Here is a 55,360-nt window from a genome sequence, read left to right as displayed (position 1 = left end):
GCGCTCCGCGGCCCCCGACCTGGACCTGGTCCAGGTTCGCAAGACGCTCGGCTCGTTCCTGTTCTCCGGCGACGACGTGGACAAGCCGGCCGGAGTCCTCTCCGGCGGCGAGAAGACCCGTCTCGCGCTCGCCACCCTCGTGGTGTCGTCCGCGAACGTGCTCCTCCTCGACGAGCCGACGAACAACCTCGACCCCGCCAGCCGCGAGGAGATCCTCGGCGCCCTGCGCACCTACAAGGGCGCCGTCGTCCTCGTCACCCACGACGAGGGCGCCGTCGAGGCACTCCAGCCCGAGCGGATCATCCTCCTGCCCGACGGTGTCGAGGACCTGTGGGGCGCCGACTACGCGGACCTGGTGGCCCTCGCCTGAGCCGCCCCGCCGCCCGCGCCCGAGCCCCGCGTACGCCCGGAGCGTCGGTCAGCGGCGCTTGATCGAAAGACTGATCCACTGCGTATGGATCATTCGGCCGATCCGTGATCCATCATCTGTGTGAGATCTCCTCGTACCGAGGTGTGTCCTACATCGATTTCCCGGCCGGGCCCTTCGTTCCCAAGGGCCCGGCCGCCGCGCGTCGCTGACCTGGACCTTCGTCGATGAACCCGTTCGGCCGTACGGACAAGCGCTGGCGGAATGCGGGATTCCGCTCGTGGTGACGGGCTTCCGCGTCCCAAAGCTTGTCCCACGGACCTTGCCGAATGGGTGGCCAGGAAGCTCTTGAGGGGTGATCATGAGAAGTCCAGAGCGCACTTCCCATGAGGAGGCACGGGTGGCCGAGACTCTGAAGAAGGGCAGCCGGGTAACCGGCGCCGCGCGCGACAAGCTCGCGGCAGACCTGAAGAAGAAGTACGACTCCGGTGCGAGCATCCGGGCGCTGGCCGAGGAGACCGGCCGCTCGTATGGCTTCGTACACCGGATGCTCAGTGAGTCGGGCGTCACGCTTCGTGGGCGTGGCGGAGCGACGCGGGGCAAGAAGGCCGCGTCGGCCTGACGCCGGGCGGCTCCTCGTACCTCGATGGTGGCCACCCGGTCGGTCGGATGACCGCCCGGGTGGTTACTGTGCAGTCACTTAAGGGTGTGCTCCTACGGCACCCGCTCTGACCGCACCCATCGGAGGCGCCCCATGGCTTCGTTCGACCCGCTGCTCGACAAGGACGGCGTACGGCTCACCGTCGACGACGCGCTCGCGACGGTGACGCTGACCAACCCGGCCAAGCGCAACGCGCAGAGCCCCGCTCTGTGGCGGGCGCTGGCCGAGGCGGGGCAGTCGCTGCCGGGCACCGTCCGTGTTGTCGTGCTGCGCGCGGAAGGCAAGTCCTTCTCCGCGGGGCTCGACCGGCAGGCGTTCACGCCCGAGGGGTTCGACGGCGAGCCGTCCTTCATCGATCTCGCGCGCGGCTCCGACGCCGAGCTCGACGCGGCCATCGCCGGATACCAGGAGGGTTTCACCTGGTGGCGGCGGAGCGACATCGTGTCCATCGCCGCCGTGCAGGGGCATGCCATCGGGGCGGGCTTCCAGCTTGCCCTCGCCTGTGACCTGCGCGTCGTCGCGGACGACGTGCAGTTCGCCATGCGCGAGACCAGCCTCGGGCTCGTGCCCGATCTCACGGGTACGCATCCGCTGGTGGGGCTCGTGGGGTATGCGCGGGCGCTGGAGATCTGTGCGACGGGTCGGTTCGTGCTGGCCGAGGAGGCCGAGCGGACCGGGCTCGCCAACCTGGCCGTGCCTGTCGACCAGCTCGACGGCGCCGTACGTGATCTTGCGGGGGCGCTGCTGGCTGCGCCGCGGGACGCTCTCATCGAGACGAAGGCCTTGCTGCAGGGTGCGGTTGACCGTACGTATGCGGATCAGCGGGTTGCCGAGCGGGCGGCTCAGGGGCGGCGGTTGAGGGATCTTGCGGGGCTTTCCGACTGAGGGGTCCGTACGACGGCCTGTCTGTCGTGTGCAGGTTGAGGGGGCTGGTCGCGCAGTTCCCCGCGCCCCTGAAGGCGGGGCCGTCTTCAGTTGCTCACCGCTGTGACCAGTACCGCCACCGACGGGTGGTCGGGGAGCGCTGCGGTGGCCGCCTCGCGGACTGCGCGCGTCACGTCCAGGGCGCGTCGGCTCGCACCGACCTCGATCTCAACGCGGACATGGCGGCGCGGGAGCGCGGAGTCGTCGCTCGCGCGGTCCTCGATGTGTACCGCGCGGCCCAGGCCGCCGAGTGCGCCGGTCAGCCGGGTGACGCCCGGGACGGCCAGCGTGGCGGCGGCCACGCGGGACTCGTCGTCGCCCAGCTCCGGCTCCGGCTCCGGTTCCGCGGGGGATTGCCGGTCGTCCGGGCGTACATCGTCCTCGTCCCGCTCCGCCACGTCGGTGTCCAGCAACCCCGTCACCCGGAGGTCCACCTCCGCGACCGTCAGCCCGAGCCGCTCCTTGGCCGCCGCGGCGAGGGCTGTGCGCAGGTGGGCCGCGGTCGTCGGCAAGGGCTCGCCCGGCGTGAGCGTCGCCGCGAACTCCGCGGTGATCCGCAGCGGCCCGGGCGGCAACGCGCTCGGCGGAGGCGGTACGGCAGCCACGTACGAGCCCTCCGGATCGGTGAGTGAGAGGCGCAGTGAGCCGAGGCGTACGCCAAGCGTGTGACGCGCCGCACTGCGCAGTACCGAGCCGGCCGCCCGCTCCGTGATCCACGCGCCGTCGCGCGGGCCGCCGAGAGGCACCAGTCTGCCGAGGCCGAGCTGCTGCCGTACCGCCTGGGTCCATCGATCCGCCGTCATTTCTCCAGCGTGCCGCATCCACGGCGCGGGACCGGGGAACCCCGCTTAGTGTGGGCGAAGGGGCCTACCGAAAGGGATGTACGGCGATGAGCGACACGACGCAGCGGAAGCGGCCGGAGACCCCCGAGGTCGAGCAGCCGGACCCGCAGCAGCTCAGGAAGACCGGTGTGACCAAGCGCGGTGGTGGCGACCCGGCCACCCGGGGGCGTACCACCATCGCCGACGGCGTGGTCGAGAAGATCGCCGGGCTCGCCGCCCGTGACGTCCTCGGCGTGCACGCCATGGGCAGCGGGATCTCGCGGACGTTCGGCGCGGTGCGCGACCGGGTCCCCGGCGGCGGCGCGAAGTCCGTCACGCGCGGGGTGAAGGCCGAGGTCGGCGAGGTGCAGACCGCGCTCGACCTGGAGATCGTCGTCGACTACGGCGTGTCCATCGCCGATGTCGCCCGGGCCGTCCGGGAGAACGTCATCGCGGCGGTCGAGCGCATGACGGGACTCGAGGTCGTCGAGGTCAACATCGCGGTCAGCGACGTAAAGCTGCCGGAAGAAGAGGAAGAGGAGTCGGAGACCCGGCTCCAGTGAAGTCGTATCGGCGACCCGTTAGTGACCTGCTGAGGAGCGCACGATGAGCATGGCCGTGATCGGCATGATCGCCGGAATGGCGCTGGGCTTCGCCGGATACTTCGGCGGGTTCGGTGCCTTCCTGCTGGTGGCGGCGCTGGGCGCCGTCGGCTTCGTCGTGGGCCGGTTCCTCGAGGGGGACCTGGACCCCGGTGACTTCTTCCGCACCCGCGGCACCCGCGACGACCGGCGGCGGTGACGCGTGTCCGGTGAGGCCGTCGACCCCGCAGCGCCCGCCGCGGTCCTCCGGCCCGGCAGCCCCGGCCGGGCCGTCGCGCCGGCCGATCGCGGCGCGCTCCGGATCGCCGACCGGGTCGTCGCGAAGATCGCCGCACGCGCGGCGCGCGAAGCCCTCGACGTGCTGCCGCCCGACGCCGTGCCCCCGCACGCCACCGTCATCGTGCGCCATGACACCGCCCGCGTCCGGATCAGCCTCGAACTCGACTACCCCTCCGACATCGGCGGCCAGTGCCGTGCCGTGCGTCGCCAAGTCACGGGGCGGGTAGAGACGTTGGCGGGAATGGAAGTGCCCGAAGTCGCCGTCCAGGTGGAGCGGTTGCACTCCGCACAGACGCGCGGCGCGGCACAGGGGAGGACGCAATGAGCGAGCCCCAGGGCTCCGAGAGCACCCAGCACCTGCCCGTCATCGAGAAGACGGCCGAGGACGAACTCGGCCAGTCCGCCTCCGCGGCGGACTACAAACCCCTGCCCACCCTCGACGACACCGAGGGCGGAGAGGGCCGCTTCTGGTCGGCACGCCGTGTCCCCGCGGGCATCCTCGCGCTGCTGATCCTGGCCGGCGCGGGCCTCCTGCTGTACGACGTCGCCGCCGTGCGTGCCGACCGGCCCGCCATGCAGTGGCGCAGGTCCCTGGCCCGCGAGCTCGCCGAGCGGCCCCTCGACGACACCTGGGTGCTCGTCGGCGCCGGAGTGGCGACGGCCCTCGGCGTCTGGCTGCTCGTCCTCGCCGCGACACCCGGTCTGCGCGACGTCCTGGCGATGCGGCGCGCCCACCCCGACGTACGGGCCGGACTGCACCGGGGCGCGGCCGCCATGGTGCTGCGCGACCGGGCCATGGAGGTGTCCGGCGTGCGATCGGTGCGGGTCCGCGTGGGACGTACGAAGGTCGACGTCCGCGCGGTGTCGCACTTCCGTGAACTCGACGACGTACGCGCCGACTTGGACGCCACGCTCGCCGACGGCATCAAGGGACTCGGGCTCGCCCGGCGCCCCGCCCTGTCGGTGCATGTCGCGCGGCCGGGCCGGAAGGGGTGAGCCGGTGCTGAGGATCGTGAACCGGGTCCTGCTGGGCCTCGCGGGTCTGCTTCTCGTCGTGGGCGGCGGTTCCGTGCTGGCCGTCGGTCTCGGCGCGAATCCGCCCTCGTGGTGGATCCACGACGGGCGGAACGACGTGCTGCTCAGCGACGCGGACCGGACGCGGTGGCGGGACGACGGCTGGTGGTGGCCCACCGTCATCGCCGTACTCGCCGTGGCCGTGCTGCTCGCCCTGTGGTGGCTCACGGCGGTGCTGCGGCGGCGCCGGCTCGCCGAGGTGCTCGTCGACACCGGCGACGGCGAGGGCGCGCTGCTGCGGGGGCGTGCCCTGGAAGGCGTACTGGCCGGCGAGGCGGGCGCGTTGGACGGCGTCGCGCGGGCACAGGCGTCGCTCACCGGGCGGCGCAGCGTCCCCGAGGCACGGGTCCAACTGATGCTGGAGCCACACGCCGACCCCGGAGACGCCCTCCACCGCCTGACCACGGAGGCACTGGCCCATGCGAGGGACTCGGCAGGCCTCGCATCACTCCCGGCGAAGGTGCGCCTCCGCGCGGTCAAACACCGCGCGGAGCGGGTCAGTTAGGGCGCGCCCCTAAAGGGGGGCGTGCCCCGTCAGGGGCGCGGGGAACTGCGCGACCAGCCCCCACGGCCCGCAGACACACAACAACCCAACCCCGCCATTCAGAACCCGTGCCGAGCCCCACCATCAACAGGAACCATGATCCCCGTCAGATAAGACGCGGCCGGAGACAACAAGAACGCGGCCGTCCGCCCGAACTCCTCCGGCGTGCCGTACCGACGAAGCGGAATCCGCACCTCGTTGGCCGCCCGCGTGCCCTCCGGATCGGCGGAGAGGCCGTCCAGCTCGCGCACGCGATCCGTGTCGATACGGGCCGGAAGCACGCCGACCACGCGGATGCCGCGCGGGCCGAGCTCGTCCGAGAGGGACTTGGCGAAGCCCGCGAGACCGGGGCGCAGGCCGTTGGAGATGGTCAGACCCGGGATCGGCTCGTGCACCGAACCGGAGAGCACGAAGCCGATGACCCCGCCCTCGCCCAGCTCCGCGGCGGCCGCGCGGGCCAGCCGCACCGCGCCCAGGAAGACGGACTCGAACGCCGACTGCCACTGCTCGTCCGTGTTGTCGGCGACGAAGCCGGGCGCCGGTCCGCCGACGCTGATCAGGATGCCGTCGAAGCCGCCGAACTGCTCGCGCGCGGCCGCGACCAGGGTCTCCGGGGCCGCCGGATCGGCGTTGGCCACGGCGACGCCGTGCGCGTTCGGGCCGAGCGCCGTCGCGGCCTCGGCGACCGTCTTCTCGTCGCGTCCCGTGATGATCACCTTCGCGCCGTCGGCGACGAGCTCACGCGCGGAGGCGTGGCCCAGGCCGCGCGTTGCTCCGGTGACGACGTAGACACGGTCCTTCAGTCCAAGATCCATGGTCCCTATCCTGCCCCCTCCTCATCGGGACTCTCATCCTCCCCCTCCCCGTCGAACAGGGCGAGGGCGGTGCCCACCAGGCCGATGTGGCTGAACGCCTGCGGGAAGTTGCCGAGTTGGTGGCCGGCCGCCGGGTCGTACTCCTCGGCCAGCAGCCCCACGTCGTTGCGGAGGGCAACCATGCGCTCGAACAGCTCGCGTGCCTCCTTCGTACGTCCCGTCATGTGCAGCGCGTCCGCGAGCCAGAAGGAACAGACCAGGAACGTGCCCTCGCGGCCCGGCAGTCCGTCGATGACCGTCTGGTCCGAGCTGTAACGGCGCAGGAAACCGTCGCTGCCGAGTTCGTCGCGCACCGCGTCGATCGTGCCGACCACCCTCGGGTCGTCCGGCGGAAGGAAGCCGAGGCGGGGGATGAGCAGCAGCGCGGCGTCCAGTTCGCGGGAGCCGTACGACTGCGTGAAGGTGTTGCGCTCCGGGTCGTAGCCGCGCTCGCACACCTCGCGGTGCACCTCGTCACGCATCGCGCGCCAGCGGTCCACGTCGCCGCGCAGGCCGGGGTTCTCCTCCAGGGTGCGGACCGTGCGGTCGGCGGCCACCCACGTCATCACCTTCGAGTGCACGAAGTGGCGGCGCGGGCCGCGTACTTCCCACAGCCCCTCGTCCGGCTCGCGCCAGTTCGACCGCAGGAACTCCATCAGGGCCTGGCGCACCCGCCACATGTGCGGCTTGGAGGGCAGGCCCGCGCGCTGCGCGAGCGCGAGCGAGTCGATCACCTCGCCGTACACGTCGAGCTGCAACTGCCGTACGGCGTCGTTGCCGACCCGGACCGGCGCCGAGCCGCGGAAACCGGGCAGCCACGCCAGCTCGTACTCGGGGATCCGCCGCTCGCCCGCGAGCCCGTACATGATCTGCAGATCCGCCGGGTCGCCCGCCGCCGCGCGCAGCAGCCAGTCGCGCCAGGCCTCCGCCTCCTCCTGGTAGCCGCACGCGAGCAGCGCGCCCAGGGTGAGCGTGGAGTCGCGCAGCCAGCAGTGGCGGTAGTCCCAGTTGCGCACGCCGCCGATCTCCTCGGGGAGCGAGGTCGTGGGGGCCGCGACGATGCCGCCGGTCGGCGCGTAGGTGAGGGCCTTGAGAGTGACCAGGGAGCGGACGACCGCGTCCCGGTGCGGGCCGTCGTAGCGGCAGCGGGCCGCCCACGCCTGCCAGTCGGCGAGGCTCGACTCCAGCGCCTCGTGCGGGTCGACGAGCGCGGGGCGCGGTTCGTGCGAGGGGTGCCAGGTCAGGACGAAGGCGACCTGCTCGCCCTCGGCGACCGTGAACTCCGAGTGCGTACCGAAGTCCTTGCCCCAGGTGCGCACGCCGGGCTCGCTGCGCAGCCACACCGAGTCGGGGCCCGCGACGGCCACACGATGGCTGTCCGACTTGCGCATCCACGGCACGATCGAGCCGTAGTCGAAGCGCAGCCGCAGCGTGCTGCGCACGGTCACCCGGCCCTTGAGGCCTTCGACGATCCGTACGACGTCGGGGGCGCGGTCGCGCTGCGGCATCAGGTCGGTGACGCGTACCGTGCCGTCCTCGGTCTCCCACTCGGTGTCGAGCACGAGGGAGTCGGGCCGGTACGCCCGCCGGGTGCAGGCGCCCGCTCCTTTCGGCGCGATCCGCCAGTGCCCGTTCTCCTCGACGCCCAGCAGCTTCGCGAAGCAGGCCGCCGAGTCGAACCGTGGCAGACAGAGCCAGTCGATCGACCCGTCCCGCCCGACCAGGGCGGCGGTCTGGTGGTCGCCGATGAGTGCGTAGTCCTCGATGGATGGGTGCACGTGTGCCGGGTTCCCTTGGCATCCGGCGATCAATCCCAGGGGATTGTCTCGCCGACTGCCTTTGCTGGATGGGTGGTGTTTCGGCTGCGGGTCGGCTGTGGCTGGTCGCGCAGTTCCCCGCGCAGGACCGCAGTCCTCAGACGGTGGCCGGCTCCGTCTCCGGCTCGGTCTGCGCGGTAGCCGCTTCCGCCCGGTCCCGGCGCTCGCGGCGGACCAGGATCACCCAGCCCACCGGGACGCCCGCTGCGAACAGCCACCACTGGACCGCGTACGCCATGTGGGTACCGATGCTGCTGTGGTCGGGCTCCGCGAGCAGCTCGGGGCTGTCGCCCTTCGGCTCCGGCGCGGTCATCTCGATGTAGCCGCCGAGGACCTGCTTGCCGAGCGCCTCCGCCTGCTGCTCGCTGTTGATCAGCATGACCTGGCGGTCGGGGAGACCGCGGACGTCCTTGATACCGCTGTCGGCGGTCGTCTCGTCGGCCATCAGCCGGCCGGTGACGGTGGTCTCGCCCTTCGCGGGCGCGGGGATCTTCGGGAACTCGGTCTGCACGCCGTTCGCGGGGATCCAGCCGCGGTTGACCATCAGGACCCGGCCGTCGTCCAGGACGAACGGGGTCAGGACGTGGAAGCCGACCTCGTCGTCGGAGTTGGTACGGCGGCGCACGACGACCTCGTGCCCGGTGTCGAAGGTGCCCTTCGCGGTGACCCGGCGGTATATGTCGTCGTCCTCGACCGCGCCGCCCGGCGCGGTGAGCGACTCGGCGGGCACCGGCTTCGCGGCCAGCGAGTCCGAGATCACCTTGTTCAGCGCGACCCGCTGCTCGTGCCGGTGCAGCTGCCAGAAGCCCAGCTCGATCATCGTCGGGATGAGCGCGAGCGCGATGAGGGTGAGGATCACCCACTGCCGGGACAACAGGAAGCGGTACACCCCACGACCGTACAACTCGGTCATGGGGTGTGGACGGGAGGGGGGTGGGCTCGGAGGGGGTTGCTCGGACGGCGGAGCGGCTCAGACCTTGTCGACGATCCCCGTCCTCCCCTCCGCGCGGGCGCAGTGCGCCCCGCAGTACCAGTGGCCCTCGACCTCGACTCCCTGGCCGATGATCTGGACGCGACAGTGCTCGCAGATGGGCGCCATGCGATGGATGGCGCAGGAGAAGCAGTCGAAGACGTGCACCGCGCCCTGCGCGTGCACCTCGAACGTCATGCCGTAGTCGTTTCCGCAGACCTCACAACGTGCCATGCGCCACAGGGTGGGCCGCCGGGGCGGCGCGGGCGAGCGGTCGCGGGGCGAGTCGCCCGCCAATCACCCGTACGCCCCGATGCCCGCGTTCACCCTAGGGCCTGTCTGACAATTCTCGTCTGCCTCGCGACGCCATGCACGCTCCCCCACTGCCTTTAAGGGCGTGGGAGGTGCCCCACTCGCCGCACCAGGCGCAGACCCAAGTACGTCCAGTACGAGGCTCTACGCCCGGCACTCCCCCAGCCTCCGGCCGGGGGGACCCCCAGAGCACGCACCTGACGCCGCGCGGCCGCCCTCCGGGCGACGACGGGAATTGTCAGACAGGCCCTAGGCCCGGACGTCCGCTCACGCCTCCGACGCCGGCTCCACATCCCGCACCAGCTGTCCGAACGCCGCCTCGTCCACGACCGGCGTGCCGAACTGGCGGGCCTTGACCACCTTGGACGTACCGGAGTCGGGGTCGTTCGTCACGAGGAGGCTGGTGAGCCGGGACAGGCTCGTCGCGACATGCAGTCCGGCCTCGACGGCACGGTCCTCCAGGAGCTCGCGGTCGACCGAGGTGTCCCCGGAGAACGCGATACGCATGCCCTGTTTGAGCGGCTTGCCCGGTTCGTACCGCCCGGGGTTCGGGTACGGGCAGGCGGGCCGCTTGCGCGACGGGCGCCAACTCCCGGACGGGTAGCCGCCCGAGCCGGAGCCGGACTGCCGACCGATGCGCGGCGCCGACCGGTCCGACCACTCCGTCAGCGGCCGGCACTCGAGCAGCGGCAGCCGCAGACCACCGCGCGCGGCGGCCCGCAGACTCGGCCGGAACGCCTCGGCCAGCACGCGCGCGTCGTCCAGCGCGTGGTGCGCGCGCTGCTGTACGACGCCGAAGTGGGCCGCGAGCGACTCCAGCTTGTGGTTGGCCAGCGGCAGGCCCAGCTCCTTGGACAGCGCGATGGTGCACAGCCGCTGACGGACCGGCGCCTCGCGCTCCGCGCGCGCGTACTCCCGCGCGATCATCGACCAGTCGAACACCGCGTTGTGCGCGACGAGCACGCGGCCGTCGAGCCGGGTCGCGAACTCCTCGGCGATGTCCGGGAAGAGGGGCGCCCCTTCGAGCATGTCGCTCGTCAGACCGTGGATCCACACCGGTCCCGGGTCCCGCTCCGGGTTGACCATCGTGTACCAGTGGTCCTCGACCTCGCCGCGCGCGTCCAACCGGTAGACCGCGGCGGACACTATGCGGTCGTCGCGGGCCAGTCCTGTGGTCTCCACGTCGACGACCGCGTATCCCTGCGGATACGCGGCCGGCCACGCGGCGGCGGACGGTGCGGTCTGACGGTCTTCGAGCATGGTCACTGAGGATAAGGGGCGCGACTGACAGTCCTGTCCCCGGAGTCGGTCCTCCTGGGCGGGCCGTACGACGCGGGAGTTATGTGACGGGCGATCAGTGACGTAGGAGGTTCGGTCAGGTTCGTCCGTCGGTGTCGGCGCAGGCTTGTGGTTGCACGGCTATGGACCATTGCCCCGTCCGGTGCGACTGTGCTGCGCGCCTGGAAAGCACGCGACGCGGAGGGCGGTACGACATGGCACGCGTACGGTACGGCGCGCGGACCGAGGCGGAGATCTCCGCCGCGCGCACCGCGAGCTCCCGGCTCCCCGACATCTGGTCCACCGGTGTGGTGGCCGTCTGGGAGAGCGACCCGGACGCCATCGCGGCGGTCCTGCCGCCCCCGCTCAAACCCACCGGGCGGCCCCTGGTCCGGGTGAACATCAGCAAGGTCGACCTGCCCGGATACCCCCTGGGCGCGGGCTCGTTCGCGGTCGCCGCCGCGCACGACGGCGTCGAGGGCTGGTATCCGCTCGTCATGCCGATGACCCACGAGCGGGCCCTCATCGGCGGCCGCGAGGTTTTCGGCGAGCCCAAGAAGCTCGGCGAGGTGACCGTCGAGCGCGAGGGTCTCGTCGTGCGCGCCGCGCTCGCCCGGCACGGCATCGCGTTCGTGGAGGTACGCGGAGCCGTCAGCGGTGCCCTGCCTCTGCCGGAGCCGACGCAGAAGACCGACTTCTACTTCAAGTTCCTTCCCGCGGTGGACGGTTCGGGCTTCGACGCCGACCCCGTCCTCGTGCACTGTCTGCGCAACGAGAAGGTGCGGAAGCTGGAGCGGATCACCGGCGATGTCATCCTCCGGGAGTCCATGTACGACCCGGTCGCCGACCTTCCCGTACGCGCACTCGTGGAGATCACCCTCGGCGAGAAGACGACGGACCAGAAGGGCAAGGTCGCGGAACGGGTCGACGCGCAGGCCCTGTTGCCGTACATCCACCAGCGCTACGACGACCCCCAGCAGATCCTCGACGGGCCTCCCGAGGGGAGTGCCTGATGCGGTGTCGTCCCGGGGGACGCGGCATCCGACAGCGGCTCCGCCGCGGACCGGACCCCCGGCCGGAAAAGCGATCGGTCCGAGCTTCAGGGAGAGGTGAGCGGGCGTGGAGTTGAAGGCGGGGCAGGTCGCCGTCGTCACCGGTGCCGCGAGCGGCATCGGGCTGGCCATGGCGCGGCGGTTCGCGGCCGAGGGGCTGAAGGTCGTCCTCGCGGACGTCGAGGAGGGCGCCCTGGAGAAGGCCGCCGGCAGGCTGCGCGAGGACGGAGCGGTGGTGCACGCGCGCGTGGTGGACGTCGGGGAGCGCGAGGAGGTCTTCGCGCTCGCCGAGGAGACGTACGGGAAGTTCGGCGCCGTGCACGTCCTGTGCAACAACGCCGGTGTCGGCTCGGGCGCCGAGGGCCGCATGTGGGAGCACGACCCGAACGACTGGAAGTGGGCGTTCGCGGTCAACGTGTGGGGTGTCTTCCACGGCATCCAGGCCTTCGTGCCGCGGATGCTGGCGGCCGGCGAACCCGGCCACATCGTCAACACCTCCTCCGGCGACGGCGGTATCGCACCCCTGCCCACCGCCTCCGTGTACGCCGTCACCAAGGCGGCCGTCGTGACGATGACCGAGTCCCTGTACGCGCACCTGAAGGCGGAGCACGCGCGCGTGGGGGCCTCCGTGCTCTTCCCGGGGCCCCACATGCTCCGTACGGGCCTGTGGGAGTCGCATCGCAACCGGCCGGACCGGTACGCGAAACAGAAGCCCCGAAGGACCCCGTACCGCAGCCTCGACCAGTGGGAGGCCGCGATGAAGGAGGCGGGGAAGGACGTGCGGTTCACTCCGGTCGAGGACGTGGCCGAGCTGGTGGTGGACGGCGTCCGGGCGGACCGCTTCTGGCTGCTGCCGGAGAGCGAACACAGTGACCGGCAGATCCGGGCCCGGTCGCAGTCGATGCTCGACCGCGCCGATCCGGCGTACCTGGAGAACTTCATTCTGGACTGAGGAGCCGCTATGTCCTCTGCAACGGAGCCCTATCTGATCATCTCCTCCGACTGCCATGCCGGGCTGCCCACCGAGGAGTACCGGCCCTATCTGGACTCCCGTTTCCACCGGGACTTCGACGAGTTCCTCGCGGGGCGCGAGCGCCGCCGCGAGGAGATGACGCGGCTCGGCATCCGGAACGAGGCGTTCGCGAGCAAGTGGTTCCACGACAACGAGGAAGGGCTGCGCGGCGGTTGGGACTCCGCGCAGCGGCTGAAGGAGCTGGACGGCGACGGCGTGGCGGCGGAGGTGGTCTTCCCGGACGCCGATGCCGTGGACAGCCAGACGGCCGCGCCCTTCGGAGTGGGCCTCGGGCTCTCCGGCGACCAGGACCCGGAGTTGGGCATGGCGGGCGCGCAGGCGCACAACCGCTGGCTCGCCGACTTCGTGGGCGTGAACCCCGAACGGCACTGCGGGGTGGCCCTGTTGCCCGTCACAGCGCCCACCGAGCGCGTCGTCGCCGAGGTGTACCGGGCCAAGGAGTCGGGCCTCGGCGCGCTGATGATCCCCTCCATGTGGGTCGACAAGGAGCCGTACCACGACCGCCGTTACGACCCGGTGTGGGCCGCGGCGGCGGAGTGCGCCATGCCGGTGATGACCCACTCCGGAGCGGCACCCCGGGGTGAGTACGGCGACCACCTCGGGATCTATGTGAGCGAAGTGACCTGGTGGCCGGCCCGGCCGCTGTGGTTCCTGCTCTGGTCCGGTGTCTTCGAGCGCCACCCCGGCCTCAAGTTCGGTGTGGCGGAGTCCGGTTGCTGGTGGCTGCCGAACCTGCTGTGGTTCATGGACCGGCTCTACCTGGGCGCGCACGGCGGCAAGAAGCTCTCCCCCTTCGCGGAGTTGAAGCGTCCGCCGCACGAGTACCTGGACCGGCAGGTCTTCATCTGCGCGACCAACACCAAGCGGCGCGAACTCGCCCAGCGGTACGAGATCGGCGTCGACAACATCCTCTGGGGCAGCGACTTCCCGCATCCCGAGGGGACGTGGCCCGACACGCGCGCGTGGCTGTCGCGTACGTTCCACGACATCCCGGTCGCGGAGACGCGCCGCATGCTGGGCCTGGCGGCGGCGGAGGTCTTCGGCTTCGACACCGACAAGCTGGCCCCGCTCGCCCGGCGCATCGGCCCGACACCGGCCGAACTCGGCCAGTCCGAGGACCAGTCGGCGGTCGAGGCGTCCTGGGCACGCTCGCGCGAAGTGGGCCGTCACTGGCTGACGGACCACGACTTCCCGGTCCTGGGGGTGGCCCCGTGAGTTCCGTGCACTCCATGAGTTCCGTGAGCGAGGACCGCTACACCGTCATCTCGGCCGACTGCCACGCGGGAGCCGATCTCCTGGACTACAAGCCGTATCTGCCGAAGGCGTACCACGAGGAGTTCGACGCCTGGGCGGCCACGTACGTCAATCCGTACGAGGACCTGATGGCCGACACGGCCGACAAGAACTGGAACTCGGAGCGGCGGCTCGCGGAGCTGGAGCAGGACGGGATCGTCGCCGAGGTCGTCTTCCCGAACACCATCCCGCCGTTCTTCCCGTCGGGGTCCCTGATGGCGCCGGCACCGACGGCCGAGGAGTTCGAGCGGCGCTGGGCGGGCCTGCGGGCCCACAACCGCTGGCTGGCGGACTTCTGTTCGGCCGCCCCGGGCCGGCGCGCGGGTGTCTTCCAGATCCTCCTGAACGACGTCGAGGAGGCGGTGAAGGAGATCAGGTGGGCGGTCGGAGCGGGTCTGCGGGGCGGCCTGCTGCTGCCCGGCACACCGCCCGGCAGCGGGCTGCCCGAGCTGTACTCATCGACGTACGACCCGATCTGGGCGGTGTGCGCGGAACTCGGCGTCCCCGTGAACCACCACGCGGGCTCGGCCTCCCCGCCGCTGGGCGACGAGCCCGCCGCCCGGGCGGTCTTCATGGTGGAGACCACGTGGTTCTCGCACCGCGCGCTCTGGCACCTCATCTTCGGCGGCGCGTTCCGCCGTCACCCCGGCCTGAAACTGGTGCTGACCGAGCAGGGTTCCGGCTGGATACCCGGGGTGCTCGACATGCTGGACTACTACCACGGCCGACTGGTCGCGGCCGCTACGAAGGCGTCCACCGCGGAGTCCAAGTTCGGGGCGGGGCTCGCCGATTCGATGGGCAGGGGACCGTCGGAGGTGTGGCGGGACAACTGCTTCGTCGGCGCGAGCTTCATGCGCCCCCACGAGGTGCCGCTCCGGAACCGCATCGGCCTCGACAAGATCATGTGGGGCAGCGACTACCCGCACGACGAGGGCACCTACCCGTACTCCCGCGAGGGCCTGCGCATCGCGTACGCCGGCCTCCCGCGCGAGGAGATCGCGGCGATGGCGGGCGGCAACGCGGCCCGTGTCTACGGCTTCGACCTCGACCTCCTGGACCCCATCGCGGCGAAGGTGGGACCGACGGTGGATGAGATCGCCGAGCCGCTGGGGGAGCCGCCGGGGGACGCGACGAGTCCGGTGTTCGCGCCCGGGGGGTCGGTACGGGTCTGGTGACGGGCCCGAGCGGATCCGTGCGGATCTTCGCGGGCCTGGTGTCGGTTCAGCCCGGGCCTGGTGTCGGTTCGGTTCGGGCCTGGCGACGGGTCGGTCCGGGGCGTGAGGGGCGCTCGGTGCGATCCTCGCCTCTGTGACCGAACCAACGCACGACGAGGCCCACGCCGGCGCACTCGCACCGCGGCTGAACTGGCTGCGGGCCGCGGTGCTGGGTGCCAATGACGGCATCGTGTCCACCGCGGGTCTCGTCGTCGGCGTGGCCGGCGCCACGGACGACCGCGCCACGCTCCTCACGGCCGGGCTCGCGGGGCTCCTCGCCGGGTCCATGTCCATGGCCGCCGGGGAGTACGTGTCCGTGTCCACGCAGCGGGACTCCGAGAAGGCGGCCCTGGCGATGGAGCGGCGGGAGCTTCGGGAGCAGCCGGAGGCGGAGCTGGAGGAGCTGACCGAGCTGCTGGAGGAACGGGGGCTCTCGCGGGAGGTCGCCCGGGAGGCGGCGGAGCAGCTCACGGAACGGGACGCGCTGAAGGCCCACGCGCGCGTGGAGCTCGGGATCGATCCGGACCAGCTCACGAATCCCTGGAACGCGGCGTGGGCGAGCTTCTGCGCCTTCACGGTGGGCGCGCTGCTTCCGTTGCTGGCGATTGTGCTCCCGCCCGCCGCTTGGCGCCTGCCGGTCACCGTGGGGTCGGTGCTGGCCGCGCTGGTCGTCACGGGGTGGGGGAGCGCGCGGCTGGGGGAGGCGGAGGTGCGGCCGGCCGTGGTGCGGAACGTGGTGGGTGGAGCGTTGGCGATGGCGGTTACCTATGGGGCGGGGGCTCTGCTGGGGGCGGCCGGAGTATGACGGTGGGCCGACCCCTTGGTGGAGATCACCAAGAAGTAAGCGCGTACCCCCGGTAATACTTGTGGGTAACAACGTCTAGCCGCGGCGGACCAGCGGTTCTACGGTGCACCCATGCCGAACCTGCCCGATGTAGTGCTGTGGTCGATACCCGCGTTTGTGCTGCTCACCGTCGTGGAGATGGTGAGCGTCCGGATCCATCCCGATGAGGACGCCGCGGGGTACGAGACGAAGGACGCCGCCACGAGTGTCGGCATGGGGCTCGGCAGTCTGGTCTTCGACCTTCTCTGGAAGATCCCGATCGTCGCCATCTACACGGCCATATATGAGCTGACACCACTGCGCGTGCCCGTGCTGTGGTGGACCGTGCCACTGATGTTGCTGGCGCAGGACTTCTTCTACTACTGGTCGCACCGCGGGCATCACGTGATCCGGATCCTGTGGGCCTGCCACGTCGTGCACCACTCCAGCCAGAAGTTCAACCTCACCACCGCGTTGCGGCAGCCCTGGACAACCTGGACCGTGTGGCCGTTCTACGTGCCCCTCATCGCCCTCGGCGTCCATCCGGCCGCACTCGCGTTCTGCTCGTCCGCGAACCTCGTGTACCAGTTCTGGATCCACACCGAGCGCATCGACAAGCTGCCCCGGGCCTTCGAGTTCGTCTTCAACACGCCCTCGCACCACCGCGTCCACCACGCCTCCCAGGGCGGCTACCTGGACCGGAACTTCGGCGGGATCCTGATCGTCTGGGACCGGCTCTTCGCGTCGTTCGTGCCGGAGACCGAACGGCCGGTGTACGGGCTGACCAAGAACATCAACACGTACAACCCGCTGCGGGTCGCCACGCATGAGTACGTTGCCATCGCCAGGGACCTGAGAGCGGCGGGGAGTTGGCGGGAGCGGGCGGGAAGGGTGTTCCGTGGGCCCGGCTGGCAGCCGGCGCCGATCGCCCCCGCCGAGCGGCCGGCCACTCCGGAGCGGCCGGTTACGGAGCCGGCCGCGTGAACGCACGCCACGCGCGCGTGCCGCTCGTCTCCTTCGGCCTGGTCACGTCCTTCGGTCTGGTGACGGCCGCCGATCTCGTTTCCCTGGCGATCGGGTACGACATCGGCCATACGGTGGCCAAGCCCCTCCTGATGCCCTTGCTCGCCGCCTACGCGCACGTGAGCGGCGGACCCCGGATGCTCGTCGCCGCCCTGCTCTTCGGGTGGGGCGGCGACGTCCTGCTCCTGACCGACGCCGAGCCGGCCTTCCTCGCCGGGATGGCGTCCTTCGCGGCGGGGCACGTGTGCTACCTACTGCTCTTCAGGCAGGCCGCCGCGCCCATCGGCAGGAGCAGACCCCGCGCGCCTGGGTCATGGCTCACGGCCGCCGCGTACGCCGTCGCGCTCGGCACCACCGTCACCCTCCTGTGGCCCGGCCTCCCCGCCGACCTCCGCGTCCCCGTCGCGGGCTACAGCCTGCTGCTGACCGCGATGGCGTACGGTGCCGCGCGGCTCGGGCCGGTCGCGGCGCTCGGGGGTGTCCTGTTCCTGCTCTCGGACACGCTCATCGCTTCCGGTGTCGCCGAGTGGCCGCAGCTTCCACGCCCCGACTTCTGGATCATGATCACGTATCTCGCGGCTCAGTACCTGCTGGCCAGGGGAGCGCTGAAGGTGTTCGGCGCGCGTTCCGAGTCTTCCGAACCTTCTGAGCCTTCCGTGGAAGTCACGGTCGCCGACTGAGCCGGCCGAGCGGGTGAGCCGGTCACCAGCGGATCGGCACCGGCAGTGCCGTGAGCACTGCCGAGACCGCGACCACCACGCCCAGGACCACGACCTCCGCGCGCGCGGGGGAGTGGGCGGTGAGCGGGGCGGCGGCACGGCGCAGCCGGTGGCGGGCCCACAGGGCGAGGGCGGCGACCACGACCACGAGGAGCACCTTGGCGAGCAGGGTGCGCCCGTACGCCGTCGCCGTCAGCTGGTCCAGGACCGTGCCGGGCGGCATCCGACGCAGTGTGCTGCACACCCCCGTGGCGGTGATCACGGCGAGCAGAACGGCCGCCACGCGCGCGTAGAGGCCCAACAACGCGATGCCCTCCCCGGGGGAGGTGTTCCGCCACCGGAGGAGCGTGCGCAGGACGTACAGCAGCCCGCCCGCCCACAGGGCCGCACACGTCACATGAACGAGTGTCAGGCCGGAGCCGATCAGCGGACTCTGCTCGGTCGTGGGGTGGGCGCGCAGCGCCTCGGCGACGGCCACCGCGGCCAGCGGCCACGCCTGGGTGGCCGGGCGGCGCGACAGGGCGCACAGGCCCGCCACGACGAACGCGTTGACCTCCAGGAGCGCCAGCATGCCGTCCCGGGTCTCGTAGAGGCCGCCGATGTCCATGTCGGAGAGACTGCGCGGCACCAGGTTCCCGGTGGCCACGACCGAGGCGAGACCGAGCGCGGCGACGAAGCCGGCCCCGGCCGCGGCCGGGGCCCAGCTGCGGGGCGCGTCCTCCAGCGGCGCGCCCGGCACCCTGCGGGCCAACCAGGTGACGAACAGCTCACCCGCCGGGACGCACACCGCCGCGAACAGGACCGCCCGCAGCAGGGCGATCCCGCCCACGCCGGGCGCGGCGGCCTCGCCCGTGCCGCGCAGCGCGGCGGGCGGCCCGAGCAGCGGAATCAGCGCCGCGAGGGCCACCAGGGCGAGGATGGCAAGGGAACGCCGCACGACGGCCGCGCTCACCCGGGGCGCGCCCGCCTCACCACCCGTGTCGGCAGTCTGTCTTATCGAACTCACCTCAAGATCTTCACCAGTCCCCCAGATCTGGGCAAGTCCTGGAAAACAACTGGCGGAACGTCATTCCGCCCGTCCAACGGGCATTCCGCCCATCCATACGCTCCCGGCCGCTCTCGTGACTCAGGCCCGGCGCGGAGAATCCCCGCCCCGGGCCCGAACGCACGAGAGCCGGGCGGCCCGTGGGCCACCCGGCTCAACTCCCCGAAGGGGTGTGCTACTTGGTCACCGCGTCCAGTGCGTCCGCGGTGCCCCAGCCGTAGAAGCCGTTGTAGTTCTTCGGCCCCTCGCAGACCGCGTCGACCTTGCCGTCACCGTTGATGTCGTACGGGTCGGTGCACGGTGTGCGGTCGGCCTCCGCGTACAGCAGGGCCTTGACCGCGGCCGCCGGAGCGTGCGGGTGCGTCGACTTGATGAGCGCGGCGACGCCCGCGACGTGCGGCGACGCCATCGACGTACCGGCCATGTAGCCCCACTTGCCGCCCGGGATCGGGCCGAGGATGAGGCCGCTGGTGGCCGGTGGGGCCGGGGTCTGGTACGCCGTCGAGTCGCCGCCGGGGGCCGCGATGTCGATGACGCCCAGGCCATGGTTCGAGAAGGACGACTTGATGCCCTTCGCGCCGGTCGACGCGACCGTGACGATGCCCGGCAGCTGGGTCGGGATGTCGAGGCACTCGGACGGGTCGATGACACGCTCCGCGGGAGTCGTGTCGTTCGGCGAGGTCGGGTCGGTGATCTCGTCCGCGGCGAGGTCGTAGTTCTCGTTGCCCGCCGCCGCGACGTTGACCGTGCCCTTCTTCTCCGCGTACTTCGAGGCCCGGGAGATCGCCTCGACAAGCGCCTTCTGGTCCGGGTCGTTCTTGCAGTTGAAGTACCACGGGTCGGTGTAATAGCTGTTGTTGGTCACGTCCACGTCGTGCGTGGCCGCCCACATGAAGCCGCAGACGACGGCCTCCGTGTAGAAGAAGCCGGCCGTCGTGGAGACCTTGATGCCGGACACCTTCACGCCCGGCGCGACACCCGTGACGCCGACACCGTTCTTGGCGGCCGCGATCTCGCCCGCGACATGCGTGCCGTGCGGGCTCTCGGCGGCGCTCGGCCGCCAGGCCCCGTCGGTCGTGTCCGGCTTGCCCGTCACGCAGTTGACCGACGCGTCACGGTCGAAGTTCGGCGCGATGTCGGGGTGCGTGTCGTCGACACCCGTGTCGATGACGGCGACCGTCACCTTGCTGCTGCCGAGCGTCTTCTCGTGCGCCTTGTCCGCCTTGATGGCGGGCAGGTCCCACTGCAGCGGCTCCAACGGGTCCTGCCCGGCCGCGGCCTCGACGTCCGCGACCTGCTCCGAGGTGAGCACCTTGGGCGTGCCGACATCCGTCGTGGACTGCGCGGGCAGCGGCGCCGTGCGCGTCGCGCCCGCCGACTCCACACCGCGCACCTTGCGGACGGTCTTGGCGAAGTCGGCGTTCGACGAGTGGACGACGATCACGCCGATCTGGTCGTACGACGTCACGATCGTGCCGCCGGCCTTGGCGATGGCCTTCTTCACGGAGGAGGAAGTGCCGTGCCCGGGGCGGACGTTGACGACATAGCTGAGCGAGGTGGCCTCCGCCGAGACCTGCCCGGCGACATCGGCCACGCCGGCCGTGTCGGCCACCGGGGCCGCCGACGCGCTGACGTTCGGCAGGAAGGCGAGTGCCGTCGCCATGGCCATCCCCAGCGGGATCGCTATGACGCGGCGGGAGCGCGTATGAGGCGCTGTCATGCTGTCTCCAGTTCGTTCGCGAGTTCGTGCGGGCCGTGCGGGAAGTCCCGGGAAACTCGGGCTACTTGACTGCCTTCAGCGCGTTGACGATGCCGAAGCCGTAGAAGCCGTTCACGCGCTTGCCGCCCTCACAGGTGGCGTCCTGCGTGCCGTTGCCGTCCTGGTCGTACGAGTCCGGGCAGCCCGGGTTGTCCGCCTGGGCCTTCAGCAGCGCCTGCAGCTGGGCCGGGGTCGCCCACGGGTGCTCGGACTTCAGCAGTGCGGCGACACCGGCGGCGTGCGGCGACGCCATCGACGTGCCCTGCAGGAAGGCGTACTGGTTGTTCGGCATCGTGGAGAGGATGCGGCCGTTCTTCGACGGGGTGTCCGGGATCTGGTAGAGCCGGTCACCACCCGGAGCGGCGACGTCGACGACGCCCTTGCCGTACGTGGAGTAGTACGACTTGAGGTTCTGCACGCCCGTCGCGCTCACCGTGACGATGCCCGGGAGCTGGGTCGGGACGTCGAAGCACTCGTGCGGGTCGATGGTGCGGGTGACCGGCGTCGAGTCGTCGGGGCTGGTGTCGTCGACGATGGCGTCCGAATCCAGGTCGTGGTTCGAGTTGCCGGCCGACGCGAGGTGCAGGGTGCCCTTCTTCGTGGCGTACAGCTGGGCCCGGTTCACCGCGTCGACGATCGCCTTCTGGTCGGGGTCGTCGAGGCAGTTGTAGAGCCACGGGTCCACGTAGTAGCTGTTGTTCGTGATCTCCACGCCGTGGTCGGCGGCGAACACGAAGGCGCAGACGACGCTCTCGGGGTAGAAGAGGCCGTTGTTCGGGTCGCTGACCTTGATGCCGGAGACCTTCACGCCGGGCGCCACGCCCGCCACACCGATGCCGTTGCGGGCGGCGGCGACCTCACCCGCGACATGCGTGCCGTGGTAGTCCTCGGCGGTGTACGGACGCCAGGCGCCCTCGCTCGTGTCGGCCACGCCGCCCACGCAGTTCGCGGACTGCGACGCGGAGAAGTTCGGCGCGAGGTCCGGGTGGGTGTCGTCGACGCCCGTGTCGATCACGGCGACCGTGACCTTCTTGCTGCCCGGGTTGATCTGTGCGGCCTTGTCGGCGCCTATCGCGCGCAGGTCCCACTGGTCGGCCTCGAGGGGCTCGCTCTGAGGGGCGGCAGCGGCCTCGACCTTGGCGGCCTCGGCGGCCGACAGATAGTCGGCGGCGCCCTCGTCCGTCGTCCCGGCGGCCACCAGCGGCGTGGTCCGCGTCGCGCCCGCGGACTGCACACCGCGTGCCTCGCGGATCGTCGGACCGAAGTCCGGGTTGGCCGAGTGGACGACGATCACGCCGATCTTCGCGTACGTGGTGACGACCGTGCCCCCGGCCTTGGCTATCGCCTTCTTCACCGACTCGATCGTGCGGTGGTCCGTCTTGGTGTTGACCACGTACGCGAGGTTCGGGCCGTCCGCCGCCGCGGCGGCGGGAGCGGACTCGGGGGCCGCCGACGCGACACCCGGAATGAAGCCGAGCGAGGCGGTAAGGGACAGAACTACCGGCACGGCGAGAGCGAGACGGCGTCTGGAGCGCAGATGAGCCATGGGATCTCCACATCATCCGGAAACGGAACCGGCCCGAACACAGGTGGTGCTCGGGCAGGTACATGACGGGGTGGTGCAGGCCCGAAGCTATCTCTCGTCGTCCCTGGCCAGCAATGACTTACGGGGATGTCTTCCGAAACGTCGGCCACGACTTCCGAAAGAAGTGCGAGGAGTTGAACCACTCCTCACGCGGCTCCGTGACGTTGAGCAGGGAGCACGAGCACGTCGAGCCCCCTGTTGGATCACGCCCGGGGCACCTAACATCGCCAACCGGCCCACGTGATCCACATCACCGTGAGGTCAGAAACCAGCCATGCCCGTACCGAGACCGTCCCCTGATCCCGACTCGTCCCCGTCCCTTGTCACAACCGCACCCGCAACGCGAGGAGACTCCGTGGCTACCGACGCACCGCCCCCCTCGAAAGCCGATCCTCATCTCCCCACGACGGAGGAGTTCGTAGAGGTGCAGGAGAGCGCTGAGTTCGGTGAACTGCGCCGCTCCCACCGCTCCTTCGCCTTCCCGCTGACCATCGGCTTCATCGCCTGGTACCTGCTGTACGTCCTGCTCTCGAACTACGCGGGCGACTTCATGGGCACCAAGCTGTTCGGCAACATCAACGTCGCACTCATCCTGGGCCTCGCCCAGTTCCTCACCACGTTCCTCATCGCCTGGTGGTACGAGCGGCACTCCACCGCCAAGCTCGACCCCAAGGCCGAGGCGATCAAGTCCCGGATGGAGGGCGGCGCATGAGCCCCGCGATCACCCAGGTTCAGCAGGTCACGCTCGCGGCGAACGAGGCCAGCGAGCACCGGCCGCTGATCATCTCCCTGTTCGCCGTCTTCGTCGTCGCGACGCTCGCCATCACCGTCTGGGCGGGCCGCCAGACCAAGGACGCCGCCGACTTCTACGCGGGCGGCCGCCAGTTCAGCGCCTTCCAGAACGGGCTCGCGGTCTCCGGCGACTACATGTCCGCCGCCTCGTTCCTCGGCATCGCGGGCGCCATCGCACTCTTCGGGTACGACGGCTTCCTGTACTCCATCGGCTTCCTCGTCGCCTGGCTGGTGGCGCTGCTCCTGGTCGCCGAGCCGCTGCGCAACTCCGGCCGGTACACGATGGGCGACGTCCTCGCGTACCGCATGCGCCAGCGCCCGGTGCGTACCGCCGCCGGCACTTCCACGATCGTCGTCTCGATCTTCTACCTGCTGGCCCAGATGGCGGGCGCGGGCGTTCTGGTCTCCCTGCTGCTCGGCATCACCTCCGACGCGGGCAAGATCCTGATCGTCGCCCTCGTCGGTGTCCTGATGATCGTGTACGTCTCCATCGGCGGCATGAAGGGCACCACCTGGGTCCAGATGGTCAAGGCCGTGCTGCTCATCAGCGGCACCATCCTGATCACCTTCCTGGTGCTGCTGAAGTTCAACTTCAACATCTCCGACCTGCTCGGCACCGCCGCCGAGAACAGCGGTAAGGGCGCCGCCTTCCTGGAGCCCGGCCTCCAGTACGGCGCGAGCGGCACCACCAAGATCGACTTCATCTCCCTGGGCATCGCCCTCGTGCTCGGCACCGCCGGCCTGCCGCACATCCTGATCCGCTTCTACACGGTGCCCAACGCGAAGGCCGCCCGTAAGTCCGTCAACTGGGCGATCGGCATCATCGGCGGCTTCTACCTGATGACCATCGCGCTCGGCTTCGGAGCGGCGGCGCTCATCTCGCAGGAAGAGATCATCGCGTCCAACAAGTCCGGCAACACGGCGGCGCCCCTGCTCGCCCTGCACCTGGGCGGCGTCGACTCCGCCTGGGGCGCGATCCTTCTCGCCACGATCTCGGCGGTGGCCTTCGCGACGATCCTCGCCGTGGTCGCCGGTCTCACCCTCGCCTCGTCGTCCTCCTTCGCGCACGACATCTATGCCAACGTCATCCGCAAGGGGAAGGCCACCGAGAAGGAGGAGGTTAGGGCGGCGCGTCTGGCGACCATCGGCATCGGCGCCGTCTCCATCATCCTGGGCTCCCTCGCCCGCGACCTGAACGTGGCCGGCCTCGTCGCCCTCGCCTTCGCGGTCGCCGCCTCCGCCAACCTGCCGACGATCCTCTACAGCCTGTTCTGGAAGCGGTTCACCACCCAGGGCGCCCTGTGGTCGATCTACGGCGGTCTGACCGTGGCCGTCGGCCTGGTGCTGTTCTCGCCCGTCGTCTCCGGCGACCCCACGGCGATGTTCCCGGACGTCGACTTCGCCTGGTTCCCGCTGAAGAACCCGGGCATCATCTCCATCCCGTTCGGCTTCCTGATGGGCATCATCGGCACCTACCTGTCCAAGGAGAAGCCGGACACCGGCAAGTACGCCGAGCTGGAGGTCCGCTCCCTCACCGGCACCGGAGCGCACTGACCGTCCTCGCCAAGCGGCCGCGTCGTAGATCCCTACGACGCGGCCGCGGCGCGTCTCGTGGGATCCGGCCGCTCTCGTTGTCGGTCCCGTCACGTAGGCTCGCTGGTATCGGGTCGACTGATCGCTCGAAGCAGTCCGGTCGCCCGCGGCAAGGTTCGTAAAGAGGTCCGTATCGAGGGAGGGGGCCCACGTGCTCATCGACACCTACGGCCGAGTGGCCACCGATCTGCGCGTCTCGCTGACCGACCGGTGCAATCTGCGCTGCACGTACTGCATGCCCGAGGAGGGCCTGCAGTGGCTGGCCAAACCCGACCTCCTCACGGACGACGAGATCGTCCGCCTCATCGACATAGCCGTGACCCGGCTCGGCATCACCGAGGTCCGCTTCACCGGCGGCGAGCCCCTGCTGCGACCCGGCCTCGTCGGCATCGTGGAGCGCGTGGCCGCGCTGGAGCCCCGCCCCCAGACGTCCCTGACGACTAACGGCATCGGCCTCAAGCGCACCGCGACCGCCCTGAAGGCGGCGGGCCTGGACCGGGTCAACGTCTCGCTGGACACCCTCCGCCCCGACGTCTTCAAGACCCTCACCCGCCGCGACCGCCACAAGGACGTCATCGATGGCCTCGAGGCGGCGCGCTCCGCGGGTCTGGCTCCGGTCAAGGTCAATTCCGTACTGATGCCGGGGCTGAACGAGAACGAGGCGCCGGAGCTGCTCGCCTGGGCCGTGGAGCACGACTACGAACTGCGGTTCATCGAGCAGATGCCCCTCGATGCGCAGCACGGCTGGAAGCGGGAGGGGATGGTCACCGCGGGCGACATCCTCGCGTCGTTGCGTACACGGTTCGAGCTCACGGAGGAGGGGGCCGAGAAGCGCGGTTCCGCCCCGGCCGAGCGCTGGCTCGTCGACGGTGGCCCGCATGTCGTCGGGGTGATCGCCTCGGTCACCCGCCCGTTCTGCTCGGCGTGCGACCGTACGAGGCTGACGGCCGACGGACAGGTCCGCACATGTCTCTTCGCCCGCGAGGAGACCGACCTGCGGGCGGCACTCCGCTCGGACGCGCCCGACGAGGAGATCGCTCGTATCTGGCGGCTGGCGATGTGGGGGAAGAAGGCCGGGGCAGGGCTGGACGATCCGTCCTTCGTCCAGCCGGACAGGCCCATGTCGGCGATCGGCGGCTGATCGCGCCCCCCGGCGGAGTCGCACATCGATACAGCCCAGCGCCCCTGAAGGGGCGCCATCGTGCGCGTGAGTCAGAACGTCGTGCTCAGCTCTCGGGGGACTCCCACTCCTCCAAGAGCACCACGTCTTTCAAGAAGCCCCGTACGCCCAGGAACTTCGACAGGTGTTCGCGGTGTTCCTCGCACGCGAGCCATGTCTTGCGGCGCTCCGGGGTGTGCAGCTTCGGGTTGTTCCAGGCGATTACCCACACCGCGTCGGCTCGGCAGCCCTTCGCGGAGCAGATGGGGGAGGACGGCGAGGACGGATCGGAGCCGGGAACGTTCAGTCTCACGTCCCCGACCCTAACCCTTGAGGCACTTGGGACCCTCAGGGCATCTCGCATGGAACTGCTGGACTGACCGCCGAAGTCGCCGGACCGGCCGGAGAAGCTGCACAAAAGGCGACGCCGAGCAGCCACGGGGGGAGCTGCCCGGCGTCGGTCTGTCGCTCCGACGGGGGATGCGGAGCGCGTACGAAGTATGTCACGGGTAACCCGCTGCCCGGCACTGGAACAGCATGATTGATCTGAGCTTTTCTTGAGCTTGGTGCAGTGCCGTATTCCGGTTTCGGCGGATCGCCCGTGGTCAGGTCCGCTCGTGCGGCTCGTCCCGCACGCGCCCGTCGGGATCGGCCGTGACGTCTTCCGGGACGGATTCCGAGACGTCTCCCGCACGGGGTCCCGCGAGCATCGGACGGGTGGGGGCGGACACGAACGTGGACGGCAGCGAGGGCGCGTTCTCCCGGCCCGCGTTGGCGATCACCACGGCGATGTAGGGGAGCACGGCACCGAGCACCAGGGCGACTATGGCGACGTGCCGTTCGACATTCCAGAGGGTGGCCGCGAGGATCACGGAGACCGTGCGCACGGACATCGAGATGATGTAGCGGCGCTGCCGGCCGCGTATGTCGTCGGCGAGTCCCTGCCTGGCCCCGGTGATCCGGAAGACCTCGGCGTTGCTCTGCTTCCGCATCACGTTCCACCACCCGCCTGTAGCGGACACTCCCCGGTCCGTACAAGCTCCACGTTACGCCGCGGCTGCGTCGTCTACGAGACCGGGTCCGGCCTTCTCCGAGCGGGGAAGACTGCGCCGTACCGCGTATGGCCGTGCCCGACATGCGCCGTATGGCGGACAGGCCAAGACTGGGCGTAATGCTCACGTAGAGCCGTATAGGAGGCAGCCATGGGCTGGTTGTGGGCGATCATCGTGGGGTTCGTACTCGGCCTGCTGGCCAAGGCGATCATTCCGGGCAAGCAGCACAGTCCGCTCTGGCTGACCACGGTCTTCGGGATCATCGGCGCCATCGTGGGCAACTCGATCGCCCGCGGCATCGGCATCGACGAAACCAGCGGCATCGACTGGGGGCGCCACGGCCTCCAACTGGCGGCCGCGGTCGTCATCGTCTTCTTCGGCGACATGCTGTACATGGCCGTACGGGGCAACAAACAGAGGGCTTGAGGTACGAGGCGCCCCGAAAGGGGGTGGGTGCGGGATGCGCCCCTGAAGGGGGCGCGGGGAACTGCGTGACGAGCCATATCCGATCCGCACGCAACGAACATCCCGCACCCGCCCCTTCCTACGAAGCGACCTCCACGGCAGCAAGACTCTTCTTGCCCCGCCGAAGCACAAGCCACCGCCCGTGCAACAGGTCCTCCCCGGAGGGCACCGCATCCTCGGAGGCGACCTTCACGTTGTTCACGTAGGCCCCGCCCTCCTTGACCGTCCGACGCGCGGCCGACTTGCTGGCCACAAGGCCCACCTCGGCGAAGAGATCCACCACAGGGCCCAGCTCGGCGACCCGAATATGCGGGACCTCGGAGAGCGCCGCACTCAACGTCGCCGAGTCCAGCTCCCGCAGCTCACCCTGACCGAAAAGCGCACGCGACGCGGCGATCACGGCAGCCGTCTGCGCAGCGCCATGCACCAGCGTCGTCAGCTCCTCGGCGAGCGCGCGCTGCGCCGCCCGAGCCTGCGGACGCTCCTCCGTCTGCTTCTCCAGCTCCTCGATCTCCTCGCGGGACCTGAAGCTGAAGATGCGCAGGAACTTGGAGGCGTCCCGGTCGTCCGCGTTCAGCCAGAACTGGTAGAACGCGTACGGCGTCGTCATCTCCGGGTCCAGCCACACGGTGCCGGACTCGGTCTTGCCGAACTTGGTGCCGTCCGCCTTGGTGATCAGCGGCGTGCCCACCGCGTGCACGACGGCCTCCGGCTCGACCCGGTGGATCAGATCGGTGCCCGAGGTGAGGTTGCCCCACTGGTCGCTGCCGCCGGTCTGCAGCGTGCAGCCGTACCTCCGGTACAGCTCCAGGAAGTCCATGCCCTGCAGAATCTGGTAGCTGAACTCCGTGTAGCTGATGCCCGCGTCGGAGTTGAGCCGCCGGGCGACGGCCTCCTTCGCGATCATCTTGTTGACCCGGAAGTGCTTGCCCATGTCGCGCAGGAACTCGATGGCCGACATTCCCTGGGTCCAGTCCAGGTTGTTGACCATGATCGCGGCGTTCGGACCCTCGAAGTCCAGCAGCGGCGCGATCTGGGCGCGCAGCCGCTCCACCCACTGGGCCACGACCTCGGGGGAGTTCAGCATGCGCTCCGAGTTCGGCTTCGGGTCACCGATCAGGCCCGTGGCGCCCCCGACCAGGCCCAGCGGGCGGTTGCCCGCCTGCTGGATCCGGCGCATCGTGAGGATCTGCACGAGGTTGCCGAGATGCAGACTGGGCGCGGTCGGGTCGAAGCCGCAATAGAACGTGACGGGACCGTCCGCGAACGCCTTGCGCAGTGCGTCCTCGTCAGTGGAGAGGGCGATCAGCCCGCGCCACTGCAGCTCGTCGACGATGTCCGTCACGGTTCTCGTATCTCCTTGGATGATCTTCGGGCAGTCGAGTGACAGCCGACTACGAGGTTATACGCCCTGACTGACAGAGCTCATATTGAAGTCCGGCACCCGCAGCGCCGGCATCGCGGCTCGAGTGAACCAATCGCTCCACTCGCGGGGCAAAGTCTTTTCCGTCCGCCCCGCCTCCACGGCTCGTCCCAGCAGATCCACCGGCGACTCGTTGAACCGGAAGTTGTTCACCTCGCCGGTGACCTCGCCGTTCTCGACGAGGTAGACGCCGTCTCTGGTCAGCCCGGTCAGCAGCAGTGTCGCCGGGTCGACCTCCCGGATGTACCAGAGGCAGGTCAGCAGCAGGCCCCGCTCGGTGGCGGCGACCATCTCCTCCAGGGACTTGTCCTCGCCGCCGTCGAGGACAAGGTTGCCGATCCCGGGGGCCACCGGCAGACCGGTCAGGCCCGCGCTGTGCCGGGTGCTCGTCAGATGCGCGAGTTCCCCCTCGCGCACCCAGTCGGTGGCCTGGAGCGGCAGCCCGTTGTCGAAGACGGAGGCGTCGTCCCCGGAGGAGTGCGCGAGCACGAAGGGGGCGCTCTCCAACCCCGGCTCGTTCGGGTCGCTGCGCAGCGTCAGGGGCAGCTCGGTGAGCTTCTCGCCGACGCGCGTGCCGCCGCCGGGCTTGCTGAACACCGTCCGGCCCTCGGCCGCGTCCCGGGCCGCCGCCGACCACATCTGGTAGATCAGCAGGTCCGCGACGGCGGTCGGCGGCAGCAGCGTCTCGTACCGTCCCGCGGGCAGCTCGACCCGCCGCTCGGCCCAGCCCAGCCGCGTGGCCAGCTCCGCGTCGAGTGCCGCCGGGTCAACGTCCTTGAAGTCCCGCGTCGACCGGCCGGCCCACGCCGAGCGCGTACGGTCCGGGGACTTGGCGTTCAACTCCAGCGTCCCGTTGGGCTGGTCGTGCCGCAGCCGCAGCCCCGTGGACGTACCGAGATAGCTGGACACGAGCTCGTGGTTGGCGAAGCCGTACAGCTCGCGTCCGCCCGCACGCGCGCGTGCGAACGACTCGCCGAGCGCCGGGGCGAAGTCCGCGAAGACGGCCGACGAGGTCTCGGCGGGCGCGTCCGTGAAGTCCGGGGAGGCGGGCACGCCCTCGACGAGGGGCTGCGCGTCCTCGGCCGGGCCCGCGCCGCGCGCCGCCGCCTCCGCTGCCCGCACCAGCGGCTCCAGCTCGTCCGCGGTCACGGCCGAGCGCGAGACGACACCGGACGCCGTGCCCTCGCGGCCGTCGACGGTCGCGATGACGGTCAGCGTGCGCCCGCGCGTGACGCCGTTCGTGGTCAGCGCGTTGCCCGCCCAGCGCAGGTTCGCCGTCGAGTGCTCGTCGGCGATCACGACGCAGCCGTCGGCCCGGGACAGTTCGAGGGCGCGCTCGACGACCTCGTGCGGCTTGTTCGTCGTCGTGGTCATCGACCGGCCTCCTGCGTGGTGTTCAGAATGTTGACGCCCTTGAAGAGGGCCGACGGGCAGCCGTGCGAGACCGCCGCGACCTGGCCCGGCTGGGCCTTGCCGCAGTTGAAGGCGCCGCCCAGGACGTACGTCTGCGGGCCGCCGACCGCTGCCATCGAGCCCCAGAAGTCCGTGGTCGTCGCCTGGTACGCGACGTCCCGCAGCTGGCCCGTGATCCGCCCGTTCTCGATCTTGAAGAAGCGCTGCCCGGTGAACTGGAAGTTGTAGCGCTGCATGTCGATCGACCAGGACCGGTCGCCCACGACGTAGATCCCGCGGTCGACGCTCCCGATCAGGTCGTCGGTGGACATTCCGGCGGGGTCCGGCTGGAGCGACACGTTCGCCATGCGCTGTACGGGCACATGGCCGGGGGAGTCGGCGTACGCGCACCCGTTGGACCGCTCGAAGCCGGTCAGCTTCGCGATCCGCCGGTCCAGCTGATAGCCCACCAGCGTCCCGTCCTTCACCAGGTCCCAGGACTGGCCCTCGACGCCCTCGTCGTCGTATCCGATGGTCGCGAGCCCGTGCTCGGCCGTCCGGTCGCCCGTCACGTTCATCAGCTCGGAGCCGTAGCGCAGCTTGCCCAGCTGGTCGAAGGTGGCGAAGGAGGTGCCGGCGTACGCGGCCTCGTAGCCGAGCGCGCGGTCCAGCTCGGTGGCGTGGCCGATGGACTCGTGGATGGTCAGCCACAGGTTGGACGGGTCGACGACGAGGTCGTACACCCCCGCCTCCACGCTCGGCGCGCGCATCTTCTCGGCGAGCAGCTCCGGGATGCGCCCCAGCTCGGCCTCCCAGTCCCAGCCGGTGCCCTGGAGGTACTCCCAGCCGCGCCCGACGGGCGGCGCGATGGTGCGCATCGAGTCGAACTCGCCGCTCGACTCGTCGACGGCGACAGCGGTCAGTTGGGGATGCAAACGCACTCGCTGCTGCGTCGTCACCGTGCCCGCCGTGTCCGCGTAGAACTTGTTTTCGTGGACCGTCAGCAGCGAGGCGTCCACATGACTGACGCCGTCCGCCGCGAGCAGCCGCGCGCTCCAGTCGGTGAGCAGCCCGGACTTCTCCTCGTCCGGCACGGTGAAGGGGTCGATCTCGTACGAGGAGACCCAGGTCTGCTCGGCGTGCACCGGCTCGTCCGCCAGCTCCACGCGCTCCTCCGAACCCGCCGCCTTGATCACCTGGGCCGACAGCTTCGCCATCGCCACGGCCTGCGACGCCACCTTCGCGGCGGCGTCCATCGTCAGATCCACTCCCGACGCGAACCCCCAGGTCCCGCCGTGCACCACCCGCACCGCGTACCCCAGGTCCGTGGTGTCCGAGGACCCGGCGGGCTTCGCGTCCCGCAACCGCCAGGCCGCGCTGCGCACCCGCTCGAACCGGAAGTCCGCATGGTCGGCGCCCAGCGCCCGGGCCCGCGCGAGCGCCGCGTCGGCCAGGGCCCGTAGCGGCAGCGCCGTGAAGGCTTCGTCGATGGAATGAGGCACGGAGGTCTCCCTGCTGTCGTCGCCTGTCGGTCCGATCATGTCGCGTGGGCGGGCCCGGCGGCCACACCTTTCTGTAGGGATCCGACAGCGAGTCCCCCGAGCCACTGTCGGTGCCGGATTCTCCGCAAGGCAGACGGTACCGATAGGTTTTCGAGGTACCAGACCGGCTATCGAAAGGGTGATCCGTTGAGCCGCTCGGTTCTCGTCACCGGAGGAAACCGGGGCATCGGCCTTGCCATTGCCCGCGCTTTCACCGACGCGGGCGACAAGGTCGCGATCACATACCGCTCGGGCGAGCCGCCGGCCGGCTTTCTCGCGGTCAAGTGCGACATCACCGACAGCGAGCAGGTGGAGCAGGCCTACAAGGAGATCGAGGCCGAGCACGGCCCGGTCGAGGTGCTCGTCGCCAACGCCGGCGTCACCAAGGACCAGCTGCTGATGCGGATGTCCGAGGACGACTTCACGTCCGTCCTGGACACCAATCTGACGGGCGCCTTCCGGGTCGTGAAGCGCGCCAACCGCGGCATGCTGCGTGCCAGGAAGGGCCGCGTCGTCCTGATCTCGTCGGTCGTCGGGCTGTACGGCGGCCCGGGCCAGGCCAACTACGCGGCCTCCAAGGCGGGCCTGGTGGGTTTCGCTCGCTCGCTGGCCCGTGAGCTGGGCTCGCGGAACATCACCTTCAACGTCGTCGCGCCCGGCTTCGTGGACACCGACATGACCAAGGTGCTCACCGACGAGCAGCGCGAGGGCATCGTGAAGCAGGTGCCTCTCGGCCGGTACGCCCAGCCCGAGGAGATCGCCGCGACGGTGCGGTTCCTCGCCTCGGACGACGCCTCGTACATCACTGGAGCCGTCATCCCCGTAGACGGCGGACTGGGAATGGGTCACTGATCACCATGAGCGGAATTCTCGAGGGCAAGCGCGTCCTGATCACCGGTGTGCTGATGGAGTCGTCCATCGCCTTCCACACCGCGAAGCTGGCCCAGGAGCAGGGCGCCGAGATCATCCTGACCGCGTTCCCGCGGCCCACGCTGACCGAGCGCATCGCCAAGAAGCTCCCCAAGCCCACCAAGGTCATCGAGCTCGACGTCAGCAACGACGAGCACCTCGGGCGGCTGGCCGACCTGGTCGGCGAGGAGCTGGGCGGCCTGGACGGTGTCGTGCACTCCATCGGCTTCGCCCCGCAGGACGCCCTCGGCGGCAACTTCCTCAACACGCCGTTCGAGTCCGTGGCCACGGCCATGCACGTCTCGGCGTTCTCCCTGAAGTCGCTGACGATGGCATGCCTGCCGCTGATGCAGAACGGCGGCTCGGTCGTCGGCCTCACCTTCGACGCGCAGTACGCCTGGCCGCAGTACGACTGGATGGGCCCGGCCAAGGCCGCCCTGGAGGCCACCAGCCGCTACATGGCACGCGACCTGGGCAAGCAGAACATCCGCTGCAACCTCATCTCCGCGGGCCCCATCGGCTCCATGGCAGCCAAGTCCATCCCGGGCTTCGGCGAGCTCGCCGCCGTGTGGGACAGCCGCGCGCCCCTGGAGTGGGACCTCAAGGACCCGGAGCCGGCCGGCCGCGGTGTCGTCGCCCTGCTCAGCGACTGGTTCCCGAAGACCACCGGCGAGATCATCCACGTGGACGGCGGTCTGCACGCGATCGGCGCGTAAGCGTTTACACAAGCGATTTCGTACGGCCTCGACGCCCCGTTCCCCCGCAGCGCGCGGGGAGCGGGGCGTCACCCGTTCGGCCCACCGGTCGGGCGGTGCGGGGCAGTAACTGCGCACTCTGGAGTAGGAGTTCCCCTCCCAAGATGCCCTCCCCAGCACAGCCGAGGAGGTCCCCCTTGTGCGTCTGTCCCAGCCCCGCAGCAAGCATCGGCTCCAGTGGAGCGGGTTCGCCGCGCCCTCTGCCGCGCTGCTAGTCGCCTTGGCTCTCCCGCTCGCGCTGCACTGCATGGCGGCCTCGTACGCCGACGCGGACGCCACCTCGCAGACCACGGAGGAGGCGCCCCACGCGCGCGTGCCCGCCGAGAGGCCCTTCGGGGCCATGTGCCGGACGGCGATCGAGGGCTCGTACGTGACGGCGCACTGCCACAACCCGTATCCGGAGATCGACCGGGTCACCCTGCACATCGAGTGCGACCGGTGGTGGGACATCGACAGCGACGGGACCCCGGTCGAGGCCGGACCCGCGCAGACCGTACGGCTGACCGGCCGCTGCTGGAAGGAAGTCCGCTCGGCGTGGGTCAGTCACCAGAGGTGACGTCCGCGTCCTTCGTGGCAGGCCGCCCCGGGCGGCACGTGAACGGGTAACCGGCCGCCTCCCTGGAGGCGGTCTCCGCGTCGCCCGCGCGGATCGCGTCCACCATGCGCGTGTGGTCCATGTACGTCTCGGGCGTCAGCTCCTCGCCCACGTCCTCGCGCAGCCAGTCGCGCACGACCTCGCCCAGGTCCGCGTACATCGCCGTCATCACGTCGTTGTGGGAGGCGGCCACCACCGCCAGGTGGAAGGTCGTGTCGGCGGTCACGAAGGCCTCCGCGTCACCGGACTCCCAGGCCTGCTCGCGGCGCACGAGGAGGGCGTCCAGCTGCTTCAGATCGCGCTCCGTGCGGCGCTCGGCGGCCAGCTTCGCGGCGCTCGACTCCAGTGTGGAGCGCAGCTCGGCGATGTGCCGCGGATCGGCGTCCGCGAAGCGGCGGTGCATCACGCCCGCCAGCTCACTGGTCGCCGCGACGTAGGTGCCCGAGCCCTGACGGATGTCGAGCAGACCGTTGTGCGCGAGCGCGCGCACGGCTTCCCGGACCGTGTTGCGGGCGACACCCAGCTGCTCGACCAGCTCCGGCTCGGTGGGGATGCGGGAGCCCACCGGCCACTCGCCCGAGGTGATCTGGTTCCGCAGCTCGGCGATGACCTGCTCGGACAGGGCCGATCGGCGGGGGTGGCTCAGCGGCATGACGGTCCTTCGCGCCAGGGGGTGCACCGGGGATGCACCGGAATCCGTGTCAGGGGATTGTGCATCAGGGGATTGGACAACCAATCATCCCATGATTCTATGATGACTGGCATGACTGGCGAGGAAACCCGGACGACGATGTCCCGACCGATACGCAGCTCCGCGCAGGACGCAGACCTCCGCACGCCCGCCACGCGCGCGTGGCTGACGCGTCTGGTGATCGTCGGCATCGTCCTGACGGCCCTCAACCTGCGCCCCGCCATCACCAGCCTCGGCGCCCTCCTCGAAGAGGTGCGCGACGGGCTCGGCATGAGCGGCAGCTTCGCCGGACTCCTCACCTCCGTGCCGCCGCTCTGCTTCGCCGTCTTCGGCGTCATGGCACCGCGCCTCGCCCGCCGCTTCGGACCCGCCGCCGTGGTCTGCGCCGGCATGGTGGCCATCGCCTCGGGGCTGGCGATCCGGCCTTTCGCCGGTAACACGGCCGGCTTCCTGGCCGCCAGCGCCCTCGCGCTCATGGGCATCGCGGTCAGCAACGTCCTCATGCCGGTGATCGTCAAGCGCTGGTTCCCCGACCGGGTCGGCTCCATGACCGGCCTCTACTCCATGGCCCTCGCGCTCGGCACCGCCGCCGCGGCCGCCGTCACGGTGCCCATGACCCGGGTCCTGGGCGGCAGTTGGCAGTCGGGCCTGGCCGTCTGGGCGGGGCTCGCGGCCGTCGCCGTGCTGCCGTGGATTCCTCTCGTACGGGCCCGGGGTACGGCCCTGTCCGCCGGCGCCGCCTCCGCCTCGGTTCCTCGTACGGCCTCGGCTTCCGTGGCACGCCAGGAGGGCTCGGCATCCGCGGCACGCCAGGAATCCGTCACGCTGCGCATCACCCGGAGCCGTACCGCCTGGGCGCTCGCCGTCTTCTTCGGGCTCCAGGCCACCGCCGCGTACATCACGATGGGCTGGATGGCGCAGATCTTCCGCGACGCGGGTGTCCCGGCGGGCACGGCCGGCCTGCTGCTCGCCGTGACCATGGTGATGGGCGTGCCGCTGGCCTTCGTCATCCCCCGGCTGGCCACGCGCCTGCCCCAGCAGGGGCCGATCGTGGTCGCCCTCGGCGTCTGCGGACTCATCGGCTACGCGGGGCTCTACCTCGCCCCGGCGGGCGGCGCCTGGGCATGGGCGCTGCTGCTGGGCGTCTCCAACTGCGCGTTTCCGCTGGCCCTCACGATGGTCGGCATGCGGGCCAGGACCGGAGCGGGGGTCGCGCAGCTCTCCGCCTTCGCGCAGAGCACCGGGTACCTCATCTCGATCCCCGGCCCGCTCCTGGTGGGCGTGCTCTACCAGCACAGCGGCGGCTGGGGCCTGCCGATCGCGCTCATGGCGGGCCTGATGCTCCCGCAGATCGTGATGGGCGTCCTGGCGGGCCGCGACCGTACCGTCGAGGACGAGGCCGCGCGGTGACCGGGCCTGTGACCTAGGCCCTGTCTCCCGCGAGCCGACCCCACCGGTGAGGAGGCGGGCGAAGGGTGCGAGACTGGCGGCATGCCCGTGCTCGACCCGAACCCCCAGAACGGCCAGAAGAAGATGCTTCTCGTCTTCGGCGCGTTCTTCGCCATCTTCGTGATCATCGCCGTCATCGCGTCGATCGCCGCGCCCTGACCGCCCGGCCCCTGATCGCCCGGCCCTGACCGCCCGGGCCTGACCCCCGGCCCGGACCACTCGGCCCGGCTCGCTCGGTCCTGACGCCTCCGCCGCGATCCCCGCGCCGCCCGAGGGTGGGGCTATCCCCACCATCCCCTAGGGGGTGAGTGTCAGGGTCAAGTGGGTGGATCACCGGATGGGTTGAGGGCTCCCGAATCCGTACCTTCGAGATGTGACCGCGAGGACGCGGACCACGGACCACCCGAAGACCCACGGAGGCGGCATGTCGGCCCCTACGCACACCCCGCCCCACCCGGCGACCAGGCGCGGCGTCGAGACCCGGCTGCCCTGGTGGGCCCTCGTCCTCCCCGCCCTCGCCTTCGCCGCACTGCTCCTGCTGATACTGAACCCCGCGGACGCCCACGCTGCGGGCGCCGACCCCGCGGTCGGCGACCTCTTCGAGCGCGTCCAGCAGATCGTGCTGAACCAGGGCTCCTGAGCTCCCGACACCCCATGTCAGGGCAGCGAGTCAACTCCCTGCGCCCCATGGCGTGTTTCATGCGAAGCTGGGACCCATGAGCGTCGCAGAACCCCGCAGGATTGTCCTCTTCCGGCATGCGAAAGCCGACTGGCCCCAGGTGTCCGACCATGAGCGGCCGCTCGCTGAGCGGGGTCGCAAGGACTCCGCCGTCGCCGGACGCAAGCTGGCCGACACCGGCATCCCCTTCGATCTGGCCCTCTGCTCCACCGCGGCCCGCACCCGCGAGACCTGGAAGCTCGCCGTCCATGAGCTCCCGCACCGGCCGAAAACAGTCTATGAGGAGCGGCTCTACGAGGCCTCCCCCGGTGAGCTGATCGCCGTGCTCAACGAAACCCCGGACGACGTGCAGGACGCCCTCCTGATCGGCCACAATCCCGGCGTGCAGGGCCTCGCCGACATCCTGGCCGGCCAGTCCGAGGGCGACGCGCAGGAGCGGATGAGCCGCCGCGGCTTCCCCGCCGCCTCCTACGCCGTGCTCTCCTTCACCGGTTCCTGGAAGGCCCTGGAGCCGGGTTCGGCCACGCTGCTCGACTACTGGGCGCCGTCGGAGTAAGCCCGGTCCCCGTATGCGGCTGAGCCGCCGCCGCTCTCGCGCAGGTGATGGCTCTCCGGCGGGGTTCCTCGATCGATGGCTGGGCCGCCATGACAACAAGCGGGCCCGGTGCCGCAGTGGCACCGGGCCCGCTCTCTGCTTGCGGCCGTTCAGTCGATGTGCATGTCCGCCGCCTCGACCTCTTCCCGCGTCACGCCCAGCAGATACAGGACCGTGTCCAGGAAGGGGAAGTTCACCGCGGTGTGCGCGGCCTCGCGCACCACCGGCTTCGCGTTGAAGGCGACCCCGAGCCCGGCCGCGTTCAGCATGTCCAGGTCGTTGGCACCGTCGCCGATCGCCACCGTCTGGGCGAGCGGCACACCCGCCTCCGCGGCGAACCGGCGCAGCAGCCGCGCCTTGCCCGCGCGGTCCACGATCTCGCCGGTGACCCTGCCCGTCAGCTTCCCGTCGACGATCTCCAGCGTGTTGGCCTGGGCGAAGTCGAGCCCGAGACGCTCCTTCAGATCGTCCGTGACCTGCGTGAACCCGCCCGAGACGACACCGACTTGGAAGCCGAGCCGCTTCAGCGTACGGATCAGCGTGCGCGCCCCCGGCGTCAGCCGTACCTCGCTGCGGACCTTGTCCACCACGGAGGCGTCGAGCCCCTTGAGCAGCGCCACGCGCGCGTGCAGCGACTGCTCGAAGTCCAGCTCCCCGCGCATCGCGGCCGCCGTCACCTCGGCGACCTCGTCCTCGCACCCGGCGTGCGCGGCGAACAGCTCGATGACCTCGTCCTGGATGAGCGTCGAGTCCACGTCCATGACCACCAGACGCTGGGCCCGCCGGTGCAGCCCGGCCGCGACCACCGCGACATCGACGCCGAGGGCCGCCGCCTCGGTCACCAGAGCGGTCCGCAGCACCTCGGTCTCCGTACCGGACACGGCGAACTCGACCGCCGTCACGGGGTACTTGGCCAGCCGGAAGATACGGTCGATGTTGCCGCCGGTCCCGGTGATCCGGGCGGCGATCGCAGCCGCCGACTCCGCGGTGAGCGGGTGCCCGAGCACGGTCACCAGCGACCTGCCGTGCCCGCGCGGCCGGTTGTCGCCCAGACCGGAGATGATCTCGGCCTGCAGCTTCATCGAGTCCGCCCAGCTGTGCACCGTGGCGCGCAGATCGCCCTCCAGGCCGGCCGCCGGCTGCGTCACGAGCGCGCACAGCACTATCCGGCCACGGGTGACGACCTGCTCGATGTCGACCACGTCGACCGCATAGGCGGCGAGGGTGTCGAAGAGGCCGGCCGTGATACCGGGACGGTCCTTGCCGAAGATCTTGACGAGGAGAGTGGGGACATCAGACGTCTGCGATGCGCTCATGGTCTTCCCACCGTATCCGGCACCCCGTGCCCACCGCCCCTGAGGTCCGCCTGACGGACAGAGAACAGTGGGTGTCACCGAGGTGTCCACGGCCTTCACGGGCCATGGCGCCCCCGCGTCACGCCCCGGATCAGCGCCGTCCCCGCCGATTCCCGGGCGGAGGCGGCGGCTCGTCCGGCGGGGACGGCGGCCCGTCCTGCGGCGACCGTGGCCCACGCCGCGGCCCCGGAACGGGCGGTGGCGTGTACGGCCCGGCCACGGTGGGAGCGCCGTACACGTCATTGGGCGGCCGGGCACCGGGAGGCTGCTGCCCGCCGGGAGGCTTCCGGCCAGGTTGCTGCCCACCGGGGGACCGGGGCCCGGCGGACCGGCCGCCCTGACGCCGCCCCTCCCCGGGCTCCCGCAGCTCGTCGGGCAGCCGCAGATACGGGTTCGTATCGGGGTTCGCCGGCCGGAACGGCGCACCAGGGTTGTAGGGACCCGTCTCCCCGGCGACCTCCGCGTACGGCGGAGCGGCGGCCGGAGTTCCCGCGTCACCCAGTGCCAGCGCTGCCGCGTGCCGGCCGGCGGCTCCGGTGGCGCACGCGAGCAGCGCGCCCGCCGCCCCCGTGCCCGCACCCCACAGCGCGCCGAGCAGCAACGCCATGCCCAGTTGCCCGTGCAGCTCGATCCCGGCGTCGAACGCGTCGATGCCGAGGACGGACAGCGAGGCGTCCACGGACACCTCCGTCTGCCAGGCGAGCAGCGGCATGGCCAGCGCGGTCACGATCCCCAGCCGCAGCGCGCAGCGCCCCGCGAAACCGAGGACGCCCCGGTCCCGTACGAACGGTGTACGCACCGCGGTCAGCACACCCGCGTACAGCATCATCAGCGCCGCCGCGACGCCCAACAGCCAGACCCGGCTGTCCAGTTCGGCCAGTCGCCCCAGCGTGATGGGCTGGTCGGAGGAGCTCAGAAACTCGTCCATGGGATCGGGCAGAAACGTGGCGAGCGGGCCCGTGGCCTTCCCGTCCCACGGCACGAAGAGCCCGATCGGGATACCCAGCCACACCCCGTTGGGCGCCCCGACCAGCGCGGCGCCCGCGATCCGCTTCGGGTTGTCGTCACCGATCGCCGCGTACGCCGCAGCCGCGAAGCCCGCCAGGACCGCCACCAGCAACACTGTGACCAGCGCGGACGCGGCGGGACGCACCAGACGGTGCGCCGCCGTCCAGCCGCGCGGCAGCGGGGTCCGGCGCGAGGCCAGCAGCGCGATCAGCAGGACGCCGAGCACCCAGCCCAGGCCGCCGAGCAGCGTCGGCACGGTCTCGACCGTGAAGCCCACCTTCGCGTTCGCGTCGGCGAGATCACCGAGCCGGTCGGGCAGCAGCCCGCCGATGTCACCGAGCCCCGGCACGTCGACCTCGTCGGGCAGTCCGCCGCCCGGCAACTGGTCGAGCCCGAGCGAGCCGCCGTCGATCGTGATGACATCGTGTCCCGCCCAGGCGAGACCGCCCAGCATCGCCACGAAGAGCACCACGACCGTGCCCACGCGCGCGAGCAGTTCGGCCGGCGAGATCACAACTCCCGCCCCGCGCAAGGACCGTAGGAAGAACCAGGACAGCAGCAACGCGCCCACCAGGCTCACACCGAGTGGCGTGATCTCGAGGGCGGTCTCGGCCTGCGCGCCCTCCAGGCCGAAAGCCGACACATCCCCGGACGGAGTCACCGAACCACCCGCCCCAAGCGCCACAACAGCCGCGGTCATCGACCCGAGCGAGCCCGCCGCGTCGGCCTCGAGCAGATGCAGCCCCAGCGCCGCCACGCCCGCCATCCCGATCAACGCCCAGCTCACGGCGGCGATCGAGGACAGCAGTACATCGCCCCATGGCACGCGCCTGCCGTGTCCCACGGCCCTGTCGCTCATCGTCAGCCCCCCGACTCCGCGCAGCGATACCTCCACCGCGGTGTGTCCCCCTCGCGTGGGATTACCACTCTCCGGGCCGGTTTCAACCCCGTCAACGGAAACGGACAAGCCGCCCGTACGCGGTCTTCAGAAGGCCCGACTTTCGGTCAGAGGGCTCCTACTGAAATAGTTCCCCACGATGTTCGACATCCCTAGACTCCCTGTGATGGGGGTAACTCGGGGGACAACTCAGTGGGGCATGGAGTGCCGGAACTCGTACTGGAATTGAATGGACGGACCTGGACGCTCGATGCGTCCAGGCCATACACCCTCGGACGTGATCCGCAGGGGGACATCGTGCTCGACGACGCCAGGGTGTCCTGGCGTCACGCCACGATCAGCTGGGGCGGCCGCAGTTGGGTCATCGAGGACCACGGCAGCACCAACGGCACATTCGTGCAGGGGCAGCGGATCCATCAGATGGAGATCGGCCCCGGCTCTGCCGTGCACCTCGGCAACGCGACCGACGGACCGCGCCTGAATCTCGCGGGCGCCGGGGCCGCCGCCGCACCGCAGGCGCAGCCTCAGCAGCAGCCGTACGCCGCTCAGGGCGCACCGGCGGCCAGCTGGGGCCAGCAGGCGCCGCCGCAGCAGCAGGTGCCGGAGCAGGGCTGGCAGCAGCCGCAGCAGGCCGCGCACATTCCGCAGCAGCAAGGAGCCGGTGGCGGCGCGGGGGCGCCGCCGGTCTACGGAGACCGCAGTCCGACCACGTTCCACCAGCTGGCCCTCGGCCGGGTGATGCGCATCGGCCGTGCGCTGGAGAACGAGCTGGTCGTCTCCGACCTGCAGGTCTCGCGCCACCACGCCGAGTTCCACGCGACGCCGGACGGCCGTTACGAGATCCGCGACCTGGGCTCGCACAACGGCACGTACGTCAACGGTATGCCGATCGCCAAGGGCGGCTCCGCGCTGCTCGGCCCGAACGACATCGTCGGCGTCGGTCACTCGACGTTCCGCCTGGTCGGCGACCGCCTCGAGGAGTTCGTCGACACCGGTGAGATCTCCTTCTCCGCGCGCCACCTGACCGTCACGGTCGACGGCGGCAAGCAGATCCTCAAGGACGTCTCCTTCGGCGTCCCGGAGAAGTCACTCATCGCGGTCATCGGCCCCTCGGGCTCCGGCAAGTCGACGCTCCTGAAGGCGCTCACGGGCTACCGCCCGGCGAACGAGGGCGACGTCCTCTACGACAACCGGAACCTCTACAAGCAGTTCGCCGAGCTGCGTCAGCGCATCGGTCTGGTCCCGCAGGACGACATCCTGCACAAGGAGCTGACCGTCAAGAAGGCCCTCAAGTACGCGGCCAAGCTGCGCTTCCCCGCGGACACCACGGAGGCCGAGCGCTCGGCCCGGATAGACGAGGTGCTGCGCGAGCTCAAGCTCGACATCCACAAGGAGAAGAAGGTCACCTCCCTCTCCGGTGGCCAGCGCAAGCGCGTCTCCGTGGCCCTGGAGCTGCTCACCAAGCCGTCGCTGATCTTCCTGGACGAGCCGACCTCCGGCCTCGACCCGGGCATGGACCGCGACGTCATGCAGCTGCTGCGCGGCCTCGCCGACGACGGCCGTACGGTCCTCGTCGTCACCCACTCGGTCGCCGAGCTGGCCATCTGCGACAAACTTCTGGTCATGGCGCCCGGCGGTTCGGTGGCCTACTTCGGCCCTCCCGAGGAGGCGCTGAACTTCTTCGGCTACGACTCCTGGGCCGACGTCTTCTCCTCCTTCGAGAACTACCGCGACTACGACTGGGCGGGCCGCTGGAAGGGCTCGCAGCACTACCAGATGTACGCCGCGGACATCGACGCGGTCGCCCCGCAGTCCGTAGACATGCCGTCGGCCCAGGCGATGCGGCCGCCGAAGCCGCAGGGCTGGATGTCCCAGTTCGGCACGCTGGTGCGCCGCTATGTCTCCGTCATCGCGTCCGACAAGGGCTTCCTGGCCCTGTCGATCATCCTGCCGCTCGTCCTCGGCTCGGTGAGCCTGCTCATCGACCAGGGCAGGGACCTCCTGGTCAACACGGAGATCAACCCGAACACCGGCAAGCCCGTCGCGAACAGCACGGCCCTCACCGTCCTGCTGATCCTCGCGGTCGGCGCCTGCTTCGCCGGCGCCGCCAACTCCGTCCGTGAGCTGATCAAGGAACGGGTCATCTACGAGCGGGAGCGCGCGACCGGTCTGTCCCGGTCCGCGTACCTGATGTCCAAGGTGTTCGTGCTTGGCCTGATCACCATGCTGCAGGGCCTGATGGTCGGCGTCATCGGCTTCTCCACCCGCACCATCCCTGACGAGGGGCTGATCCTCGGCAGCCAGATCCTGCTGGAACTGTGCATTCCGATCATGGCGCTGGGCTTCACCGCGATGATGTTCGGCCTGATCATCTCGGCCCTGGTGAAGACCGCCGAAAAGACCATGCCGCTGCTGGTCATGTTCGCGATCATCCAGGTCGTCTTCACCGGCTGCCTGTTCCCCCTGGCGAACTCGGTCGGCGTCAACGAGCTCTCGTACCTGATGCCGTCGCGCTGGGCGGTCGCCGCCGCGGGCGCCACGCTCGACTTCAACAACATCAGCCCGCCCGGCAAGGGCGAGAGCAACGACCCGCTGTGGGAGCACACCGTCGGCGCCTGGGGCATGGACATGGCCGCCCTGATCGTCCTCGGCGTGATCTGCGGCATCCTCGTGGCCCGCTTCCTGCGCCGCCACGAGCCCGAGGTCATGCGCAAGTAGTCAGGCGGTTCCCGGACACGCGAAGGGCGGCTCCCCCCGGTGGGGTGCCGCCCTTTCGGCGTATGTGCCAGAGGTCCGCGCAAACCTCAGTACGCGCTGTTGACGTTGTCGATCGAGCCGTACCGGTCGGCGGCGTAGTTGGCGGCGGCGGTGATGTTGGCGATCGGGTCGTACTGGCTCCAGGCCGTGCCCGCGACGTGGTACGCGTCGAAGGTCGGCTTGATGACCTGCAGCAGACCGATGGACGGGACGCCGTTGATGGCGTTGATGTCCCAGTTGTTGATGGCGTTCGGGTTGCCCGAGGACTCCCGGATGATGTTGCGGTGCAGGCCGCTGTACGTGCCGGGGATGCCGTGCTTCTTCATGATGTCCAGCGACTGGCGGATCCAGCCGTCGAGGTTGTTGGCGTAGGTCTTCGCGGCGACCGGCTTGACCGCGGCGCGCTTGGCGGACCGGCTCGCGGCCGCCTTCGCCTTGCGGGCGTCCTCGGCCTTCTTCTTCGCCGCGGCTTCGGCGGCGGCCTTCTTCTTCGCGGCGGCCTCGGCGGCCTGCTTCGCGGCGGCCTGGTCGGCTGCCTTCTTCTTCGCGGCCGCGGCCTGGGCGTCGGCCAGCTGGTCGCTGAGGCCGACCGTCGCGACCTTGAGCTGCTGCGAGGAGAAGCCGGCCGGAGCGGCGGCGGAGACCGAGTCGGCGCTCGCCTCGGGGCTGCCCGGGACGAGGGAGAACGCGAGGGCCGCGGCGCCGAGCGTGGCGACACCGGCGAGCGAGAGCTTGTGGGTCTTGGTCAGCGCGGGGCTATGACCAGGAGTGTTGTGCTGCTTGGGCATGGCTGATGGACCTCTTCGAATAGCGCGGAGGTCGCTCTCGGTCCGGTGGGGGAACAACGGTGTTTCCGGAACAAACGCCGCGGGCAAGAACCCACGGCGCCGAGCGACGGTGGCCATTCTTAGCGGCCGCAATTTTCTGTGGCAAAGGTGTGACGTACGACCCGGCTTAGTGGAGCGGGGAAGGGCAAAACGGGGCAGACTGACACGTCTGCCCCGCTCACCAGGAGTCCCTTTATCTCCTAGGTCCTCTAGTACGTGATTTGTGTCCTATGTGCGGGCTCACATCGAACGTGTTGCGGTCTCACCAGCAGTTGCGAGAGCAATGCTCTGTGTGAGGGTCCTCCTCCGGCAGGATGAGGTGCACATCGCCGAACTCGTGCCACAGGTAGCGCCGGCGCAGCGCCTCGTCGTATCCGCGGCCGATCGCCGCCTGTCCCGTGATCGCCTCCAGCATCAGCAGATGCGAGGCCTCCGGCTCGTGCAGCCCGGTGAGCAGCCCGTCGACCACCCGCACCCCGCGCTCCGGGGTCACCACGAGATCGGTCCAGCCCTGCGCGGCACGCACCACTCCGTCGGGGCCGGTCGCCGACTCCACCGCGCGTACGGCGGTCGTACCGACCGCGATGACCCGGCCGTCTCCGGCCCTGGCCGCGTTGATCAGCCGCGCCGACGCCTCCGGCACCGCGAAGCGCTCCGGGTACGGCGGCTCGTGCGCCTCGGCCGAGGCGACCCCGGTGTGCAGCGTGACGGGCGCGAACTGCACGCCCCGGCTCACCAGCTCCGCCACCAGCCGCGGGGTGAAGGGCCGCGCCGCGCTCGGCATCTCCGCGCTGCCCGATCCGTCGGCCGACGGCAACGCGAACACCGTCTGGTACACGGACAGCGGCTGGTCCCTCTCCGTATAGGAGTAGCGAATGGGCCTCCCGTACCGCCGCAGCAGCCCCAGAACGTCCGGTTCCGACACCCGCGCCCGCCACAGACGGGCACTGCGCGCCGTGAGGGGCTCCTCCAGGACGAGTCGTACGTCCTCCGGGAGGCGCACCTCAGTTCCTGCGGGCCCGCCCGTACGCGCGCGCGTGGTGCCCGCTCCGTCGGGGTCCCGCAGCTCGACGGCCCACCGTCCGTCGTCGCCCTGCGTGGAGAAGTGCACCACCACGCGCGCGTGCCCCAGCCTCCCGTCCACCGCGGCCGCCAGCGTCGGCGACGTGTTCACGATGAGCAGGTCGCCTGCCCTCAGCAGGCCCGGCAGATCCACGAACGCGTGATGAGACACCTCCGTACCGCGCGAGACGAGCAGCCGCACCGCGTCGCGGTCGAGCCCCGGCCCGCGCTGCTCGGCCGGCACCCGCGCCGACAGTTCCTCCGGCACCCGAAGGGCCGTCGTCATCGCTGCTCCAGCAACGACGGCGCTCCGTAGCGCCCACTCGCCGGACGCCGGTCGACCAGCCGCAGGAAGGCCGGCACGACACTGGCAGGGTCCGGCCGCGGATCGTCGTCGTCCGGTACGGCCGCCGCGTACAGGTCCGTGCCCATGTCACCCGGGTCGACCGCCCAGACCCGCAGCCCGGGCTCCTCCTCGCCGAGCACCGCCGACAGATGGTCGAGCGCCGCCTTCGAGGCCCCGTAGCCGCCCCAGGTCTCGTACGCCTCGGCGGCCGCGTCCGAGCTGATGTCGATCACCGCGCCGGCCGGCGACTCCCGCAGCAGCGGCAGCGCCTCCTGGATCAGACCGAGCGCCGCGACCACGTTGACCTCCAGAGCCCGCCGCAGCCCGTCCAGGGGCAGCGCGTCGAGACGTACGAGCGGTTCGGCGCCCAGCGCGCTCGCGTTGTTCACCAGAAGATCGACGCCACCGAGATCCCGCGCCGCCGCCACCAGCCCGGCACGGTGCGCCTCGTCCGTGACATCACCGGGCAGCGCCTCCACCCGCGTCCCGTACTTGCCGAGGGCCGCGGCCGTCTCCTGGAGAACCCCCTCCGTTCTGGCGTCGAGCACCAGATCCCAGCCGCGCTCCGCCAGGGCCTCGGCGAGTGCCCGCCCCAGCCCCTTCGAAGCCCCCGTGATGATCGCTACCGGCATGACATCCGTCCCCTCGTCCCATGACCGCCGTTCCCGGCGGGTGCCTTCAACGTAGGAACCGAGCCGCCCCCGCCGCCTCGTGCGCGGGCCGCAAAGCCTCGGGGCCCTTTGCCCTAGGCCCAGCGGCCTAGGCAGCGGCCGCCACAGGTCGGATACGCGCTGTCACACCCCGCCGGTACCGTGAAGTCATGAGTCAAGGACCCCGGTCGGGCCTGTACGCGGTGAGTTCCGCGCTGCTGGCCATGAGCAGACATCTCGAGGTGCGAGACGTCCTCAAGACGATCGTCGCCTCGGCCCGCGAGCTGCTCGACGCCCAGTACGCGGCGCTGGGAGTCCCCGACGACCACGGCGGCTTCGCCCAGTTCGTCGTCGACGGCGTCAGCGACGCCCAGTGGAAGGCCATCGGCCCGCTGCCGCGCCAGCACGGCATCCTCGCCGCGATGCTGCACGACGCCCGCCCCGAGCGCCTCGCCGACGTGCGCGAGGACCCCCGCTTCGAGGGCTGGCCGAGCGCCCACCCCGACATGTCCGACTTCCTGGGCCTGCCCATCCGCGACGGCGACGAGGTCATCGGCGCCCTCTTCCTCGCCAACAAGAACTGTCCGAAGCCGGACGGCGGTTGCGGCTTCACCGAGGACGACGAGGAACTCCTGACGATCCTCGCCCAGCACGCCGCGATCGCCCTCACGAACGCCCGCCTGTACGAGCGCAGCCGCGAGCTCACGATCGCCGAGGAGCGCTCCCGCCTCGCCCACGAACTGCACGACGCCGTCAGCCAGAAGCTGTTCTCCCTGCGCCTCACCGCCCAGGCCGCCGCCACCCTGGTGGACCGCGACCCGGGCCGCGCCAAGGGCGAACTCCAGCAGGTGGCCGCACTCGCCGCCGAGGCCGCCGACGAACTGCGCGCCGCCGTCGTCGAGTTGCGCCCCGCCGCCCTCGACGAGGACGGCCTGGTCGCCACGTTGCGCACCCAGATCCAGGTCCTCGACCGCGCCCACTCCGCGCGCGTGACCTTCGACAGCTGCGGTGTCCGCGCACTGCCCGCCGCCCAGGAGGAGGCCATGCTGCGCGTCGCCCAGGAGGCACTGCACAACGCGCTGCGACATGCGGACGCCGACCGCGTCGACGTCACCCTGGAGAGGCGAGGCCAGGGCGCGGTCCTGCGCGTCACCGACGACGGCAGCGGCTTCGAACCCAAGGCGACCCGCCGCGCGGGGCGCCACCTCGGCCTGGTGTCCATGCGCGACCGGACCAATGGCGTCGGAGGCACGCTCACCGTGGAATCGGCGCCCGGCAAGGGCACCACGATCGAGATGGAGGTCCCTGGTGGCTGACGCAATCAAGGTGCTGCTCGTCGACGACCACCAAGTGGTCCGCCGGGGCCTGCGCACCTTCCTCGAAATACAGGACGACATCGAAGTCGTGGGGGAGGCGTCCGACGGCGCCGAAGGAGTCGCCCGCGCCGAGGAGCTGAAGCCCGACGTCGTCCTCATGGACGTCAAGATGCCGGGCATGGACGGCGTCGAAGCACTGCGCAAGCTACGCGAACTCGACAACCCCGCGCGCGTGCTCATCGTCACCAGCTTCACCGAGCAGCGCACGGTGATCCCGGCCCTGCGCGCAGGCGCCGCCGGGTACGTCTACAAGGACGTGGACCCCGACGCCCTCGCCGGCGCCATCCGCTCGGTCCACGCCGGACACATCCTGCTCCAGCCCGAGGTGGCGGGCGCGCTGCTGTCCCAGGAGGAGACCAACTACGGGCAGGGGAGAGGCGGTTCACTCACCGAGCGGGAGCGCGAGGTGCTCGGCCTGATCGCCGACGGCCGCTCCAACCGCGAGATAGCCCGCGCCCTCGTGCTTTCCGAGAAGACCGTCAAGACGCATGTCTCGAACATCCTGATGAAGCTCGACCTCTCCGACCGTACCCAGGCCGCGCTGTGGGCCGTACGCCATGGTGTGACCGGCTGATGACCTGCTGATCCGAGGGTCGGCGGCCTTCCGGACAGCACTACGGACGGCAATACGGAGGGTTCCGTTCCGGGCTGAGATTCATACCGTCGTGGGAATGTCCCCCGGATGGCGCATCCTTCCGGGATCTCCGCCGTTCTCCAGTGCGTGCTGCGGCGCTTTGCCGCAGTGGTTCACAAGGAGAGGGCTTAGAAGTGAAGAACCTGAAGAAGGCCGCAGCCGTCACGATGGTGGCCGGTGGCCTGGTTGCCGCCGGTGCCGGTTTCGCCTCCGCCACCGATGGTGCGCACGCGGGCGGCAAGGCCGTGGGCTCGCCGGGCGTCGCCTCGGGCAACCTCGTCCAGGTCCCGGTCGCCATCCCGGTGAACGCGGTCGGCAACACGGTGAACGTTGTCGGCATCCTGAACCCGGCGTTCGGCAACGACGGCTTCAACGGCTGACGTACGCCCCGGGTCAGCAGTGACCACCGGCCTTCCAGGCACGCCTGGGGGGCCGGTCCGGGTTTCGGCCCATCGGATCTTTGGCCGACCGGTGCAGGCTCCCCGCGCCCGTTGAAGGCATGCCTTCAACTCAGCCCCTTAGGGGCGCGGAACTGTGACATTTTGCGGCTCCGCCGCGTGGGCGCGACCAGCCCCCACTCACCCGCACTCGCCCGACAACACTCCCCGCCGAGCCCCTGGGCGCACGGCCTAGCGAACCCCCCGCTCCCGCTCCTCCACAAACGCGTTGTACGCCGCCACCTGTGCCCGCCTGGCCGTACGTTCCACAGGGCGCAGGGCCTCGGAGCGTGCGGCCATCTCCGACGCGCTCACGGCCCCGCCGTGGCCGTTCTCGTACGCGACCGAGATGAGCAGCCCGACGCGCTGGGCCAGCTCCAACACCCGTACCGCACGCGGCGGATATCCGGGGGCGAGCACCTCACGGCCCCGCTCGGCCCGCGCCCGGTACGCGTCGATCGCCGCCTCGGCGACCGGACCCGACCCGGCGACATCGAGCTGCGACAGCACGTCGGTGGCGTCACGCAGCGCCTCCGCGAGCTCCCGCTCGGCCTCGCCGAGGGACGGCACGTCGGCGGGCGGCGCCTCGCGCACGGGCAGACAGTGCCAGAGGACCTCCACGTGCACGTCGCCCTCGGGCCCGGCCTCGTACACCTCGGGCACGAGCCCCAGCGCGGCCCCGTGGCAGACCACCGCCTGCTCGGCGTCGAGGGCGCGGGCGTTGAACTCCGGCGGCCCGCTCAGCCCCAGCGGATGCCCGGGCGCGGGCAGCGCGACCCGCAGGCCGGTCACCCCGAGCGCGCGCAGCCGCCCCAGGGCGAGCGTGAGTCCGACAGGCCCCGTCTCACCGGGCAGCCCCTCGACCCGGTGCACGGCGTCCTCACCGACGATGGCGACGACCGCGTCGTCCGGCGACGCAAAACCGGCCAACAGGGCATTTCCCCATGCGGCCAGCCGTCCTGAGCGTGGTTCCGAAAGCATGCCCCCCACCCTAAGGACCGGCCGATGGATTGGACCGGTCGACCGGTGGCGTAGGTTTTCCCTGGGGGCTGCGTCCACAGACGTAAGCGACGGCCGAGACTGCAATGGGAGACAGCGCGCTCATGAGCGATGTTCTGGAGCTTGAGGACGTATCCGTGGTCCGAGAGGGCCGGGCTCTGGTGGACCAGGTCTCCTGGTCGGTCAAGGAAGGCGAGCGCTGGGTCATCCTCGGTCCCAACGGCGCCGGAAAAACGACCCTTCTGAACCTCGCCTCCAGCTACCTCTTCCCCAGCCACGGCACCGCCACCATCCTCGGCGAGACCCTCGGCAAGGTCGACGTCTTCGAGCTGCGCCCCCGCATCGGCATGGCCGGCATCGCCATGGCCGACAAGCTCCCCAAGCGCCAGACCGTCCTGCAGACGGTGCTGACCGCTGCGTACGGCATGACGGCCGGCTGGCACGAGGACTACGAGGACGTCGACGAGCAGCGCGCCCGCGCCTTCCTCGACCGCCTCGGCATGACCGAATACGTGGACCGCAAGTTCGGCACGCTCTCCGAGGGCGAGCGCAAGCGCACCCTCATCGCCCGCGCGCTGATGACCGACCCCGAGCTGCTGCTCCTCGACGAGCCCGCCGCCGGCCTCGACCTCGGCGGCCGCGAGGACCTCGTACGCCGTCTCGGCCGCCTCGCCCGCGACCCGATCGCCCCCTCCATGCTCATGGTCACGCACCACGTCGAGGAGATCGCCCCCGGCTTCACCCACGTCCTGATGATCCGTCAGGGCAAGGTGCTCGCCGCCGGCCCCCTGGAGCTCGAACTCACCTCGCGCAACCTGTCGTTGTGCTTCGGCCTCCCGCTCGTCGTCGAACAGAACGGCGACCGCTGGACCGCCCAGGGCCTGCCGCTGTCCTGACAACCGGGAACACCCGCCCCAACTTGATCGGCGCCCTGTCCGCGACAGGACCCGCGGACCTACCATGACCACGTGGACGACATCGACGCATGGGTGTGGTGGCTGATCGGCGCGGCGGGGCTCGGAATCCCGCTCGTCGTTACCGCGATGCCGGAGTTCGGAATGCTCGCCGTCGGCGCCGTCGCGGGCGCCGTGACCGCGGGCCTCGGAGGCGGTGTCGTCCTCCAGGTCGTGGTCTTCGCCGCGGTCTCGGTCGCGCTCCTCGCGGTCGTACGCCCCGTCGCGGCCCGGCATCGCGCCCAGCGGCCCCAACTCGCCACGGGCATAGACGCGTTGAAGGGCAAACAGGCCGTCGTGCTGGAGAGAGTTGACGGCTCCGGCGGCCGGATCAAGCTCGCCGGAGAGGTCTGGTCCGCGCGTTCCCTCGACACCGGACGCGCCTTCGAAGTGGGCCAGGAAGTGGACGTCGTGGAGATCGAAGGGGCCACGGCGATCGTCATGTGACTCCCCGAGGCGTTCACTGAACGGAACGCCCCACGTGGCGAGTTGTGGTCTGACACACTCGTCCAGCAAGATCTTCGACAATCACAAGATCTTCCGGAAGTACCGAGCGGACCCGGAAGCACCGAGGCGGAGAAGGGTACGGGGAGCCACGATGGAACCGATCATCATCGTCCTGATCATTCTGGTGGTGTTGGTCTTCATCGCGCTGATCAAGACCATCCAAGTCATCCCACAGGCCAGCGCGGCCATCGTCGAGCGCTTCGGCCGCTACACGCGGACGCTCAACGCCGGCCTCAACATCGTCGTCCCGTTCATCGACTCGATCCGCAACCGCATCGACCTCCGTGAACAGGTCGTGCCCTTCCCGCCCCAGCCGGTGATCACCCAGGACAACCTGGTCGTGAACATCGACACGGTCATCTACTACCAGGTGACCGACGCCCGCGCGGCCACGTACGAGGTCGCCAGCTACATCCAGGCGATCGAGCAGCTCACCGTCACCACGCTCCGTAACATCATCGGCGGCATGGACCTGGAGCGGACCCTCACCTCCCGCGAGGAGATCAACGCGGCCCTGCGCGGCGTCCTCGACGAGGCCACCGGCAAGTGGGGCATCCGCGTCAACCGCGTCGAGCTCAAGGCCATCGAGCCGCCCACCTCCATCCAGGACTCGATGGAGAAGCAGATGCGCGCCGACCGTGACAAGCGCGCCGCGATCCTCACCGCCGAGGGCATCCGCCAGTCGCAGATCCTCACCGCCGAGGGTGAGAAGCAGTCCGCGATCCTGCGGGCCGAAGGTGAGGCCCGGGCCGCCGCACTGCGCGCCGAGGGCGAGGCCCAGGCGATCCGTACGGTCTTCGAGTCCATCCACGCCGGTGACGCGGACCAGAAGCTCCTCGCCTACCAGTACCTCCAGATGCTCCCGAAGATCGCCGAGGGCGACGCCAACAAGCTCTGGATCGTCCCCAGCGAAATCGGCGACGCCCTCAAGGGCCTGAGCGGCGCCATGGGCAACTTCGGCCCGATGGGCGGAATGGGCGGCGGCCCGGGCAACGGAGGCGGCACAGAACGCCGAGAGAAGCCATCGGTCACGGACTGAGCAACGCGAAAGCAGGGGGCCCGCCTCTCATGAGGCGGGCCCCCTGCTTCTTGCGCACGGCGGGGCTCCTGCGTGGTGGCGTGGGCTTGGGGCGCGGGGAACGGCGCAATCTTTTAGGGGCGCGAGGAACTGCGCGACCAGCCATGACTCACCCGCAGCCGACGAAACACCCGACAGCACTCCGGCTCTCCCAGCGGAGCGCTCACGCAGGCTGAGCAAGCCACTCCGGCAACGCCTCGAAGTCGTCCTGCCCCAGCGCCAGCAACATCGCATCGGCCGGCGTCGGCTCGAACGGCTGCCGCAGCAACGGCATCCCCGCCTGCTCGGGCGTACGCGCAGCCTTGCGATGGTTGTCCGCCGCACACGAGGCCACCGTGTTCAGCCAGGAGTCCTGACCACCCTGCGCCCGAGGCACCACATGGTCCACGGTCGTCGCCCGACGACCGCAGTACGCGCACCTGTGCCGGTCACGCACCAGAACACCCCGCCTCGACCACGGCGCTTGTCTTCGGAACGGCACCCGTACATAGCGGCACAGCCTGATCACCCGGGGCGCCGGTATATCGAGCGCGGCTCCGCGCATACGCAGTTCGGGGTGGGCCTGCTCGACGACAGCCTTGTCCTGCAGCACCAGAACGACGGCCCGGTTCAACGTCACCGTCGACAGCGGCTCAAAGCTCGCATTCAGTACCAGCGTGTCCCGCATCAAGCCCACCTCCCATGTGCACCGGCCCACCCCCTGGCGGGCTTGGATCAACTCTGGCCGGGCACGCCGAGATGGACAACGCAATAAAAACTGCCCGCCCCTGATCAATTCCAAGACCAGAGGCGGGCAAACGTTCAGTGAACGCTCAGCTGTCCGCAGGAGCCGCGTACTCACCGATGATGTGGGCCCTCGCCAACGTATGGAACCGGAGGTTGAAGCCCACGACGGCCGGCGATGCGTCCGCGTCCGGACCGAGCTTCTCCTGGTCCACCGCGTACACCGTGAACACGTACCGGTGCGCCGGATCCCCGGCCGGCGGCGCGGCGCCGCCGAACTCCTTCGACCCATAGTCGTTGCGCACCTGGACCGCGCCCTCCGGCAGGCCCTCGAACTTCCCCGTGCCCGCGCCCGTCGGCAGCTCCGTCACCGAGGCCGGGATGTCGAACGCGACCCAGTGCCAGAATCCACTCCCCGTAGGGGCGTCCGGATCGAAGCACGTCACGGCGAAACTCTTGGTCCCCGGCGGGAAGCCCTCCCACCGCAGCTGCGGCGAGGTGTTCCCGGCCGCGTAGACCTGAGCGTCGTTCAGCGTCGCGCCCGGCTCGACGTCCTCACTCGTGACCGTGAACGACGGCACGGCGGGATGGAAGTCATGGGGAAGCGGCGGCCTCATGGGCTCGGTCACCTCGGCACCTCCTGATCGGTTCCTGATCCGTGGAAACTCTCGCCTCCGAGCCTAGAACCAGTTGCGACGGCTACCGACCTCGGACAGCCACTGGTTGAGATACGCCGCCCAGTCGGTCCCCTGGTAGTCGTTGAGACCCATCTTGAAGGAGCGGAACGAGTCACTGCCCTCGCTGAACAGACCCGGCTTCTTGTCCATCTCCAGGACGACGTCCATCTCGCGGTCGTCCGCGACGAAGCTCAGCTCGATCTGGTTGAGACCGCGGTACTGCTGCGGCGGGAAGAACTCGATCTCCTGGTAGAAGGGCAGTTTCTGCCGCGTACCCCGGATGTGACCGCGCTCCATGTCCGCACTCTTGAAGCGGAAGCCCAGCTGGATGAACGCGTCCAGGAGAGCCTGCTGCGCCGGCAGCGGATGCACGCTGATCGGGTCCAGGTCACCGGAGTCCACGGCACGCGCGATCTCGAGCTCGGTGGTCACCCCGATGTTCATCCCGCGCAGCGGCTGACCGTCGATGGTCGTGATCGGGGTCTCCCACGGGATCTCCAGCCCGAACGGCACCGCGTGTACCGCGTTCGCCTGCAGCTCGAAGGCGCCGCCGAGGCGCAGCTTCGCGAACTCGATGTCCTGCTTGTGCTCCTGGTCGTCGTGCCCCTCGACCTCCACCCGCGCCTGCAGCCCGACGGACAGTCCTTCGATCTCCTGGTTCACGGACCCACCCTGGATCCGCACCTCACCCTGGACGACGCCGCCCGGAACGACATTGACCTCGGTCAGTACCGTCTCGACCGAAGCCCCACCGGCCCCCAGGCTCGCAAGCAGCCGCTTGAACCCCATGTCTTTTCCTCCTCGGGCAACGCCCCGTTGTTGTTCTGTCCGGATCGGATCCTTGATCCATACAAACGCGATCCAGCCGTGTCCGGTTCCGCGCCCTCACCCTGGCAAGGCGCACGCTCCTTGACCACCCCGCACGCAGTCACACCTCTGCACTACGCTCGTACGCCATGATCGCGGCCCCTGACCGTACGCCCCTCACCCGGGAGTTCTTCGACCGACCCGTACTCGAGGTCGCCCCCGACCTCCTGGGGCGCGTCCTCGTGCGCACCACCCCGGACGGTCCGATCGAGCTCCGCCTCACGGAGGTCGAGGCGTACGACGGTCCGAACGATCCCGGCTCCCACGCCTATCGAGGCCGCACGGCCCGCAACGACGTGATGTTCGGTCCGCCCGGGTACGTGTACGTCTACTTCACCTACGGCATGTGGCACTGCATGAACCTGGTGTGCGGCCCGGAGGGCCAGGCGAGCGCGGTCCTGCTCCGCGCCGGCGAGATCACCGAGGGCACCGAACTGGCCCGCAAACGTCGACTTTCGGCCCGATACGAGAGGGAACTGGCCAAAGGCCCCGCTCGCCTGGCCACGGCCCTGGGGGTCGACCGAGCCCTCGACGGTACGGACGCGTGCGGTCCCGAGGGTTCCCCGTTGACCCTTCTTGAGGGCACCCCGGCGCCCTCCGACCAGGTACGCAACGGTCCGCGCACCGGCGTGGCCGGCGACGGAGGTGTCCACCCGTGGCGCTACTGGATCGACAACGACCCGACGGTGAGCCCATATCGGGCCCATACCCCCCGCCGCCGCCCAACTTGACTCGCCCCTGGGCGGTCCGTAGTGTAGTCCGAGCCGCTTGAACCGGGTACGGCGTTCAGCCAGCAGCCGGAAGCGGCCAACCCACTACCTACGACTTCCTCTCAGCGAGGGTGAATTCGGCGTGCCTGCATGTCTGAATTCAAACTTGCGGAACTCGATTATGAGTCGCCGAGGGAATCGGCTAACGTAGTGAATGTCGAAAGGCCGCGAGGCCAAAAGGCAAATCCCTCCGATGGGAATCACGGCCCGAAACGGTCTGATAGAGTCGGAAACGCAAGACCGAAGGGAAGCGCCCGGAGGAAAGCCGCGAGAGAGTCTCTCGGGTGAGTACGAAGG

At 70.3% G+C, this 55,360-nt stretch carries 58 protein-coding genes (1 of these 58 cut by a window edge); 34 read left to right on the top strand and 24 right to left on the bottom strand.

Going from position 1 to position 55,360, the window contains the following annotated elements:
- From GAS53_RS24060 to GAS53_RS24050, 3 genes are all read left to right on the top strand, one after another.
- Positions 1-370: the 3' end of an ABC-F family ATP-binding cassette domain-containing protein gene (locus tag GAS53_RS24060; RefSeq protein ID WP_151479779.1), read on the top strand. The gene continues 1,229 nt to the left of window position 1, outside the view; 370 of the gene's 1,599 nt are visible here — the last part of the coding sequence; its start codon lies beyond the left edge, outside the window; the stop codon is at positions 368-370.
- A 397-nt stretch (positions 371-767) separates the two neighbouring features.
- Positions 768-989, top strand: a complete 222-nt coding sequence (locus tag GAS53_RS24055) for a helix-turn-helix domain-containing protein (protein ID WP_006123601.1) — start codon at positions 768-770, stop codon at positions 987-989.
- 132 nt (positions 990-1,121) lie between these two features.
- Positions 1,122-1,913, top strand: a complete 792-nt coding sequence (locus tag GAS53_RS24050) for an enoyl-CoA hydratase/isomerase family protein (RefSeq protein ID WP_151479778.1) — start codon at positions 1,122-1,124, stop codon at positions 1,911-1,913.
- A gap of 86 nt (positions 1,914-1,999) precedes the next feature.
- Here the strand turns inward: GAS53_RS24050 and GAS53_RS24045 are convergent, their stop codons facing one another.
- A complete protein-coding gene (locus GAS53_RS24045) occupies positions 2,000-2,755 on the bottom strand; it encodes a nucleopolyhedrovirus P10 family protein (RefSeq protein WP_151479777.1) in 756 nt (251 codons plus the stop codon).
- An 86-nt stretch (positions 2,756-2,841) separates the two neighbouring features.
- Here GAS53_RS24045 and GAS53_RS24040 point away from each other — a divergent pair, with 86 nt between their 5' ends.
- Genes GAS53_RS24040 through amaP form a run of 5 tightly spaced genes read left to right on the top strand, consistent with a single transcriptional unit; the run spans position 2,842 to position 5,233 of the window.
- The gene (locus GAS53_RS24040; protein ID WP_151479776.1) at positions 2,842-3,336 is read left to right on the top strand and encodes an Asp23/Gls24 family envelope stress response protein; all 495 of its coding nucleotides are present in this window, start codon (positions 2,842-2,844) and stop codon (positions 3,334-3,336) included.
- Positions 3,337-3,379: 43 nt separating this feature from the next.
- Positions 3,380-3,574, top strand: coding sequence for a hypothetical protein (locus GAS53_RS24035; protein WP_151479775.1), 195 nt, complete (start codon positions 3,380-3,382; stop codon positions 3,572-3,574).
- Positions 3,575-3,577: 3 nt separating this feature from the next.
- A complete protein-coding gene (locus GAS53_RS24030; RefSeq protein WP_404829277.1) occupies positions 3,578-3,979 on the top strand; it encodes an Asp23/Gls24 family envelope stress response protein in 402 nt (133 codons plus the stop codon).
- On the top strand, positions 3,976-4,650 hold the full coding sequence (locus GAS53_RS24025) for a DUF6286 domain-containing protein (RefSeq protein ID WP_151479774.1): 675 nt from the start codon (positions 3,976-3,978) through the stop codon (positions 4,648-4,650). The genes GAS53_RS24030 and GAS53_RS24025 overlap by 4 nt, the downstream gene beginning before the upstream one ends.
- A 4-nt stretch (positions 4,651-4,654) precedes the next feature.
- Positions 4,655-5,233, top strand: coding sequence for an alkaline shock response membrane anchor protein AmaP (gene amaP / locus GAS53_RS24020; protein ID WP_225859051.1), 579 nt, complete (start codon positions 4,655-4,657; stop codon positions 5,231-5,233).
- A gap of 98 nt (positions 5,234-5,331) precedes the next feature.
- On the opposite strand, the gene GAS53_RS24015 is transcribed toward amaP, so the two are convergent.
- The 5 genes from GAS53_RS24015 to GAS53_RS23995 form a co-directional block, all read right to left on the bottom strand.
- Positions 5,332-6,087: an SDR family oxidoreductase gene (locus GAS53_RS24015; protein ID WP_151479772.1), complete on the bottom strand. Its 756-nt coding sequence runs from the start codon at positions 6,085-6,087 to the stop codon at positions 5,332-5,334.
- A gap of 5 nt (positions 6,088-6,092) precedes the next feature.
- Positions 6,093-7,904 (bottom strand): glycoside hydrolase family 15 protein, encoded by a 1,812-nt coding sequence (locus GAS53_RS24010; RefSeq protein WP_151479771.1) that lies wholly within the window; start codon positions 7,902-7,904, stop codon positions 6,093-6,095.
- Between the two features lie 136 nt (positions 7,905-8,040).
- On the bottom strand, positions 8,041-8,832 hold the full coding sequence (locus GAS53_RS24005; RefSeq protein WP_192583256.1) for an SURF1 family cytochrome oxidase biogenesis protein: 792 nt from the start codon (positions 8,830-8,832) through the stop codon (positions 8,041-8,043).
- Positions 8,833-8,913: 81 nt separating this feature from the next.
- Complete coding sequence (locus tag GAS53_RS24000) at positions 8,914-9,147, bottom strand: hypothetical protein (RefSeq protein WP_151479769.1); 234 nt, start codon at positions 9,145-9,147, stop codon at positions 8,914-8,916.
- 345 nt (positions 9,148-9,492) lie between these two features.
- A complete protein-coding gene (locus tag GAS53_RS23995; protein ID WP_151479768.1) occupies positions 9,493-10,485 on the bottom strand; it encodes a DEDDh family exonuclease in 993 nt (330 codons plus the stop codon).
- Between the two features lie 233 nt (positions 10,486-10,718).
- Between GAS53_RS23995 and GAS53_RS23990 the strand changes: the two genes are divergently transcribed.
- The 7 genes from GAS53_RS23990 to GAS53_RS23960 all read left to right on the top strand — a co-directional run bounded on the left by GAS53_RS23990 (position 10,719) and on the right by GAS53_RS23960 (position 17,621).
- Positions 10,719-11,516, top strand: a complete 798-nt coding sequence (locus GAS53_RS23990; RefSeq protein WP_151479767.1) for an acetoacetate decarboxylase family protein — start codon at positions 10,719-10,721, stop codon at positions 11,514-11,516.
- A 106-nt stretch (positions 11,517-11,622) separates the two neighbouring features.
- Complete coding sequence (locus tag GAS53_RS23985) at positions 11,623-12,507, top strand: SDR family NAD(P)-dependent oxidoreductase (protein WP_151479766.1); 885 nt, start codon at positions 11,623-11,625, stop codon at positions 12,505-12,507.
- Between the two features lie 9 nt (positions 12,508-12,516).
- Positions 12,517-13,803 carry an amidohydrolase family protein gene (locus tag GAS53_RS23980; RefSeq protein ID WP_151479765.1) on the top strand — a complete coding sequence of 429 codons (1,287 nt, stop codon included), beginning with the start codon at positions 12,517-12,519 and terminating at the stop codon, positions 13,801-13,803.
- Between the two features lie 14 nt (positions 13,804-13,817).
- On the top strand, positions 13,818-15,056 hold the full coding sequence (locus GAS53_RS23975; protein WP_151479764.1) for an amidohydrolase family protein: 1,239 nt from the start codon (positions 13,818-13,820) through the stop codon (positions 15,054-15,056).
- Between the two features lie 133 nt (positions 15,057-15,189).
- Complete coding sequence (locus GAS53_RS23970; RefSeq protein WP_151479763.1) at positions 15,190-15,900, top strand: VIT1/CCC1 transporter family protein; 711 nt, start codon at positions 15,190-15,192, stop codon at positions 15,898-15,900.
- Positions 15,901-16,011: 111 nt separating this feature from the next.
- The gene (locus GAS53_RS23965) at positions 16,012-16,902 is read left to right on the top strand and encodes a sterol desaturase family protein (protein WP_151479762.1); all 891 of its coding nucleotides are present in this window, start codon (positions 16,012-16,014) and stop codon (positions 16,900-16,902) included.
- The gene (locus GAS53_RS23960; RefSeq protein ID WP_151479761.1) at positions 16,899-17,621 is read left to right on the top strand and encodes a lysoplasmalogenase; all 723 of its coding nucleotides are present in this window, start codon (positions 16,899-16,901) and stop codon (positions 17,619-17,621) included. Before GAS53_RS23965 ends, GAS53_RS23960 begins: the two co-directional genes overlap by 4 nt.
- Before the next feature lie 22 nt (positions 17,622-17,643).
- Here the strand turns inward: GAS53_RS23960 and GAS53_RS23955 are convergent, their stop codons facing one another.
- The 3 genes from GAS53_RS23955 to GAS53_RS23945 all read right to left on the bottom strand — a co-directional run bounded on the left by GAS53_RS23955 (position 17,644) and on the right by GAS53_RS23945 (position 22,010).
- Entirely contained in the window at positions 17,644-18,612 is a 969-nt protein-coding gene (locus GAS53_RS23955) for a CopD family protein (RefSeq protein WP_404829280.1), read from the bottom strand.
- A gap of 268 nt (positions 18,613-18,880) precedes the next feature.
- On the bottom strand, positions 18,881-20,425 hold the full coding sequence (locus GAS53_RS23950) for a S8 family peptidase (protein WP_151479759.1): 1,545 nt from the start codon (positions 20,423-20,425) through the stop codon (positions 18,881-18,883).
- Between the two features lie 61 nt (positions 20,426-20,486).
- Positions 20,487-22,010, bottom strand: a complete 1,524-nt coding sequence (locus tag GAS53_RS23945; protein ID WP_151479758.1) for a S8 family peptidase — start codon at positions 22,008-22,010, stop codon at positions 20,487-20,489.
- 394 nt (positions 22,011-22,404) lie between these two features.
- On the opposite strand from GAS53_RS23945, the gene GAS53_RS23940 reads away from it, so the two are divergent.
- The 3 genes from GAS53_RS23940 to moaA all read left to right on the top strand — a co-directional run bounded on the left by GAS53_RS23940 (position 22,405) and on the right by moaA (position 25,575).
- Positions 22,405-22,761 carry a DUF485 domain-containing protein gene (locus GAS53_RS23940; RefSeq protein WP_151479757.1) on the top strand — a complete coding sequence of 119 codons (357 nt, stop codon included), beginning with the start codon at positions 22,405-22,407 and terminating at the stop codon, positions 22,759-22,761.
- Entirely contained in the window at positions 22,758-24,395 is a 1,638-nt protein-coding gene (locus GAS53_RS23935) for a solute symporter family protein (protein WP_151479756.1), read from the top strand. Before GAS53_RS23940 ends, GAS53_RS23935 begins: the two co-directional genes overlap by 4 nt.
- Before the next feature lie 190 nt (positions 24,396-24,585).
- On the top strand, positions 24,586-25,575 hold the full coding sequence (moaA, locus tag GAS53_RS23930; RefSeq protein ID WP_151479755.1) for a GTP 3',8-cyclase MoaA: 990 nt from the start codon (positions 24,586-24,588) through the stop codon (positions 25,573-25,575).
- A gap of 85 nt (positions 25,576-25,660) precedes the next feature.
- Here the strand turns inward: moaA and GAS53_RS23925 are convergent, their stop codons facing one another.
- Together GAS53_RS23925 and GAS53_RS23920 are read right to left on the bottom strand one after the other, a co-directional pair.
- Positions 25,661-25,906, bottom strand: coding sequence for a hypothetical protein (locus tag GAS53_RS23925; RefSeq protein WP_192583253.1), 246 nt, complete (start codon positions 25,904-25,906; stop codon positions 25,661-25,663).
- 292 nt (positions 25,907-26,198) lie between these two features.
- A complete protein-coding gene (locus GAS53_RS23920; protein ID WP_192583252.1) occupies positions 26,199-26,585 on the bottom strand; it encodes a DUF3099 domain-containing protein in 387 nt (128 codons plus the stop codon).
- A gap of 210 nt (positions 26,586-26,795) precedes the next feature.
- On the opposite strand from GAS53_RS23920, the gene GAS53_RS23915 reads away from it, so the two are divergent.
- Positions 26,796-27,071: a GlsB/YeaQ/YmgE family stress response membrane protein gene (locus GAS53_RS23915; protein WP_151479752.1), complete on the top strand. Its 276-nt coding sequence runs from the start codon at positions 26,796-26,798 to the stop codon at positions 27,069-27,071.
- Between the two features lie 118 nt (positions 27,072-27,189).
- Here the strand turns inward: GAS53_RS23915 and tyrS are convergent, their stop codons facing one another.
- The 3 genes from tyrS to GAS53_RS23900 are packed head-to-tail and all read right to left on the bottom strand — an operon-like array spanning position 27,190 to position 31,466.
- Positions 27,190-28,455, bottom strand: a complete 1,266-nt coding sequence (gene tyrS, locus GAS53_RS23910) for a tyrosine--tRNA ligase (protein WP_151479751.1) — start codon at positions 28,453-28,455, stop codon at positions 27,190-27,192.
- 57 nt (positions 28,456-28,512) lie between these two features.
- Positions 28,513-29,907, bottom strand: coding sequence for a metallopeptidase TldD-related protein (locus tag GAS53_RS23905; RefSeq protein WP_151479750.1), 1,395 nt, complete (start codon positions 29,905-29,907; stop codon positions 28,513-28,515).
- Positions 29,904-31,466: a TldD/PmbA family protein gene (locus GAS53_RS23900; protein WP_404829276.1), complete on the bottom strand. Its 1,563-nt coding sequence runs from the start codon at positions 31,464-31,466 to the stop codon at positions 29,904-29,906. The genes GAS53_RS23905 and GAS53_RS23900 overlap by 4 nt, the downstream gene beginning before the upstream one ends.
- Before the next feature lie 147 nt (positions 31,467-31,613).
- Here GAS53_RS23900 and fabG point away from each other — a divergent pair, with 147 nt between their 5' ends.
- The 3 genes from fabG (at position 31,614) to GAS53_RS23885 (ending at position 33,686) form a co-directional block, all read left to right on the top strand.
- Positions 31,614-32,318: a 3-oxoacyl-[acyl-carrier-protein] reductase gene (fabG, locus tag GAS53_RS23895; RefSeq protein ID WP_151479748.1), complete on the top strand. Its 705-nt coding sequence runs from the start codon at positions 31,614-31,616 to the stop codon at positions 32,316-32,318.
- 5 nt (positions 32,319-32,323) lie between these two features.
- Entirely contained in the window at positions 32,324-33,091 is a 768-nt protein-coding gene (fabI, locus tag GAS53_RS23890; RefSeq protein WP_151479747.1) for an enoyl-ACP reductase FabI, read from the top strand.
- Between the two features lie 286 nt (positions 33,092-33,377).
- Positions 33,378-33,686 (top strand): hypothetical protein, encoded by a 309-nt coding sequence (locus GAS53_RS23885; protein WP_225859055.1) that lies wholly within the window; start codon positions 33,378-33,380, stop codon positions 33,684-33,686.
- Here GAS53_RS23885 and GAS53_RS23880 read toward each other — a convergent pair.
- The gene (locus tag GAS53_RS23880; RefSeq protein WP_151479746.1) at positions 33,670-34,377 is read right to left on the bottom strand and encodes a FadR/GntR family transcriptional regulator; all 708 of its coding nucleotides are present in this window, start codon (positions 34,375-34,377) and stop codon (positions 33,670-33,672) included. The two genes, GAS53_RS23885 and GAS53_RS23880, sit on opposite strands and share 17 nt — an antisense overlap.
- 99 nt (positions 34,378-34,476) lie before the next feature.
- On the opposite strand from GAS53_RS23880, the gene GAS53_RS23875 reads away from it, so the two are divergent.
- The 4 genes from GAS53_RS23875 to GAS53_RS23860 all read left to right on the top strand — a co-directional run bounded on the left by GAS53_RS23875 (position 34,477) and on the right by GAS53_RS23860 (position 37,100).
- Entirely contained in the window at positions 34,477-35,826 is a 1,350-nt protein-coding gene (locus GAS53_RS23875; protein WP_151479745.1) for a CynX/NimT family MFS transporter, read from the top strand.
- 81 nt (positions 35,827-35,907) lie between these two features.
- The gene (locus GAS53_RS57650; protein ID WP_151479744.1) at positions 35,908-36,024 is read left to right on the top strand and encodes an SGM_5486 family transporter-associated protein; all 117 of its coding nucleotides are present in this window, start codon (positions 35,908-35,910) and stop codon (positions 36,022-36,024) included.
- Positions 36,025-36,289: 265 nt separating this feature from the next.
- Positions 36,290-36,505 (top strand): hypothetical protein, encoded by a 216-nt coding sequence (locus GAS53_RS23865; RefSeq protein WP_151479864.1) that lies wholly within the window; start codon positions 36,290-36,292, stop codon positions 36,503-36,505.
- Between the two features lie 76 nt (positions 36,506-36,581).
- On the top strand, positions 36,582-37,100 hold the full coding sequence (locus GAS53_RS23860) for a SixA phosphatase family protein (protein WP_151479743.1): 519 nt from the start codon (positions 36,582-36,584) through the stop codon (positions 37,098-37,100).
- Between the two features lie 149 nt (positions 37,101-37,249).
- Here GAS53_RS23860 and serB read toward each other — a convergent pair whose 3' ends face one another.
- A complete protein-coding gene (gene serB / locus GAS53_RS23855) occupies positions 37,250-38,455 on the bottom strand; it encodes a phosphoserine phosphatase SerB (protein ID WP_151479742.1) in 1,206 nt (401 codons plus the stop codon).
- A gap of 130 nt (positions 38,456-38,585) precedes the next feature.
- Positions 38,586-40,361 carry a streptophobe family protein gene (locus tag GAS53_RS23850; RefSeq protein WP_151479741.1) on the bottom strand — a complete coding sequence of 592 codons (1,776 nt, stop codon included), beginning with the start codon at positions 40,359-40,361 and terminating at the stop codon, positions 38,586-38,588.
- A gap of 243 nt (positions 40,362-40,604) precedes the next feature.
- Here GAS53_RS23850 and GAS53_RS23845 point away from each other — a divergent pair, with 243 nt between their 5' ends.
- A complete protein-coding gene (locus tag GAS53_RS23845) occupies positions 40,605-43,118 on the top strand; it encodes an ABC transporter ATP-binding protein/permease (RefSeq protein WP_151479740.1) in 2,514 nt (837 codons plus the stop codon).
- A gap of 86 nt (positions 43,119-43,204) precedes the next feature.
- Here the strand turns inward: GAS53_RS23845 and GAS53_RS23840 are convergent, their stop codons facing one another.
- The 3 genes from GAS53_RS23840 to GAS53_RS23830 form a co-directional block, all read right to left on the bottom strand.
- A complete protein-coding gene (locus tag GAS53_RS23840) occupies positions 43,205-43,945 on the bottom strand; it encodes a transglycosylase SLT domain-containing protein (protein ID WP_151479739.1) in 741 nt (246 codons plus the stop codon).
- A 301-nt stretch (positions 43,946-44,246) separates the two neighbouring features.
- Complete coding sequence (locus GAS53_RS23835) at positions 44,247-45,332, bottom strand: S-adenosylmethionine:tRNA ribosyltransferase-isomerase (protein WP_151479738.1); 1,086 nt, start codon at positions 45,330-45,332, stop codon at positions 44,247-44,249.
- Positions 45,329-46,024, bottom strand: a complete 696-nt coding sequence (locus tag GAS53_RS23830; protein ID WP_151479737.1) for an SDR family NAD(P)-dependent oxidoreductase — start codon at positions 46,022-46,024, stop codon at positions 45,329-45,331. The genes GAS53_RS23835 and GAS53_RS23830 overlap by 4 nt, the downstream gene beginning before the upstream one ends.
- Before the next feature lie 188 nt (positions 46,025-46,212).
- Between GAS53_RS23830 and GAS53_RS23825 the strand changes: the two genes are divergently transcribed.
- The 3 genes from GAS53_RS23825 to chpE all read left to right on the top strand — a co-directional run bounded on the left by GAS53_RS23825 (position 46,213) and on the right by chpE (position 48,432).
- The gene (locus GAS53_RS23825; protein WP_151479736.1) at positions 46,213-47,358 is read left to right on the top strand and encodes a GAF domain-containing sensor histidine kinase; all 1,146 of its coding nucleotides are present in this window, start codon (positions 46,213-46,215) and stop codon (positions 47,356-47,358) included.
- On the top strand, positions 47,351-47,992 hold the full coding sequence (locus GAS53_RS23820; protein WP_151479735.1) for a response regulator: 642 nt from the start codon (positions 47,351-47,353) through the stop codon (positions 47,990-47,992). Before GAS53_RS23825 ends, GAS53_RS23820 begins: the two co-directional genes overlap by 8 nt.
- 194 nt (positions 47,993-48,186) lie before the next feature.
- Positions 48,187-48,432: a chaplin ChpE gene (chpE, locus tag GAS53_RS23815; protein WP_055615420.1), complete on the top strand. Its 246-nt coding sequence runs from the start codon at positions 48,187-48,189 to the stop codon at positions 48,430-48,432.
- Between the two features lie 249 nt (positions 48,433-48,681).
- Here the strand turns inward: chpE and GAS53_RS23810 are convergent, their stop codons facing one another.
- A complete protein-coding gene (locus tag GAS53_RS23810; RefSeq protein ID WP_151479734.1) occupies positions 48,682-49,470 on the bottom strand; it encodes a hypothetical protein in 789 nt (262 codons plus the stop codon).
- Between the two features lie 122 nt (positions 49,471-49,592).
- Between GAS53_RS23810 and GAS53_RS23805 the strand changes: the two genes are divergently transcribed.
- The 3 genes from GAS53_RS23805 (at position 49,593) to GAS53_RS23795 (ending at position 51,987) form a co-directional block, all read left to right on the top strand.
- Positions 49,593-50,384, top strand: coding sequence for an ABC transporter ATP-binding protein (locus GAS53_RS23805; protein WP_151479733.1), 792 nt, complete (start codon positions 49,593-49,595; stop codon positions 50,382-50,384).
- A gap of 72 nt (positions 50,385-50,456) precedes the next feature.
- Positions 50,457-50,888, top strand: a complete 432-nt coding sequence (locus GAS53_RS23800; protein WP_151479732.1) for an NfeD family protein — start codon at positions 50,457-50,459, stop codon at positions 50,886-50,888.
- Positions 50,889-51,039: 151 nt separating this feature from the next.
- Complete coding sequence (locus GAS53_RS23795; protein WP_151479731.1) at positions 51,040-51,987, top strand: SPFH domain-containing protein; 948 nt, start codon at positions 51,040-51,042, stop codon at positions 51,985-51,987.
- Between the two features lie 202 nt (positions 51,988-52,189).
- Here GAS53_RS23795 and GAS53_RS23790 read toward each other — a convergent pair whose 3' ends face one another.
- The 3 genes from GAS53_RS23790 to GAS53_RS23780 form a co-directional block, all read right to left on the bottom strand.
- Positions 52,190-52,693, bottom strand: a complete 504-nt coding sequence (locus GAS53_RS23790) for an HNH endonuclease (RefSeq protein ID WP_151479730.1) — start codon at positions 52,691-52,693, stop codon at positions 52,190-52,192.
- Between the two features lie 145 nt (positions 52,694-52,838).
- Positions 52,839-53,378, bottom strand: coding sequence for a YbhB/YbcL family Raf kinase inhibitor-like protein (locus GAS53_RS23785; RefSeq protein ID WP_151479729.1), 540 nt, complete (start codon positions 53,376-53,378; stop codon positions 52,839-52,841).
- 51 nt (positions 53,379-53,429) lie between these two features.
- Positions 53,430-54,215 (bottom strand): sporulation protein, encoded by a 786-nt coding sequence (locus tag GAS53_RS23780; RefSeq protein ID WP_151479728.1) that lies wholly within the window; start codon positions 54,213-54,215, stop codon positions 53,430-53,432.
- Positions 54,216-54,382: 167 nt separating this feature from the next.
- On the opposite strand from GAS53_RS23780, the gene GAS53_RS23775 reads away from it, so the two are divergent.
- Complete coding sequence (locus GAS53_RS23775) at positions 54,383-55,024, top strand: DNA-3-methyladenine glycosylase (protein WP_151479727.1); 642 nt, start codon at positions 54,383-54,385, stop codon at positions 55,022-55,024.
- Positions 55,025-55,360 lie beyond the last annotated feature (336 nt).

Origin of the sequence: Streptomyces albicerus, from assembly GCF_008905045.1 — a bacterium.
Taxonomy (GTDB): Bacteria; Actinomycetota; Actinomycetes; order Streptomycetales; family Streptomycetaceae; genus Streptomyces; species Streptomyces albicerus.
This window is presented reverse-complemented; position numbering and strand designations above follow the sequence as displayed.

What these genes read in the sequence shown, in the direction of transcription:
- GAS53_RS24050 (WP_151479778.1), top strand. Translation starts at nt 1,122, where the DNA reads ATGGCTTCGTTCGACCCGCTGCTCGACAAGGACGGCGTACGGCTCACC.
- GAS53_RS24045 (WP_151479777.1), bottom strand. Translation starts at nt 2,755, where the DNA reads ATGACGGCGGATCGATGGACCCAGGCGGTACGGCAGCAGCTCGGCCTC.
- GAS53_RS24040 (WP_151479776.1), top strand. Translation starts at nt 2,842, where the DNA reads ATGAGCGACACGACGCAGCGGAAGCGGCCGGAGACCCCCGAGGTCGAG.
- GAS53_RS24035 (WP_151479775.1), top strand. Translation starts at nt 3,380, where the DNA reads ATGAGCATGGCCGTGATCGGCATGATCGCCGGAATGGCGCTGGGCTTC.
- GAS53_RS24025 (WP_151479774.1), top strand. Translation starts at nt 3,976, where the DNA reads ATGAGCGAGCCCCAGGGCTCCGAGAGCACCCAGCACCTGCCCGTCATC.
- GAS53_RS24015 (WP_151479772.1), bottom strand. Translation starts at nt 6,087, where the DNA reads ATGGATCTTGGACTGAAGGACCGTGTCTACGTCGTCACCGGAGCAACG.
- GAS53_RS24000 (WP_151479769.1), bottom strand. Translation starts at nt 9,147, where the DNA reads ATGGCACGTTGTGAGGTCTGCGGAAACGACTACGGCATGACGTTCGAG.
- GAS53_RS23995 (WP_151479768.1), bottom strand. Translation starts at nt 10,485, where the DNA reads ATGCTCGAAGACCGTCAGACCGCACCGTCCGCCGCCGCGTGGCCGGCC.
- GAS53_RS23990 (WP_151479767.1), top strand. Translation starts at nt 10,719, where the DNA reads ATGGCACGCGTACGGTACGGCGCGCGGACCGAGGCGGAGATCTCCGCC.
- GAS53_RS23980 (WP_151479765.1), top strand. Translation starts at nt 12,517, where the DNA reads ATGTCCTCTGCAACGGAGCCCTATCTGATCATCTCCTCCGACTGCCAT.
- GAS53_RS23975 (WP_151479764.1), top strand. Translation starts at nt 13,818, where the DNA reads ATGAGTTCCGTGAGCGAGGACCGCTACACCGTCATCTCGGCCGACTGC.
- GAS53_RS23965 (WP_151479762.1), top strand. Translation starts at nt 16,012, where the DNA reads ATGCCGAACCTGCCCGATGTAGTGCTGTGGTCGATACCCGCGTTTGTG.
- GAS53_RS23950 (WP_151479759.1), bottom strand. Translation starts at nt 20,425, where the DNA reads ATGACAGCGCCTCATACGCGCTCCCGCCGCGTCATAGCGATCCCGCTG.
- GAS53_RS23945 (WP_151479758.1), bottom strand. Translation starts at nt 22,010, where the DNA reads ATGGCTCATCTGCGCTCCAGACGCCGTCTCGCTCTCGCCGTGCCGGTA.
- GAS53_RS23935 (WP_151479756.1), top strand. Translation starts at nt 22,758, where the DNA reads ATGAGCCCCGCGATCACCCAGGTTCAGCAGGTCACGCTCGCGGCGAAC.
- GAS53_RS23920 (WP_192583252.1), bottom strand. Translation starts at nt 26,585, where the DNA reads ATGCGGAAGCAGAGCAACGCCGAGGTCTTCCGGATCACCGGGGCCAGG.
- GAS53_RS23915 (WP_151479752.1), top strand. Translation starts at nt 26,796, where the DNA reads ATGGGCTGGTTGTGGGCGATCATCGTGGGGTTCGTACTCGGCCTGCTG.
- GAS53_RS23905 (WP_151479750.1), bottom strand. Translation starts at nt 29,907, where the DNA reads ATGACCACGACGACGAACAAGCCGCACGAGGTCGTCGAGCGCGCCCTC.
- GAS53_RS23900 (WP_404829276.1), bottom strand. Translation starts at nt 31,466, where the DNA reads ATGATCGGACCGACAGGCGACGACAGCAGGGAGACCTCCGTGCCTCAT.
- fabI (WP_151479747.1), top strand. Translation starts at nt 32,324, where the DNA reads ATGAGCGGAATTCTCGAGGGCAAGCGCGTCCTGATCACCGGTGTGCTG.
- GAS53_RS23885 (WP_225859055.1), top strand. Translation starts at nt 33,378, where the DNA reads ATGGCGGCCTCGTACGCCGACGCGGACGCCACCTCGCAGACCACGGAG.
- GAS53_RS23880 (WP_151479746.1), bottom strand. Translation starts at nt 34,377, where the DNA reads ATGCCGCTGAGCCACCCCCGCCGATCGGCCCTGTCCGAGCAGGTCATC.
- GAS53_RS23875 (WP_151479745.1), top strand. Translation starts at nt 34,477, where the DNA reads ATGATGACTGGCATGACTGGCGAGGAAACCCGGACGACGATGTCCCGA.
- GAS53_RS57650 (WP_151479744.1), top strand. Translation starts at nt 35,908, where the DNA reads ATGCCCGTGCTCGACCCGAACCCCCAGAACGGCCAGAAGAAGATGCTT.
- GAS53_RS23865 (WP_151479864.1), top strand. Translation starts at nt 36,290, where the DNA reads ATGTCGGCCCCTACGCACACCCCGCCCCACCCGGCGACCAGGCGCGGC.
- GAS53_RS23860 (WP_151479743.1), top strand. Translation starts at nt 36,582, where the DNA reads ATGAGCGTCGCAGAACCCCGCAGGATTGTCCTCTTCCGGCATGCGAAA.
- serB (WP_151479742.1), bottom strand. Translation starts at nt 38,455, where the DNA reads ATGAGCGCATCGCAGACGTCTGATGTCCCCACTCTCCTCGTCAAGATC.
- GAS53_RS23850 (WP_151479741.1), bottom strand. Translation starts at nt 40,361, where the DNA reads ATGAGCGACAGGGCCGTGGGACACGGCAGGCGCGTGCCATGGGGCGAT.
- GAS53_RS23840 (WP_151479739.1), bottom strand. Translation starts at nt 43,945, where the DNA reads ATGCCCAAGCAGCACAACACTCCTGGTCATAGCCCCGCGCTGACCAAG.
- GAS53_RS23835 (WP_151479738.1), bottom strand. Translation starts at nt 45,332, where the DNA reads ATGACGACGGCCCTTCGGGTGCCGGAGGAACTGTCGGCGCGGGTGCCG.
- GAS53_RS23830 (WP_151479737.1), bottom strand. Translation starts at nt 46,024, where the DNA reads ATGCCGGTAGCGATCATCACGGGGGCTTCGAAGGGGCTGGGGCGGGCA.
- GAS53_RS23825 (WP_151479736.1), top strand. Translation starts at nt 46,213, where the DNA reads ATGAGTCAAGGACCCCGGTCGGGCCTGTACGCGGTGAGTTCCGCGCTG.
- GAS53_RS23810 (WP_151479734.1), bottom strand. Translation starts at nt 49,470, where the DNA reads ATGCTTTCGGAACCACGCTCAGGACGGCTGGCCGCATGGGGAAATGCC.
- GAS53_RS23805 (WP_151479733.1), top strand. Translation starts at nt 49,593, where the DNA reads ATGAGCGATGTTCTGGAGCTTGAGGACGTATCCGTGGTCCGAGAGGGC.
- GAS53_RS23795 (WP_151479731.1), top strand. Translation starts at nt 51,040, where the DNA reads ATGGAACCGATCATCATCGTCCTGATCATTCTGGTGGTGTTGGTCTTC.
- GAS53_RS23790 (WP_151479730.1), bottom strand. Translation starts at nt 52,693, where the DNA reads ATGCGGGACACGCTGGTACTGAATGCGAGCTTTGAGCCGCTGTCGACG.
- GAS53_RS23780 (WP_151479728.1), bottom strand. Translation starts at nt 54,215, where the DNA reads ATGGGGTTCAAGCGGCTGCTTGCGAGCCTGGGGGCCGGTGGGGCTTCG.
- GAS53_RS23775 (WP_151479727.1), top strand. Translation starts at nt 54,383, where the DNA reads ATGATCGCGGCCCCTGACCGTACGCCCCTCACCCGGGAGTTCTTCGAC.